Origin of the sequence: Actinoplanes utahensis (assembly GCF_016862455.1) — a bacterium.
In the GTDB taxonomy this organism is placed as follows: Bacteria; Actinomycetota; Actinomycetes; order Mycobacteriales; family Micromonosporaceae; genus Actinoplanes; species Actinoplanes utahensis.
The window spans coordinates 53,818-109,888 of record NZ_BOMZ01000106.1; the positions used below are offsets into that span (position 1 = coordinate 53,818).

The 56,071-nt window shown below is 69.8% G+C and carries 58 protein-coding genes, 3 pseudogenes and 1 riboswitch; of the genes and pseudogenes, 35 read left to right on the forward strand and 26 right to left on the reverse strand.

All coding sequences use genetic code 11. The features are described 5' to 3' along the window. Positions 1–66: 66 nt before the first annotated feature. Positions 67–1,188 (forward strand): sensor histidine kinase, encoded by a 1,122-nt coding sequence (locus Aut01nite_RS37265; RefSeq protein ID WP_043526846.1) that lies wholly within the window; start codon positions 67–69, stop codon positions 1,186–1,188. Continuing rightward, a complete protein-coding gene (locus Aut01nite_RS37270; RefSeq protein WP_043526844.1) occupies positions 1,185–1,871 on the forward strand; it encodes a response regulator in 687 nt (228 codons plus the stop codon). Before Aut01nite_RS37265 ends, Aut01nite_RS37270 begins: the two co-directional genes overlap by 4 nt. Positions 1,872–2,115: 244 nt before the next feature. Here the strand turns inward: Aut01nite_RS37270 and Aut01nite_RS37275 are convergent, their stop codons facing one another. Next, positions 2,116–2,298 carry a hypothetical protein gene (locus Aut01nite_RS37275; RefSeq protein ID WP_043526842.1) on the reverse strand — a complete coding sequence of 61 codons (183 nt, stop codon included), beginning with the start codon at positions 2,296–2,298 and terminating at the stop codon, positions 2,116–2,118. A gap of 85 nt (positions 2,299–2,383) precedes the next feature. On the opposite strand from Aut01nite_RS37275, the gene Aut01nite_RS37280 reads away from it, so the two are divergent. Together Aut01nite_RS37280 and Aut01nite_RS37285 are read left to right on the forward strand one after the other, a co-directional pair. Further along, positions 2,384–3,235 (forward strand): MerR family transcriptional regulator, encoded by an 852-nt coding sequence (locus Aut01nite_RS37280; RefSeq protein ID WP_043526841.1) that lies wholly within the window; start codon positions 2,384–2,386, stop codon positions 3,233–3,235. Positions 3,236–3,718: 483 nt separating this feature from the next. Beyond that, positions 3,719–4,255: a hypothetical protein gene (locus Aut01nite_RS37285; protein ID WP_204037887.1), complete on the forward strand. Its 537-nt coding sequence runs from the start codon at positions 3,719–3,721 to the stop codon at positions 4,253–4,255. Here Aut01nite_RS37285 and Aut01nite_RS37290 read toward each other — a convergent pair. Beyond that, complete coding sequence (locus Aut01nite_RS37290) at positions 4,144–5,781, reverse strand: hypothetical protein (RefSeq protein WP_152628799.1); 1,638 nt, start codon at positions 5,779–5,781, stop codon at positions 4,144–4,146. The two genes, Aut01nite_RS37285 and Aut01nite_RS37290, sit on opposite strands and share 112 nt — an antisense overlap. A 142-nt stretch (positions 5,782–5,923) precedes the next feature. Between Aut01nite_RS37290 and Aut01nite_RS37295 the strand changes: the two genes are divergently transcribed. Then, positions 5,924–6,064: a hypothetical protein gene (locus Aut01nite_RS37295; RefSeq protein WP_161790663.1), complete on the forward strand. Its 141-nt coding sequence runs from the start codon at positions 5,924–5,926 to the stop codon at positions 6,062–6,064. Between the two features lie 369 nt (positions 6,065–6,433). Here Aut01nite_RS37295 and Aut01nite_RS37300 read toward each other — a convergent pair whose 3' ends face one another. From Aut01nite_RS37300 to Aut01nite_RS37310, 3 genes are read right to left on the reverse strand one after another with little or no spacing between them, the layout of a single operon-like run. Then, positions 6,434–6,976 (reverse strand): histidine phosphatase family protein, encoded by a 543-nt coding sequence (locus Aut01nite_RS37300; RefSeq protein ID WP_052163921.1) that lies wholly within the window; start codon positions 6,974–6,976, stop codon positions 6,434–6,436. Further along, positions 6,973–7,731 (reverse strand): CbtA family protein, encoded by a 759-nt coding sequence (locus Aut01nite_RS37305; RefSeq protein WP_043526837.1) that lies wholly within the window; start codon positions 7,729–7,731, stop codon positions 6,973–6,975. The genes Aut01nite_RS37300 and Aut01nite_RS37305 overlap by 4 nt, the downstream gene beginning before the upstream one ends. Further along, a complete protein-coding gene (locus Aut01nite_RS37310; RefSeq protein WP_043526835.1) occupies positions 7,722–7,925 on the reverse strand; it encodes a CbtB domain-containing protein in 204 nt (67 codons plus the stop codon). Before Aut01nite_RS37310 ends, Aut01nite_RS37305 begins: the two co-directional genes overlap by 10 nt. Positions 7,926–7,933: 8 nt before the next feature. Beyond that, positions 7,934–8,082, reverse strand: a riboswitch (adenosylcobalamin (AdoCbl) riboswitch). A gap of 84 nt (positions 8,083–8,166) precedes the next feature. Between Aut01nite_RS37310 and mycP the strand changes: the two genes are divergently transcribed. Together mycP and Aut01nite_RS37320 are read left to right on the forward strand one after the other, a co-directional pair. Beyond that, positions 8,167–9,357 carry a type VII secretion-associated serine protease mycosin gene (gene mycP / locus Aut01nite_RS37315; RefSeq protein ID WP_043526834.1) on the forward strand — a complete coding sequence of 397 codons (1,191 nt, stop codon included), beginning with the start codon at positions 8,167–8,169 and terminating at the stop codon, positions 9,355–9,357. Then, complete coding sequence (locus Aut01nite_RS37320) at positions 9,354–9,842, forward strand: suppressor of fused domain protein (RefSeq protein ID WP_043526832.1); 489 nt, start codon at positions 9,354–9,356, stop codon at positions 9,840–9,842. The genes mycP and Aut01nite_RS37320 overlap by 4 nt, the downstream gene beginning before the upstream one ends. 642 nt (positions 9,843–10,484) lie before the next feature. Here Aut01nite_RS37320 and Aut01nite_RS37325 read toward each other — a convergent pair. Continuing rightward, positions 10,485–11,405 (reverse strand): helix-turn-helix transcriptional regulator, encoded by a 921-nt coding sequence (locus tag Aut01nite_RS37325; RefSeq protein WP_043526830.1) that lies wholly within the window; start codon positions 11,403–11,405, stop codon positions 10,485–10,487. Between the two features lie 96 nt (positions 11,406–11,501). On the opposite strand from Aut01nite_RS37325, the gene Aut01nite_RS37330 reads away from it, so the two are divergent. The 13 genes and pseudogenes from Aut01nite_RS37330 (at position 11,502) to Aut01nite_RS37390 (ending at position 24,008) form a co-directional block, all read left to right on the forward strand. Next, a complete protein-coding gene (locus Aut01nite_RS37330; protein WP_043526828.1) occupies positions 11,502–11,897 on the forward strand; it encodes a RidA family protein in 396 nt (131 codons plus the stop codon). 200 nt (positions 11,898–12,097) lie between these two features. Next, on the forward strand, positions 12,098–12,502 hold the full coding sequence (locus Aut01nite_RS37335) for a hypothetical protein (RefSeq protein ID WP_043526826.1): 405 nt from the start codon (positions 12,098–12,100) through the stop codon (positions 12,500–12,502). A gap of 443 nt (positions 12,503–12,945) precedes the next feature. Further along, complete coding sequence (locus Aut01nite_RS44010; RefSeq protein WP_425551451.1) at positions 12,946–13,284, forward strand: Tn3 family transposase; 339 nt, start codon at positions 12,946–12,948, stop codon at positions 13,282–13,284. Between the two features lie 279 nt (positions 13,285–13,563). Then, positions 13,564–13,833, forward strand: a complete 270-nt coding sequence (locus tag Aut01nite_RS37345) for a metal-sensitive transcriptional regulator (protein WP_043526820.1) — start codon at positions 13,564–13,566, stop codon at positions 13,831–13,833. Between the two features lie 111 nt (positions 13,834–13,944). Next, positions 13,945–14,277 (forward strand): rhodanese-like domain-containing protein, encoded by a 333-nt coding sequence (locus tag Aut01nite_RS37350; protein ID WP_152628797.1) that lies wholly within the window; start codon positions 13,945–13,947, stop codon positions 14,275–14,277. 6 nt (positions 14,278–14,283) lie between these two features. Continuing rightward, entirely contained in the window at positions 14,284–15,678 is a 1,395-nt protein-coding gene (locus Aut01nite_RS37355; protein WP_043526819.1) for an MBL fold metallo-hydrolase, read from the forward strand. 25 nt (positions 15,679–15,703) lie between these two features. Beyond that, a complete protein-coding gene (locus tag Aut01nite_RS37360) occupies positions 15,704–16,285 on the forward strand; it encodes a rhodanese-like domain-containing protein (protein ID WP_083999247.1) in 582 nt (193 codons plus the stop codon). Between the two features lie 76 nt (positions 16,286–16,361). Further along, entirely contained in the window at positions 16,362–17,138 is a 777-nt protein-coding gene (locus Aut01nite_RS37365) for a sulfite exporter TauE/SafE family protein (protein WP_043526815.1), read from the forward strand. A gap of 135 nt (positions 17,139–17,273) precedes the next feature. Continuing rightward, the gene (locus Aut01nite_RS37370; protein ID WP_236642786.1) at positions 17,274–17,645 is read left to right on the forward strand and encodes a rhodanese-like domain-containing protein; all 372 of its coding nucleotides are present in this window, start codon (positions 17,274–17,276) and stop codon (positions 17,643–17,645) included. Positions 17,646–17,687: 42 nt separating this feature from the next. Beyond that, a pseudogene (locus Aut01nite_RS37375) lies at positions 17,688–18,224 on the forward strand (MBL fold metallo-hydrolase); the annotation flags it as partial. An 83-nt stretch (positions 18,225–18,307) separates the two neighbouring features. Beyond that, on the forward strand, positions 18,308–20,944 hold the full coding sequence (locus tag Aut01nite_RS37380) for a Tn3 family transposase (protein ID WP_236642782.1): 2,637 nt from the start codon (positions 18,308–18,310) through the stop codon (positions 20,942–20,944). After that, complete coding sequence (locus Aut01nite_RS37385) at positions 20,833–21,906, forward strand: tyrosine-type recombinase/integrase (protein ID WP_239124636.1); 1,074 nt, start codon at positions 20,833–20,835, stop codon at positions 21,904–21,906. The genes Aut01nite_RS37380 and Aut01nite_RS37385 overlap by 112 nt, the downstream gene beginning before the upstream one ends. Positions 21,907–21,917: 11 nt before the next feature. After that, positions 21,918–24,008, forward strand: a complete 2,091-nt coding sequence (locus Aut01nite_RS37390; RefSeq protein WP_239124634.1) for a tyrosine-type recombinase/integrase — start codon at positions 21,918–21,920, stop codon at positions 24,006–24,008. A gap of 201 nt (positions 24,009–24,209) precedes the next feature. Here the strand turns inward: Aut01nite_RS37390 and Aut01nite_RS37395 are convergent, their stop codons facing one another. The 10 genes from Aut01nite_RS37395 to Aut01nite_RS37440 all read right to left on the reverse strand — a co-directional run bounded on the left by Aut01nite_RS37395 (position 24,210) and on the right by Aut01nite_RS37440 (position 31,468). Continuing rightward, the gene (locus tag Aut01nite_RS37395) at positions 24,210–24,653 is read right to left on the reverse strand and encodes a hypothetical protein (RefSeq protein ID WP_043526810.1); all 444 of its coding nucleotides are present in this window, start codon (positions 24,651–24,653) and stop codon (positions 24,210–24,212) included. 409 nt (positions 24,654–25,062) lie between these two features. Further along, the gene (locus Aut01nite_RS37400) at positions 25,063–25,602 is read right to left on the reverse strand and encodes a hypothetical protein (RefSeq protein WP_043526808.1); all 540 of its coding nucleotides are present in this window, start codon (positions 25,600–25,602) and stop codon (positions 25,063–25,065) included. 140 nt (positions 25,603–25,742) lie between these two features. Continuing rightward, the gene (locus Aut01nite_RS37405; protein WP_043526806.1) at positions 25,743–26,234 is read right to left on the reverse strand and encodes a hypothetical protein; all 492 of its coding nucleotides are present in this window, start codon (positions 26,232–26,234) and stop codon (positions 25,743–25,745) included. A 198-nt stretch (positions 26,235–26,432) separates the two neighbouring features. Further along, a complete protein-coding gene (locus Aut01nite_RS37410; protein WP_201775540.1) occupies positions 26,433–26,771 on the reverse strand; it encodes a hypothetical protein in 339 nt (112 codons plus the stop codon). Positions 26,772–27,089: 318 nt separating this feature from the next. Next, positions 27,090–27,425: a helix-turn-helix domain-containing protein gene (locus tag Aut01nite_RS37415; protein ID WP_083999235.1), complete on the reverse strand. Its 336-nt coding sequence runs from the start codon at positions 27,423–27,425 to the stop codon at positions 27,090–27,092. Beyond that, positions 27,335–27,931: a DUF2975 domain-containing protein gene (locus Aut01nite_RS37420; protein ID WP_043526803.1), complete on the reverse strand. Its 597-nt coding sequence runs from the start codon at positions 27,929–27,931 to the stop codon at positions 27,335–27,337. Before Aut01nite_RS37420 ends, Aut01nite_RS37415 begins: the two co-directional genes overlap by 91 nt. Before the next feature lie 213 nt (positions 27,932–28,144). Beyond that, positions 28,145–28,987 (reverse strand): IS5 family transposase, encoded by an 843-nt coding sequence (locus tag Aut01nite_RS37425; protein ID WP_043526801.1) that lies wholly within the window; start codon positions 28,985–28,987, stop codon positions 28,145–28,147. Positions 28,988–29,095: 108 nt separating this feature from the next. Continuing rightward, positions 29,096–29,503: a hypothetical protein gene (locus Aut01nite_RS37430; RefSeq protein WP_052163918.1), complete on the reverse strand. Its 408-nt coding sequence runs from the start codon at positions 29,501–29,503 to the stop codon at positions 29,096–29,098. Positions 29,504–29,505: 2 nt separating this feature from the next. Next, complete coding sequence (locus tag Aut01nite_RS37435; protein ID WP_043526799.1) at positions 29,506–30,525, reverse strand: DUF6192 family protein; 1,020 nt, start codon at positions 30,523–30,525, stop codon at positions 29,506–29,508. A 589-nt stretch (positions 30,526–31,114) separates the two neighbouring features. Continuing rightward, positions 31,115–31,468, reverse strand: coding sequence for a hypothetical protein (locus tag Aut01nite_RS37440; RefSeq protein WP_236642778.1), 354 nt, complete (start codon positions 31,466–31,468; stop codon positions 31,115–31,117). A 220-nt stretch (positions 31,469–31,688) separates the two neighbouring features. On the opposite strand from Aut01nite_RS37440, the gene Aut01nite_RS37445 reads away from it, so the two are divergent. Then, on the forward strand, positions 31,689–32,387 hold the full coding sequence (locus tag Aut01nite_RS37445) for a Tn3 family transposase (protein WP_043526798.1): 699 nt from the start codon (positions 31,689–31,691) through the stop codon (positions 32,385–32,387). Positions 32,388–32,460: 73 nt separating this feature from the next. Then, positions 32,461–32,599, forward strand: a pseudogene (locus tag Aut01nite_RS44995) (DUF4158 domain-containing protein); the annotation flags it as partial. Between the two features lie 230 nt (positions 32,600–32,829). Here Aut01nite_RS44995 and Aut01nite_RS37455 read toward each other — a convergent pair. Then, positions 32,830–33,792, reverse strand: a complete 963-nt coding sequence (locus Aut01nite_RS37455; RefSeq protein ID WP_043526796.1) for a recombinase family protein — start codon at positions 33,790–33,792, stop codon at positions 32,830–32,832. A 565-nt stretch (positions 33,793–34,357) separates the two neighbouring features. After that, complete coding sequence (locus Aut01nite_RS37465; protein WP_052163917.1) at positions 34,358–34,834, reverse strand: MarR family winged helix-turn-helix transcriptional regulator; 477 nt, start codon at positions 34,832–34,834, stop codon at positions 34,358–34,360. Between Aut01nite_RS37465 and Aut01nite_RS37470 the strand changes: the two genes are divergently transcribed. The 6 genes and pseudogenes from Aut01nite_RS37470 (at position 34,829) to Aut01nite_RS37495 (ending at position 39,330) form a co-directional block, all read left to right on the forward strand. Then, entirely contained in the window at positions 34,829–35,323 is a 495-nt protein-coding gene (locus tag Aut01nite_RS37470) for an SgcJ/EcaC family oxidoreductase (protein WP_063958796.1), read from the forward strand. The two genes, Aut01nite_RS37465 and Aut01nite_RS37470, sit on opposite strands and share 6 nt — an antisense overlap. 122 nt (positions 35,324–35,445) lie before the next feature. After that, on the forward strand, positions 35,446–36,954 hold the full coding sequence (locus Aut01nite_RS37475; RefSeq protein WP_201775539.1) for a multicopper oxidase family protein: 1,509 nt from the start codon (positions 35,446–35,448) through the stop codon (positions 36,952–36,954). Positions 36,955–37,225: 271 nt separating this feature from the next. Beyond that, positions 37,226–37,774, forward strand: a pseudogene (locus Aut01nite_RS37480) (3-oxoacyl-[acyl-carrier-protein] synthase III C-terminal domain-containing protein); the annotation flags it as partial. A 113-nt stretch (positions 37,775–37,887) separates the two neighbouring features. Next, on the forward strand, positions 37,888–38,538 hold the full coding sequence (locus Aut01nite_RS37485) for a lysophospholipid acyltransferase family protein (protein WP_043526790.1): 651 nt from the start codon (positions 37,888–37,890) through the stop codon (positions 38,536–38,538). Between the two features lie 55 nt (positions 38,539–38,593). Further along, positions 38,594–38,866: a hypothetical protein gene (locus Aut01nite_RS37490; RefSeq protein ID WP_152628796.1), complete on the forward strand. Its 273-nt coding sequence runs from the start codon at positions 38,594–38,596 to the stop codon at positions 38,864–38,866. Between the two features lie 44 nt (positions 38,867–38,910). Next, positions 38,911–39,330, forward strand: a complete 420-nt coding sequence (locus Aut01nite_RS37495) for a PaaI family thioesterase (protein ID WP_201775538.1) — start codon at positions 38,911–38,913, stop codon at positions 39,328–39,330. Positions 39,331–39,857: 527 nt separating this feature from the next. Here the strand turns inward: Aut01nite_RS37495 and Aut01nite_RS37500 are convergent. Then, entirely contained in the window at positions 39,858–42,890 is a 3,033-nt protein-coding gene (locus Aut01nite_RS37500) for a Tn3 family transposase (protein ID WP_043526786.1), read from the reverse strand. 310 nt (positions 42,891–43,200) lie between these two features. On the opposite strand from Aut01nite_RS37500, the gene Aut01nite_RS37505 reads away from it, so the two are divergent. Together Aut01nite_RS37505 and Aut01nite_RS37510 are read left to right on the forward strand one after the other, a co-directional pair. Further along, a complete protein-coding gene (locus Aut01nite_RS37505; protein WP_152628795.1) occupies positions 43,201–43,890 on the forward strand; it encodes a hypothetical protein in 690 nt (229 codons plus the stop codon). A 305-nt stretch (positions 43,891–44,195) separates the two neighbouring features. Next, on the forward strand, positions 44,196–44,357 hold the full coding sequence (locus Aut01nite_RS37510) for a hypothetical protein (RefSeq protein WP_161790662.1): 162 nt from the start codon (positions 44,196–44,198) through the stop codon (positions 44,355–44,357). Between the two features lie 197 nt (positions 44,358–44,554). Here Aut01nite_RS37510 and Aut01nite_RS37515 read toward each other — a convergent pair whose 3' ends face one another. Genes Aut01nite_RS37515 through Aut01nite_RS45000 form a run of 3 tightly spaced genes read right to left on the reverse strand, consistent with a single transcriptional unit; the run spans position 44,555 to position 47,187 of the window. After that, positions 44,555–45,715, reverse strand: a complete 1,161-nt coding sequence (locus Aut01nite_RS37515) for a hypothetical protein (RefSeq protein WP_052163915.1) — start codon at positions 45,713–45,715, stop codon at positions 44,555–44,557. Then, the gene (locus Aut01nite_RS37520; protein WP_043526783.1) at positions 45,712–46,065 is read right to left on the reverse strand and encodes a PadR family transcriptional regulator; all 354 of its coding nucleotides are present in this window, start codon (positions 46,063–46,065) and stop codon (positions 45,712–45,714) included. Before Aut01nite_RS37520 ends, Aut01nite_RS37515 begins: the two co-directional genes overlap by 4 nt. A 45-nt stretch (positions 46,066–46,110) precedes the next feature. Next, a complete protein-coding gene (locus tag Aut01nite_RS45000; protein WP_083999227.1) occupies positions 46,111–47,187 on the reverse strand; it encodes a recombinase family protein in 1,077 nt (358 codons plus the stop codon). A 209-nt stretch (positions 47,188–47,396) separates the two neighbouring features. On the opposite strand from Aut01nite_RS45000, the gene Aut01nite_RS37530 reads away from it, so the two are divergent. The 4 genes from Aut01nite_RS37530 (at position 47,397) to Aut01nite_RS37545 (ending at position 49,561) form a co-directional block, all read left to right on the forward strand. Further along, positions 47,397–47,855 (forward strand): hypothetical protein, encoded by a 459-nt coding sequence (locus Aut01nite_RS37530; protein ID WP_239124635.1) that lies wholly within the window; start codon positions 47,397–47,399, stop codon positions 47,853–47,855. Then, complete coding sequence (locus Aut01nite_RS37535) at positions 47,852–48,043, forward strand: hypothetical protein (RefSeq protein ID WP_043526781.1); 192 nt, start codon at positions 47,852–47,854, stop codon at positions 48,041–48,043. Before Aut01nite_RS37530 ends, Aut01nite_RS37535 begins: the two co-directional genes overlap by 4 nt. A 116-nt stretch (positions 48,044–48,159) precedes the next feature. Then, complete coding sequence (locus Aut01nite_RS37540; RefSeq protein ID WP_152628794.1) at positions 48,160–48,540, forward strand: hypothetical protein; 381 nt, start codon at positions 48,160–48,162, stop codon at positions 48,538–48,540. Positions 48,541–48,715: 175 nt separating this feature from the next. Further along, on the forward strand, positions 48,716–49,561 hold the full coding sequence (locus Aut01nite_RS37545) for a rhodanese-like domain-containing protein (RefSeq protein ID WP_236642776.1): 846 nt from the start codon (positions 48,716–48,718) through the stop codon (positions 49,559–49,561). Positions 49,562–49,575: 14 nt separating this feature from the next. Here Aut01nite_RS37545 and Aut01nite_RS37550 read toward each other — a convergent pair whose 3' ends face one another. The 4 genes from Aut01nite_RS37550 to sigJ all read right to left on the reverse strand — a co-directional run bounded on the left by Aut01nite_RS37550 (position 49,576) and on the right by sigJ (position 55,160). After that, positions 49,576–50,460 carry an LLM class flavin-dependent oxidoreductase gene (locus Aut01nite_RS37550; protein ID WP_043526778.1) on the reverse strand — a complete coding sequence of 295 codons (885 nt, stop codon included), beginning with the start codon at positions 50,458–50,460 and terminating at the stop codon, positions 49,576–49,578. Positions 50,461–50,526: 66 nt separating this feature from the next. Further along, positions 50,527–52,632, reverse strand: coding sequence for a hypothetical protein (locus Aut01nite_RS37555; RefSeq protein ID WP_043526776.1), 2,106 nt, complete (start codon positions 52,630–52,632; stop codon positions 50,527–50,529). A gap of 430 nt (positions 52,633–53,062) precedes the next feature. Further along, positions 53,063–54,160, reverse strand: coding sequence for an NAD(P)/FAD-dependent oxidoreductase (locus Aut01nite_RS37560; protein ID WP_043526774.1), 1,098 nt, complete (start codon positions 54,158–54,160; stop codon positions 53,063–53,065). 76 nt (positions 54,161–54,236) lie between these two features. Continuing rightward, positions 54,237–55,160: an RNA polymerase sigma factor SigJ gene (gene sigJ, locus Aut01nite_RS37565; RefSeq protein ID WP_204037889.1), complete on the reverse strand. Its 924-nt coding sequence runs from the start codon at positions 55,158–55,160 to the stop codon at positions 54,237–54,239. A 24-nt stretch (positions 55,161–55,184) separates the two neighbouring features. Here sigJ and Aut01nite_RS37570 point away from each other — a divergent pair, with 24 nt between their 5' ends. Then, positions 55,185–55,994, forward strand: coding sequence for a GNAT family N-acetyltransferase (locus Aut01nite_RS37570; RefSeq protein WP_043526772.1), 810 nt, complete (start codon positions 55,185–55,187; stop codon positions 55,992–55,994). Positions 55,995–56,071: the final 77 nt, after the last annotated feature.

The window sequence follows — 56,071 nt, forward strand, 5'->3', positions numbered from 1 at the left end:
GCCATACCCGGGGATGACATACCCGGGTCGGATGGCGTGGGCGGTGCTGCTCGGTAGCCTGGCCACGTGATCAGGACACGGGGGATGGCCGTCGATGCGGCGGCGGCCGTGGCCGTTCTGGCGCTGTGTGGCTACGCGGCGCTGGAGGCCGGGCAGACGGCCTGGTGGCAGTCGCTTCTGGTGGGTGCGGTGGCCGTGCCGGTCGCGGTTCGCCGCCGCCGGCCGCTGCCCGCGGCCGTGGTGACGCTTGCCGCGTCCGGGGCGGCGCTGGGGGCCGGAGTCATCCCGCCGTTCGCCGCACCGGGACTGGTCGCCGCCGTGTCGCTGACCCAGTTCCCGGTCGCGGCGCAGCTGCCGCCGTCGCGGGCGGTGCCCGAGCTGATCGGGGGACTCGCGGGCGCGGCCGCGCTCGGGCTGGTGCAGCCGTCGGCGCCGCTGGTGGCGGCCGCGGTGGTGGCGGTTCCGTGGCTGGCCGGCCTGCTCGCCCGGCATCGGCGTGACCTCGCCGAGCAGGTCTTCCAGGAACGGACCGCCCGCGCGGTCACCGAGGAGCGGCTGAGGATCGCCCGCGACGTGCACGACACCGTGGCGCACAGCCTCAGCATGATCGCGATGAAGGCCAGCGTCGCCCGGCACGTCGCCGGGGTCCGCCCGGAGGAGAGCCTGAGCGCCCTCGAGGTCATCGAGACGTCCAGCCGGGAAGCACTCGTCGAGATGCGCCGGGCGCTCGGCCTGCTCCGCGCCGATCCGGAGCCGGCCGGGCTTCCCGGTGGTGACGAGGATCTGCGGGCGCTGGCCGATCGCACCGAGCAGGCCGGGATTCGAGTGACCATGACCCTCGCCGGGTCGGCGCAGCCGCCGCCCGGGGTGCGGCTCGTGGTCTTCCGGATAGTGCAGGAGGCGCTGACCAATGTGGTCCGGCACGCGCGGGCCGGCAGCTGCACGGTCAGCGTCGAGGCGGAGACGGATGCCGTGACGGTCCAGGTCGCCGACGACGGTTCCGCGCCGCCCGAACACGAGAGGGCGGAGCGAGCGACCGTGGGTGGGGGTGGGCACGGCTTACGGGGGATGCGCGAGCGGGTCGCCGCCCACGGTGGCACGCTGCTGGCCGGGCCGCGGGAGGGTGGTGGGTTCACGGTGACGGCGCACATCCCGTACTCCGCGGCGGGCCGGGGCGGGCAGCCGTGACCGATCCGGTCCGGGTGCTCGTCGCCGATGATCAGACGCTGCTGCGGGACAGTTTCCGGGTTCTGCTCGACAGCACGCCCGGGTTCGCCGTGGTCGGGGAGGCGGGCACCGGCCGGGAAGCCGTTCGGCTGGCGCTGGCGCACCGGCCCGATGTGGTGCTGATGGACATCAGCATGCCCGACATGACCGGCATCGAGGCCACCGAGGAGATCTGCCGGGCCACCGGCGACACCCGCGTGCTCGTCCTCACCACGTTCGACCTGGACGAATACGTGTACGGGGCGTTGCGCGCCGGCGCCAGCGGGTTCCTGCTCAAGGACACCACCGCGGCCGATCTCGTCGCCGCCATCCGGGTGATCGCCGCGGGGGAGGCACTGCTCGCGCCGAGTGTCACCCGCCGGCTCATCGCCGCGTTCGGAGCGCAGCCCCGGCCGTCCCGCAGCTTCCACCGCCGGCTCGCCGGAGTCACCGACCGGGAACGCGAGATTTTGATCCTGATCGCCCGCGGCCTGTCCAACACCGACATCGCCGGGCACCTGACGCTCAGCCTCGCCACCGTCAAGTCCCACGTCGGCAGGCTGCTCACCAAACTCAACGCCCGCGACCGGGCCCAGCTGGTCGTCGTCGCCTACGAGACCGGCCTCGTCACGCCACCCCAGAGCGCCCCCGACGATTTCCACTAGGATCCTAGGATGCCTTAGAAGTGGTGCGGCAAGCCGCACCGAAGACCAGACGGACGGCTTCGCCGACGGAGCCGCCGCGAATTCCGGGGGAGTGGGCGGGCGCCGGCCGCATGCATCACTGATGCATGGAGAACCGATCGACGGACGCGTTCGACCTGATCGGGCCGCCGACCGTGATTCCCGACCCCCGCTGGCGTCGATGTCGGCGGTGACATACCGACGTGGCCGGCCGGCACCTGGGCGATCACGTCCCCGGCGGGGCTGAGGAACCCGTCGGACCCGGCCCGACGCGCTCGACGTCGCGTTCACCGGTGACGTCGGAGGACACCAGCCACATGCCCACCTGATCGGTGAACTCCTGCACCAGGCGGATGGCGGCGTCCACCTCATCGAGGATCTCCGGCGTCTGACAGGCCCCGATCCGCATCCCGCCACGTGACCCGCGGTCGCGGCCGTGGCACGGATGCCTCGTGCTTGCCCTTGTGGTTACTGGAGGGGTCAAGCTGGTTCCCATGTTGTCGATCAGTGAGTTCAGCGAAATGTGCCATCTGTCGCCTCAGGCGCTGCGCTTCTACCACGCTGAGCGCTTGCTCGTTCCGGCCGGGATCGACGAGCGGACCGGCCATCGCTCGTATGCGTTCGAGCAGGTGGAACAGGCCATGTTGATCACCCTCCTACGGGACACCGGGATGAGCGTCAAAGCCGTCCGGCAGGCCCTCGATGAACCGGACCGGGTGGTCGCCCTGCTCGACCGGCACCACGACGAGGTCCACCGGCAGCGCAAGGCGCAAGACGAGGCGATCCAGGCCGCTCGTACTGTCTTCGGTGCGGAGCCGGAACTCCAGACCCGGCCTGTGCCGGCGATGACCTTGGTGGCGACGTTGGTGCACGGCACGCCGCTCGGGCGTAACGCTCAGGAATGGGAGGAGGCCGAGGCCCTGATCACGGCCACCGCGACCGCGTTGGTGAAGACAGTGGAGGATGCTGGTGCCACCACACTGGGCAGGCCGTGGCGGGCTCTGGCGCTGGAGACTCCGCGGCAGGAAGGCCGTGTCCTGGACGGCGCGGGCCCTTTCTGGATCGTCAAGGTGCCGGTCGCCGCGCCCGCGGAGGTGCTGGCGGCGCTGCCCGCGGGTCTGCAGGTGCAGGAACAGGATCCGTACGACGAGATGTCGATCTTCATGCCGGGTCGCAACACGATGGCCAAGTACTGCACGGCGACACTGCGCCTGCTCAACGCCAACCCACTCGACGATGGCACGTTCGTGAACCTGGCCCGCTTGCGCCAGGAACTCCACGACGACGGTGTCTTGATCGCTGCCCCCGTCGAACAGCGGCCCGGCCAGGGGCACCCCGCACGGTGACCGGGGCTGCCGCCATCGTCGTACCGGCCTGAGCCGCAGGTCGATCGCCCCGCGCAGACCAGGGATCACTTTCGAACTAGAATCCTAGGACGCCTTAGAGGCAGTGCGGCAAGCCGCACCAAAACCCTGAAAGGACGGCTTCGCCGACCGAGCAGGAGATCCACCGCGGTTGGCACTCGTGGTACGCGGGACGAGTGGACCCACGACGAGCAGTTTCTCGCCCTGGACCCGTGCCGGCCTCGGTGACTGGCGGAAGTGCGACAAGGAGGGATTCGACCGGACCGCCGACCTGAGGCCGGACGAGACGGAGTTGTCAGTCACCGGGCCGGATGTCCGGAACTCGGGGGAGGCGGCCCCCGTCAGAAGTCCATGCGCAACCATCCGGCTCCGAGGATCGTCGCTCTGGTGTTTCTCGCCGGGGTTCTGGCTGCTTGCGGGCGGATCGCGGTCCCGCCCGCCCCGCCGGTCGGATCCGGGTGTGCGGTGTCGGCTGACGCGAACGCGCCGAACAGCGAGTGGGCCGCCTGTGCCCGGGTCGCCGCGGTTCTGTCCCGGCCGCCGGCGCGGGGTGAGACGGTGCTGTTGAGTGTGGAGGTGACCGCCGCGGCCGACGCTGCCGCCCGGGTGGAGATCGACCTACCCGGCGGCTTCGCCTGGGCGAGGGCGCCGGCCGGCCTGACCGTGATCGGCCATCCGGCGCCGGACCCCTCGGACGGCGCCTGCCTGTACCGGGCGGCCGGTGCGATCACGCTCGGTGCAGGCAGGAGTGTGCGGCTCACCGGTACGGTCACCGCGGTGGCCACCGGTTTCGCGACGCTGCGGGCGCGGGTGGTGCTGCCCGGTGGCGGCGAGGGGGCGGGCAGCGTGTTCGTCACGGTCGGGGATACGCCGGAGCACTCCGTTTTCGGTTACCGGCCCGGGGCCGGGGATGCACCGGGCCGGGTAAGGGCTGACAGGCGGGCGGCGGCCGACGGCGTACCGGCGTGCATCTCGGCGCGCAGCGCCTCGAGTTGGCGGTGACGGGCCAGCCCGTCGACCAGATGACGGGCCGCGCCGGGAAACCCGGCGTCGGAACGTTCCCGCAGTTCAGCCCAATGGCCGAGGGCTGCCAGCGTGGCGTTGACCTGTTCGTCGGCGCCGCCCTGGCCGTCCCGGACCATCGCGGCGGCCAGGGCGCGTTGACATTCCTGGTTCAGGTAGACCCGCAGCCGTTCCGCGGGTGGAAGCCGGGCGTGCAGCTGCCGCGCCGTCTCCGGGCGGCCCCGGCGGGTGGCGCTGTCGGCCAGGTCGAGTGTGTCGCCCGGATGGTGCTCGACCAGGGCCTGCCACACCGCGTCCGGCAGTGGCTCGGCTCGCCGTAACCGGCGGGCGTGCTGGTGCAGGTAGTCGGCGGTCAGGAAGCCGGCTGTGACGCCCATCCCGGCACCTATCGGGGTGAGACAGGCGGAGGCGCCGCGCAGAGGGGCGGTGGCGTAGCCGAGAGCGCCGTCCAGCCAATCAGGTGCGGCTGCCGCCTGCTGCACCGGTGTCAGGTAGGCCGGTGCGGCGGCGGCCAGGAAGTCCAGGGTCAGCGGCGGGCGCGCGCCGACCCGCCGGGCATCCAGCGCGGCCGTGACGATCGCCCGGCCGGCACACTGCCGTGGATCGGCGAGGTCCGGATGCGTCCACCGCCGGATCAGTTCGGGTCCGGCCGCGAGCACCTGGGTGACGCCGGCGTCGGTGCTGTTCAACGCGATCCGCAGCCGCTGGTCGTCGGCGGCCAGTTCCTCGGCTCGGCGGCGTTCGACGGGGCTGAAGACGGCCGGCACGTCGATGACATGGGCCAGCCCCAGAAGTTCCCGCTGCTCGGCGTACGGGTCGGGCTGCCCCGGGATGCGCGGCGCGATCCGGCAGTCGTACTCATCCGGCCACAGTGTCCCGACCGCGATCGCCCCGGCCGCCAGGGCCGAGCGCATCCGCCCGGCCGGCACCGGGCATCGCTGGAGCTCGTCGAGCCACAGCACGGTCCGAGGCCCCGGCGTGCCGTCGCCGTCGCCGTGCGACAGCCACCAGTCCGGCAGGGTCTCCCGTACCGCCTCGAACAGCGCCCGCGTCTTCCCGGTCGACGAGCCCCCGCGCAACAGGACGAATCCGCCCGGCCTCAACATCTCCCGAAGACCGGGATCAAAGTCTCTCTCGATGTACGCCGGAAGCTCGTTCCCGCTCTCCGCAGTCTGGATCGACGGGTGTACACCGAACCGCCGGGCTACCGCCGTCCGTACCCGGACCGCTCCCGCCGGACGGTGCAGATGCGCCGCGGCGGCCCGGTCCTGCGCCGCGAGCCACGGCAGTTGCGCCACCTCGTCGAGCCCGCAGGCTGTCAGGAACGCCACGACCGTCGCCCGGACCGGCACGGTCCTACCGGTGAGCAGATCGCCGATGGTGCTCTTCGGCAACGCCCGATGCGCCCTGTTCAGCGCTTTGTAGGAGAGGCCGCCGCGCAACGCGTTCAACGCCGTCACCAGCTGTTCGGGAGAGTGCACGTGGTCGGGGTCCGGAGCGGGCACCGGACCACGGTAGGGGTGCGCGCACTCCGCCCGGAATCCCCTGGCCACCGAATTCACCCGGTCCGGGCCGGTCCGGACCGGTGGCCGGTCCGGGCGGCCGGCTGAAAATCTCGTGCCGACGACCTCCCGGAAGGACCCCGGAATGCACGACTACCTCGAGATCTGCACCGACCTCGTCTCGCTGGCGGCCGGCCTGTTGTCCCTGGCGGTCATCCGCCGCCCGGACAAACGGTCCCGGCCACGACGGCCCGCCCGGCGGCCCCGGCGCAGGCCGAGGACCTGAGCCCGGATCGGCCTTGGCCCGGCCGCCTGGCGGGAGTGAACGGCGCCGGGGCGGACGCCCTCCAGTGCCTGTGATCAACCCCGTTTGCGGCTGGTGACACTTTCCTTACCGGCACGTCGACGGCAACCCGTGCTTCACCGGCACCGGGCCGGGGCGCGCCTGCTCGAACGGATTCGCGAGCTGCCTGTCCGCGCGGCAGCCGTTCTTGCCCGGCTGGTCGTCCCTGCTGTCTCGACCGGTAGGAGACAGCAGGGACGACGGGCCGGAAGAAGCGGCTGTCCCTTCCGGCGATCACGGGGCGTACGGCGTACCGGTGGGAAGTGACCGCGAGTGGGGCCGGCGGGGAGTTCGGGGTTGTCGCGCTGGGGGTCAGGGGGTGGGGAAGTGGATGTGCCAGTGGGTGTGGTGGGTGAGGCGGATGGTGGCGAGGGGCGCTACTTCGAGGCGGCGGATGTGGGTGGTGGGGAGGTCGAGGGCGGCGGTGAGCAGGGTTCGGATGATGAGGGGGTGGGCGACGGCGGTGAGGGTGCGGCCGGTCTGCCGGTGGAGCCAGGCGCTGGTGCGGGTGTGGACGGTGTTCAGGGATTCGCCGCCGTGGGGGTGGGCGGCCGGGTCGGTGAGCCAGGTGTGCAGGTCGGTGGGGTTGATCTGGTCGAGGGTGTGGCCGGTCCAGGTGCCGTAGTCGGGGTCGGCGAGGGCGGGTTCCTCGGTGAGGGTGGTGGGGGTGAAGAGGGTGGTGGCGGTCTGGTGGGCGGCGCGGCTGGGGGCGATGACGCAGGGGCCGCGGAGGGGGGTGGAACGTGCGACGAGGGCGGCCTGTCGGCCGCCCTCGTCGAGGTGGGGGTCGCCGCCGAACTCGGCCCGGCGCAGGGCGGGGGTGTGTGCGGTGGCGATGAGGTGGAGGCCGGTCACGGGGTGGTGGCGGGCTCCGGTCGTCCGGTTCTGGTCAGGGTGTCGGCGAGCTGGTTGAGCAGGCCGGCGTAGGTGAGGCCGAGGGTGGTCCAGAGGACGACCTGGGTGCCGAGTGACGAGATCCGGAAGTTCCACAGCAGGGTGGCGGGGAAGTCGTCGGGGACTTCGTCGAAGGTGGGCAGGAGGGTGTAGGCGATGGCGACGACGGTGAGGAAGCCGGCGGTGCCGGCGGCGGCGCGGCGCCATTGGTGGGTTTGGGTGCGGGCGGCGAGGACGCCGGCCCAGACGGCGACGAGGCCGAGGACCAGGACTGCGAGGTAGGCGGCGGTGCGCTGGTCGATGGTGTCGGGGTTGCCGACGGCGGGCGGGTTGGGCGGGTATTTGAGGTAGGGCACGACGACGATGCCGGTGAGGGCTGCGGCGGCGAGGCCGAGGGCTGCGGTGGTGTCGCTGCCGGTGCGCAGGCGGCGGCGCAGGACCGTGTAGGCGGTGGCGAGGATGCCGCCGAGGGCGGCGCCGTAGAGGCCGGTGGCGAGCAGGAGTCCGACGGTGGACTGGATGTCGCGTTCGACCAGGGGTTCCTCGCCGGGTTCGCCGGCGGGTGCGGCGGCTTGCTCGATGGCGATGGCCGCGTTGACGTGGGGTTCGCCGGCGATGTAGGCGAAGGCTCCGGCGAGCAGGCCGGCGATGAGGCCGGCGAGCAGGCCGCGGAGCAGGAGCTGGATGTAGCGGGGGGTGCCGTGGGTCAGTGGCACGGGACACCGAGCAGGTGGCGGCCGTCGTGCATGAGTTCGTGCAGGTACATGCCGCTCTGGCTGATGGCGCCCTGGTCGAAGGCGACGAGGTAGGCGAGCAGCAGCATGATGCCGGTGAATCCGGCGGCCGTGGCGAGGAGTCGCGGGGAGACGGCGGGGAGGGCGAGCGGCTTGGTGGTGTGTGCCTTGGGCATGGGGAGTCGAACCTCCTGCGGGATGACGCGTCCCGATCGTTGGGGCCTGCGGTGTGTGAGTGTCCTGACTCACCACCCGTGGGGGGTGGTTTCACAGTGGCGCGACCGCACCGGACTTGCACCGGTTTCCCTCGCACACCGCAGATTGTGGCTGTGTTCAACCTATCGGCCGTGGTGGGCGGGGCACAACCGGGCACCGGGTACCATCCACGCCGGTCTTTGTGGTGCGGGGGGTGGGTTCGTGCGGTGGGGTGCGGCGGTGGTGGCCGGGGTGCTGGCCGGTGTGGTGGTGCCGGTGCCGGTGCGGGAGGCGGTGGCGGCGCCGCAGTGTGCGGGTCCGCAGCAGGTGGTGGCGGTGCAACCCGCGGAGTTGCGGGTGTACGGGCCGGCGCGGCTGGCGGGGTTGGCGACCGGCGCCGGGGTGCGGGTGGCGGTGATCGACTCGGGGGTGGACGGGCGTCATCCGCAGTTGAAAGGGCGGGTGGAGCGGGGCCGGGATCCGTTGCACCGGACGGCGAGTGGGCGTTCGGACTGTGTGGGGCACGGGACGGCGGTGGCGGGGATCATCGCGGGGATGCCGATGGCGGGTACCGAGGTGCAGGGTCTGGCGCCGGGGGCGACGATCCTTCCGGTGCGGGTGAGTGAGAACTCGGACATGGATGAGGTGTCGGAGCAGGATTCGCGGACGAGTGTGCGGGCGTTCGCGGAGGGGGTGCGGTGGGCGGTGCGCGACGGCGACGCCGACGTGATCAACATCTCGCTGGTGATGGTGGGTGAGGATCCGCAGGTGAAGGCGGCCATCTCGGAGGCGGTGGAGGCCGGGGTGATCGTGGTTGCGGCGGCGGGTAACGACGGGCCGAAGGCGGGGGTGACGTATCCGGCGGATCTTCCCGGGGTGATCGGGGTGGCCGCGGTGGGTGCGGACGGCAAGCTGGCGAACTTCTCGCAGCCGGGCCGGCATGTGGACATCTCGGCGTACGGGGCGGGGGTGACGGTGCTGGCGCCGGGTGCGGGGCACACGGTGGTGCAGGGGACGAGTTTCGCGACGCCGTTCGTGGCGGCGACGGCGGCGTTGTTGCGGCAGCGGTTTCCGACCGAGAGTGCGGCGCAGATCGGTGAGCGGATGATGCGGACGGCGGATCCGGCGCCGGGTGGGGCGAGGAGTGCCGGGTACGGGCGTGGGCTGTTGAATCCGTATCGGGCGCTGACGGAGGATTCGGGTCCGGTGGTGGCCGGGCTGGTGACGGGGTCGCCGGCGGTGGTGGCGGCGGAGCCGGCGGGGCCGCAGTGGGAGCGGGCCGGCTGGTTCGCTGCCGGTGGTGGTGTGGTGGCGGTGCTGGCCGGGGTGGTGGCGGTGGTGTTGGGGCGGGGCCGTCGGCGGGGGTGGCGCCCGGCGGGTGACTCCGCCGGTCATGATCGAATGCCGGGATGATGTGGGACGCTGTCACCGAGGCGTTGGGCCGGCTCTACCCGCAGTCGCAGCCCTGGCATGTGTCGTTTCCGCCGGGCGGCGCGGATCTGCGGGCGGGGTCGGTGTATCCGGCTGACGGGCATTGGCATTACGTGTCGTACGGGCTGGGCTCGCGGTGGGGTGTGGAGTTGACGTTCCGGTTGCGGCGTGGCTCGGAGGTGCAGCCGCCGCAGTGGCCGTTCGTGTTGCTGAACCGGGTGGCCGGTTATGCCAACGGTCTGCCGGAGCGGTTGGAGGAGGGCCAGTGGATGGATGTGCGCGGCCCGATCACGGGGTTTCCGCACACCGACGGCGCCGACACCGGTCTGACGGTGCTGATCCTGGCCGTGGATCCGCAGTTGGGTGAGCGGTTTCTGCAGTTGGTGGGGGTGACGGCGGCGGAGGCGAACGGGGACGCCGACATCGACGACGATCCGTTGCTGGTCACTGATCCGTCGCGGGTGTGACGGTGCCGGTTCGCCGGTGTTCGTAGGGTGGACGGATGTCTACTGAGATCAGTGAGCTGCGGGGCCGGGCGGTGCCGGCGGTGACCGGCCGGGATCCGGGTCGGCGGCCGTCCTGACCGGGGGATCGAAGACCTTTGCTGGGGTACGGGCCGCGCGGTGCCGCCTCTTTCGCGGCGGCGGTCATGGGTGGCCCGTACCACCAAGAATGGGTCAGAAGGCGGTGATGGTGGCTTGGGCGGCGGCGACGGCCGTCAGGCCGAGCCGGGCGCGGCGGGTGAGCGGGGACCGGATCGCGGTGAGCGCGACGGCGGTGTAGAAGAGGGTCACCAGCGGGGGTGAGGGGCCGATGCCGGCGGCGGTGAGCAGGGTGATCAGCGCGATCGGCAGCAGGTAGGCGGGCAGCGCCGGGCGGGACGTGCGGGCGACGGCGACGGCGAGGTACAGCGGTGCGTGGGCCAGGCCGAGGGCGGCGGTGTGCAGGCCGGTGAGCGCGTCGATCGGCAGTGGGGTGGGCGCGGTGGTGACGTCGGTGGTCAGGGTGGTGTCGAAGCGCCATCGGATGTACAGCCAGCCGAGGTAGACGGCGATGCTGGGGTAGGCGAGGACGGCGAGGATGGCGGTGGTGGCGGACGCGTCGCTAGCTCACCGGTAGCGGTCCGCCAGTGCCGCCGCCTTGTCCCGTAGCCGGTGGCGCAGCGTCTGCGGGGCGAGGGCCTCGGCGGCGAGGCCGAGTCGCCACAGCGCCCATTCGGCGTGCCACAGGTCCTGGAACGTCACCTCCACTTCGTCGTCGTCCTCGCGGCGGACGGCGACGGCCATGTCGAGGAGGTCGTCGCGGCGGGCCGGATCGATACGGACCAGCACGGTGAGGTGGCCGTCGGCCAGGAACCGGGCGCTGCGTTCGCGCCAGGCGCGGTCCAGGTCGACGTGGTCCGGGCGTTGCGCCGGCTGCGGCAGTTCCTGGGCGGCCAGGACGCGGGACAGCCGGTAGGTGCGGTCGGCGCCGTCGCGCAGCGCCAGCAGGTAGCCGCGGCCGCGGACGGTGACCAGGCCGACCGGGTCGACCGTGCGCCATCGGGCCGGCTGGCCGGTGGCGGCGTAGTGCAGCCGCAGCCGCCGGCCGGCCAGCACCGCCCGCCGGACCGGGGCCATCACCGGGGTGGGCACGTCGTCGTCGGTGGTGCGCCGCGACAGCAGGTCGGTCTGCGGGTCGACGAGGACCCGGCGGGCGGTCGCCCGGTGGCTCTCCGGCAGCGCGTCGGCGACCTTGCGGCGGGCCGACGCCAGCGCCGCCCCCAGGCCCAGCCCGGCGCCGGTGGCCAGCAGGGCCAGGGCCTCGTTGTGGGTGAGGCCGGTCAGTTCGGTGCGGAAGCCGGGCAGCAACCCGAACCCGCCGTGCCGGCCGCGTTCGGCGTACACCGGGACGCCGGCCGCGGACAGGGCCTCGATGTCGCGCAGCACGGTGCGCGTCGACACCTCCAGTTCGGCGGCGAGCGCGTCGGCGGTCATCCGGCCGCGCTGGCGCAGCAGCAACACCAGGGACACCAGCCGGTCGGCGCGCATGCCGCGAACTCTAACCGGAAAACATGACAGCAGATGTCGTGATCAGCGGCCAGGCTGACCGGCATCACCACTCGGAATGGAGCGCACGTGGCAACGATGCAACGCACGGCCGTCAACCCGTGGCCGTGGTCGGCCGCCCTCGGTTTCCACCAGGGCGAGCTCGTCACCGGGCAGACCCGCACCCTGTACTGCTCGGGGCAGACCGCGATGACCGGCGACGGGAAGCCCGAGCATGAGGGGGACATCGCCGCCCAGCTGGCGCTGGCGCTGGACAACGTCGAAGCGGTCCTCGCCGAGGCCGAGATGAGCCTGGCCGACGTGGTCCGGCTGACCGTGTACACCACCGACGTCGACGCCCTGTTCCCGCACTACGGGATCCTCGCCGGCCGGCTCGCGGCCGCCGGGGTCGCGCCGGCCACCACGATGCTCGGTGTGACCCGGCTGGCCATCGCGGGTCAACTGGTCGAACTGGAGGCCACCGCCGTGGCATAAAACCTTGCGGGGTACGCCGAACGCCCGGCCCGAATCCGTCTCTTCGGTTCGGGCCGGGCCCGGAAACAACATTCGTCGGCTGCTGTCCGGCCCTATTTCCGGGCGTGCGGTAATCCGGGAGTGTGGTGGCCCTTCAAATCGGTGGGAAAATGCGTGGATAGTCGATTCGTCGCTAACCGGCGAATCGATCAGGGGAGACCATGCGCAATCTGAAACGGGCCGTCGTCACCGTGCTCACCGTCGTGTCCCTCACCACCTCCGGGACGCCCGCCTACGCCGCCGACACGACGACCACCCGCACCTGCGGTGGATGGACCTGCAGCGTCTACTACTCCCGGGCGGCCACCGCCGACATCGACAACTATCTGCAAGGGCACGACGTCCAGCAGGTCGAAGTGATGAAGAAGACGTTCTGCAAACGGTTCGGCCGGGTCGGATCGATGTCGTGCAAGGCGCTGAAATTCGGCGACTGGAATGTTCGACGCATCATTCACCACGCCGCCACCACCAACGGCTGCGTCCGATTCCGGACACCGCGGGGCGCCGCCTATCTGCCCGGCCCCGTCTATTCCGACCACAGCCGGATCTGCCGCTCCATGGGCTGACCCCGGCCGTCGTGGCAGTGGCCGCCCGCCGCGGCCCGGTTCGGTCCCGCCGCCGAACCGGGCCCTCGTCGCGGCAGGGTTCCGGCCGTGACGCAACCTCGCCGTTGCCTGGCGCCCGCTGTGCCGCGGCCGGTGAAACGGGGCTGCGGGCCGCCGTAGGATTCCGGGCATGAGTCATTTCGCCGCGTGGCGTACCCGCCCCTGAGGGTCGGCTCGCCGCCGTACCCCCGGTCGCGAGCGGACCGTCTGACATTCGCATCGCCGGATCTCAGAACTCAGCTCGAAAGGCACACCGTCATGCGCGTCCGCCCGTTCCGCGAGGACGACCTCGCCCGGCTCACCGCCCTGACCATCGAATCGCGGAGGTCCTGCCGCCGGTGGACGCGGACCCTGAGGGGGTTCGACTACCGGCCGCAGCTGGCCGACCTGCCTGATGCCAAGCTGTGGCGCGTCAGATCAAGGGCATGCGCAATCTCAACGAGGGCCGCCACGACCTGGCCCGGCACGTGTTCCACGGCCGCCGCGGCGAACTGCACCGCGCCTACCACGACGGCATGGAGGACCAGCTCGGCGCGCTCGGCCTGGTCCTGAACTGCATCACGTTGTGGAACACCGTCTACCTGGACCTCGCCCTGGCCGGACTGCGCGGGCAGGGCTATCCGGTGCTTGGACGCCGACCTCGCCCGGCTCTCGCCGTACGTGCGCCACCACATCCGAGTCCACGGCCATTACACGTTCGCCCTGCCCGACCTCGGCGGGCGCACCTACCGGACGCTGCGTGATCCCGACGCGGCGGACGAGCAGTAGCCGGCCCGGTAGCCGGCCCACCGGCTGCCGTGGGCCTTGGCGAGCCGGGATGGCGCCTGCCCCATCCTGTCGCTCCGTCTCCTGGTGCGCATACCTCCGGGCGGTCGGCCAGCGCGGGCCGGATCGCCCGGAAGCCTGGCGGGGCTGGCCTGTGCGGCGCAGATCACCGTAGACGCGGCGCATACCCCTGGGGGTATATTGGGCTGGCAATACCGGGTACCCCCTGGGGTATGTTCACGATGGAGGTGGTACCCATGGAGATGAGTCCGGTCCTGCTCAAGGACGCACTGACCCGGCTGAAGCGGGCGCAGGGACAGCTCGGCGCGGTGATCGCGATGATCGAGAACGGTGAGGACTGCAAGCGGGTGCTCACCCAGCTATCGGCCGTGTCCAGCGCCGTTGACCGGGCGGGCTTCAAGATCATCGCCACCGGGATGCGGGAATGCCAGACCGCCCGCCAGCGTGGCGAGGAGCCGCCGATGAGCGAGGAAGAACTCGAGAAGCTGTTCATGTCGCTGTCCTGAGCCGCAGGTCCCCCGCCTGGCGCATCAAGGGGTGGGGGCTTCAGCTCTTCGTCATGGTCACACCATGCCTCTCGCATACCCCCCAGGGTATACTCTGAATGGAGTGTTGCAGTGACGATAAGCGAGATCTCTGTCGATCGGTTGCGGCAGGACGGCGTCTCCGGCGTGCTGCTCGATGTGCGGAGCCCTGATGAGTACGCCGGCGGGCATCTGCCGGGGGCGGTGAACGTGCCGCTCGACGAGGTGGAGGCGGCCGCCGGCCGGTATGCCGGGCAGGACGTGGTGACGGTGTGCCACTCCGGTGCCCGCAGCCTTGCCGCCGCCCGACTGCTGTCCGCCGCGGGCGCCGGGTGCAGTCCCTGGCCGGCGGCACCGAAGCGTGGCGCCAGGCCGGACACCCGGTCGAGACCAGCCGCTGACCAGCGCAGACGAACGAGGGGATGACGTGTGATGACTGTTGTGAGCGTGGAGGTCGTGCAGACCTCGTCTCTGGGTGACCGCAGCTACCTGGCCCACGACGGGCAGGTCGCGATCGTGGTGGACCCGCAACGCGACATCGACCGGATCCTGGCCCTGGCCGGCCGGCTCGGCGTGCGGATCACCCACGTCGCCGAGACCCATTTGCACAACGACTACGTCTCCGGCGGCCTGGCCCTCGCCCGGCTGACCGGAGCCACGTACCTGGTCGCCGGCGCCGACGAGGTCGGCTTCGAACGGCGGCCGGTAGCCGACGGTGACGAGGTCAGCGTGTCGGCAGGGATGGGACTGCGGGTGGTGGCCACGCCCGGGCACACCTTCCACCACGTGTCGTACATCCTGGACGACACCGACGGGCCGGCCGGGGTGTTCACCGGCGGATCGTTACTGTTCGGCACCACCGGCCGCACCGACCTGCTCGGCAAGCAGCACGCCCACACCCTCGCCGAGCACCAGCACAGCTCGGTGCGGCGGCTGGCCGACCTACTGCCCGACGGCGCGCAGGTGTGGCCAACCCACGGCTTCGGCAGCTTCTGCTCCGCCACCCAGTCCGACGCGCCGGAGTCGACGATCGGCCGGGAACGCACCGCCAACCCGGCGCTGCGCCTGGAGACCGACGACTTCGTCGCCCAGACCCTGGCCGGGCTGGACGCCTACCCGGCGTACTACGCGCACATGGGCGCCCGCAACACCGCCGGCGCGGATTTGATCGACCTCACCCCGGTGGCCACCGCCGACCCGGCCGAACTCGCGACCCGGATCGCGGTCGGCGAGTGGGTGGTCGACCTGCGCTCCCGCAAGGCGTTCGCGCACCGGCACCTGACCGGCACCCTGAGTTTCGGCCTGGACGGGCCGATGGCCACCTGGCTCGGCTGGCTGGCCCTCTGGGGCGCACCGATCACCCTGCTCGGCGACAGCGAGCAGCAGGTCGCCGACGCCCAGCGCGAACTCGCCCGCATCGGCATCGACCGGCCCGCCGCCGCAGCCACCGGCAGCCCGGAGCAGTGGGCCGGCGGCGACGACACCCGCCTTACCGGGCTGACCACCGCCACGTTCGCTGACCTGGCCGCCGCCCGTGCCGGCACCGCGCCGCACGGTCTGCCCGCCGTCGACGTGCTGCTGGACGTGCGGATGAGCAACGAGTGGCGCACCGACCACATCGATGGCGCCGTGCACATCCCGCTGCCCGATCTGCCTGCGCGCCTGGGCGACGTGCCTGCCGGCACGGTCTGGGTGCACTGCGGCTCCGGCTACCGCGCCGCGGCCGCCACCAGCCTGCTACAGCGGGCCGGCCGCCGGGTGGTGCACATCGACGACGCCTACGCCGACGCTGCCGACGCCGGCCTGCCCATCGTTCCCGGAAACTGAAACAGGAGCACCGCACCCGATGGCCATGCCCACTGGCACCCCCGCCGCCCTCGACGTCCCCGCCCTGCAGCACCTGCTCACCACCGGCCACACGCCGCGGCTGATCGACGTGCGCACCCCGGCCGAGTTCGAGACCGCGCACATCCCCGGCTCCTACAACGTGCCGCTCGACCTGCTGCGTGAGCACCGCGACGAGCTGCGCAACCACCTCGACGAGCAGGTCGTGCTGGTCTGCCGCTCCGGGCAGCGCGCCGGCCAGGCCGAACAGGCCCTCGCGGGGGCGGGCCTGACGAACCTGCGGGTGCTCACCGGCGGCATCATCGCTTGGCAGGCCGCCCACGCACCGGTCACCACCGGCACACCGCGCTGGGACCTGGAACGGCAGGTCCGCCTGGTCGCCGGCAGCATCGTCCTGCTCGCCGTGCTGGCCAGCACCCTGTTCGAGCCGGTGAAGTGGGTGGCCGCGTTCATCGGCGCCGGCCTTGCCTTCGCGGCGCTGAGCAACACCTGCGCGATGGGCATGCTGCTGGCCAAGCTGCCCTACAACCGCGGCCCGCGCACCGACCTCGACCAGGTCGTCACCGCCCTGACCAGCGACCGGCGGTAGACGCCATGCCGTGTCACCGCAGCAAACGCCGCCGGGCGGCCTCGGCGGGCCAGCCGGACCGGGACCGGGGCCGGTCATGATCGCCGCTGTCGGGCTCGGCGCGCTCATCGGGATCCTGCTGGGCCTGCTGGGCGGCGGCGGCTCGATCCTCGCCGTCCCCGCTCTGGTCTACGGCGCCGGCCTGAGCCTGGCCGCGGCCGTGCCCACCTCGCTGCTGGTGGTCGGCATCTCGTCGGCCACCGCCCTGCTCCCGCGCCTGCGGGCCGGGCTGGGGCAGTGGCGCATCGCCGGGATTGTCGGCGGCACCGGCGCTGTGGCGGCGTTCGCCGGCGCCGCCGTCAACCGGCTGCTCGACCCGCGGCTGGTTTTGGCCGGCTTCGCCGTGCTCATGGTGGTCGCCGGGTGGCGGATGCTGGGCGACACCGACGACTCCGGCGGCGACTGCGCCCTACCCGGCGGCGGCATCAACTGGCGCGGCTGCCTACCCAAGTCCATCGCCGCCGGCCTCGGCGTCGGCTTCCTCACCGGCCTGTTCGGCGTCGGCGGCGGCTTCCTGATCATCCCGGCGCTGGTCCTGCTGCTCGGCCTGAGCATGCCCGCCGCCGTCGCCACCTCGCTGGTCATCATCGTGGTCAACTCGGCCGCCGGGTTCGCCGCGCACGCCGGCGACGCCGCCATCAACTACCGCATCGCTGCGGCGTTCACCCTCGCCGCGATCATCGGCTCCCTCGCCGCCGGCCGGATCGCCACCCGGCTGCCCACCCGGCGGCTGCAACGCGCCTTCGCCTGGCTCGTCATCGCCATCGCCGCGTTCGTCGCCGTCCAGGCGATCGTCAACCCCGTCACGGCCTGACCCGCGCGTTCCGGCGACGTCCCGGGATAGCGGCGCACACCACAACTGTCTTCCTCAGATACCCCCGGGGGTATCCGATGGGAAGGGTGCCAGGCCCGCACCTCCCACGTCACCCAAGTACCGAGGGGATATCCGATGGCAGTAGCCGCGCTGCTCACCATGCTGTTCCGCAAGCCGTACCGGTCCGTGGACGCGCAGCAGGCTGCCGCGCTGATAGCCGACGGTGCGGTACTGCTCGACGTGCGCGAACCCGCGGAGTGGCGCGCCGGGCACGCGCCGCGGGCCCGGCACATCCCGCTCGGGCAGCTCGCCTCCCGCCTCGGCGACGTGCCGGCCGACCGGTCCGTGATCACCGTCTGCCGGTCCGGGGCCCGCTCCCAGCAGGCCGCCGCCCTGCTCGCCCACGACGGCCGGCAGGTCCACAACCTCACCGGCGGCATGCACGCCTGGATTAGCGCCGGGATGCCGCTGCAGGCCAAGGGCGGCCGCCCCGGCCGGCTCGCCTGACCCACTTCCGAGACCCCACCCCACCGACCACCGGAGTTGACCATGCTGTTCACGCAGTACTACCTCGACTGCCTGTCACAGGCGTCGTACCTGATCGCCGACGAGACCACCGGCCAGGCCGTTCTCGTCGACCCCCGCCGCGACATCGGCGAATACCTCACCGACGCCCGCACCCACGGCCTGAACATCGTCGGGGTCATCAACACCCACTTCCACGCCGACTTCCTCGCCGGCCACCTCGAAGTCGCCGCAGCCACCGGCGCCTGGATCGGCTACGGCCAGCGCGCCGACACCGAATACGAGATCCGCAAACTCGCCGACGGCGAACGCATCAGCCTCGGCGACGTCACCCTGCAGATCATGGAAACCCCCGGCCACACCCCGGAGTCGATCAGCGTGCTCGTCTACGAACACGCCAACGACACCGTGCCGCACGGCGTGCTGACCGGCGACGCGCTGTTCATCGGCGACGTCGGCCGCCCCGACCTACTCGCCTCCACCGGAGTCACCGCCGACGAACTCGGCCGCATGCTCCACGACAGCGTCCAGCACAAACTCATGGCCCTGCCCGACGAAGTAGGCGCTCGGGGACTAACTTTCGGGAAAGTCCCGATAAGCCAAGATCAGCGATAACCATCGATAGTGGCGATCGTTGATGTGGCGTGAGAAGTTTTCTGACTCCCGCCGAAGAGGCGGTCTACGGCCGATTCACCGGCCCGCCTGAGCAGGCGGTCCTTGAGCGGTTCTTCTTCCTGGACGACGCGGACCGGGACCTCGTCGCATCCAAGCGTGGCGATCACAACCGGTTGGGTTTCAGCCTTCAGCTGGTGGCGGTTCGCCATCTCGGCCGGTTCCTGGAGGATCCGCTCGACGTGCCGGCCGTGGTGGTCGACTACGTGGCCTCGCAGATCAAGGTGGCCGACCCGTCGTGCGTGAAGACGTATCTGGAACGCAAGTCGACCCGGTTCGAGCATCAGGCGGAGATCTGCGACGGGTACGGCTACCGGCCGTATGCGTCGGTGAAGGAGTCGCTGCTGGCGTGGGTGGGCGATCAGGCGTGGGCGACCGGTGACGGGCCGAAGGCGCTTTTCTACTCGGCGGTGGCCCGGTTGCGGGCCGAGCGGGTGCTGCTGCCCGGAGTGACGACGCTACGCGATGACGTGGCCAGCGCCCGGAAGACGGCCGAGACCAGGATGTACGCGGCCCTGTCCGGGACGGTCACCGCGGAGCAGGCCGGTGACCTGGAGCAGATCCTGCGGGTGCCGGAGGGCCAGCGCCGGTCGCAGCTGGACTTGTGGCGGCGCGGGCCAACCAACCCGACCGGGCGGGGCCTGGTGAAATCGCTGGACCGGGTGGCGCAGATCGCGGGGCTGCACATGGGTGCCGTGGATGTGGCCGGCACCGGGGTGCCGGTCCGCCGGCTGATCGAGCTGGCCCGGATGGGGTTCGAGGCGAAGGCGCCGAAGCTCGCGGCGCTGACGTATCACCGCAAGATCGCGACCCTGTTGGCGACGGTGCGGTGGCTGGAGGTCACCGCGACCGATGACGCCCTGGAGCTGTTCGACGTGTTCATGTCCGCCGAACTGATCGGCCGGGCGGGACGCAGCTCGGACAAGGAGAAGCTGAAACGCTCGCACGGGCAGGCCCGGCACGCCGGGGTGCTGTCGGCGGCGGTGCAGGTGCTGTTCGAGGCGGAGACCTGGGGCGACGCGGTGCCCATCGCCGTGGTGTGGGACGCGATCGAGTCCGCGGTGGGGTCGCGGGCGAAGCTGCGCACGGCGATGGAGGCGGTGCAGGAGTTCCTGCCGCCCACCGACGCCTCCCCGGACGGGGAGTGGCGGGCGCAGGTGGTGGAGCGGTTCACCACGGTGCGCGGGTTCGTGCGGCTGCTGTGCCAGGTGATCAGTTTCGGGGCGACCGCGGAGGCGGTGCGGGTGGTCAACGCGATGCGGGAGCTGCCGAAACTGATCGACGCCAAGGAGTCCGTCCGGGTGCCGAAAGGCTGGCTGGACGCCCGGAAGGTCGACATCGCTCTGGTGCCGCGGGGCTGGTGGAACCAGCTGGTGTTCCCGAAGGACCGGCCCGAGGGGTGCGTGGACCGCAACGCCTACGTGTTCTGCGTGCTGGAGCTGTTCCACACCGGGCTCAAACGCCGCGACATCTTCGTCCGGACCTCCGACCGGTTCGCCGACCCGCGGGCGCGGCTGCTGGCCGACGACGCCTGGGATGCGGTGAAGGGCCCGGTGCTGTCGACGCTGCTGCTGCCGGAGGAGCCCGCCGAACTGTTGGAAACCCACGCCACGGAGCTGGACGAGGCGTGGCGGGCCACCGCAGCCGGGCTGGACGGCAACGCCAGCCTGAGCGTGGACGCCGACGGACGGCTGCACCTGGGCAAGGACGCCGCTCTGGAGGACCCGCCGAGCCTGGTCGATCTGCGCAACCGCCTCGACGCAATGATCCCGCGGGTGGATCTCTCCGAGCAGATCCTGGAGGTGATGAGCTGGCACCCGGACTTCCCGGCGGCGTTCACGTCGGTGACCGGTGGCCGGGCGAGGCTGGCGGACCTGCACGTGTCGGTGGCGGCGCTGCTGACGGCGCACTCGCTCAACGTCGGTATGTCCCCGGTGACCGACAACGAGATCCCTGCGCTGACCCGGGGCCGGCTGGCCCACGTCGACCAGCACTATCTGCGCCCGGACACCTACGCGGCGGCCAACGCGGTGCTCATCGACGCGCAGGCCGGCATCGGACTGGCGCAGGCGTGGGGTGGTGGGCTGGTCGCCGCGGTCGACGGGGTCCGGTTCGTGGTGCCGGTGCGCAGCATCGACGCCCGGCCGAACCCGAAGTACTTCGCCCGTAAGAAGGGCGTGACCTGGCTCAACATGATCTCCGATCAGCGGATCGGGCTGGCCAGCCGGGTCATCTCCGGTACGCCGAAAGACACGTTGCACTTCGTGGACCTGGTGTTCAACCCCGACAGCGACCGCCGCCCGGAAGTGCTGATCACCGACCAGGGGTCGTATGTAGTTACCTGGACACCTCATGCCCCGTTGCTGCATGCGGGCGGCCTCCGGTGCCGTCCACTGGGGCGGTGTTGGAGGTGGTCGTGCGGGTCAGTCAGCGCCGTGGCGAGAACGGCACACACCACGTCGAACTGCTCGACGAGGACGGCGAACCGATCGAGGTGGTGGCGGGGTTCCTGCGGTTCCTCGCGGCCCGGGACTGCTCGCCGAACACCCTGGTTTCCTACGCCTACGACCTTCGCCACCTGTGGCGGTTCTTCGCCCGTCGCGGTCTGACCTGGCAGGAGTTCGCTCCCCGCGATGCGATCCCGCTGCTGGAGTACCTGCGGTCGGTGCCGTCGAGCCGTCCCAGGCAGCGGATGACGCTGACCGTCGTGACCACCGACGCCGGTACGCCGGCGACGAAGCTGGCCGCGACGACGGTCAACCGGATCCTGGCGGCTGTATCGTCGTTCTACGAGTACCTGATCCTCGCCGGCCGCCTGGACACGGCGAATCCGATCGAGAAGCGTCCGGACCCGGCGCTGGCACGGGTGTCCGAACGGCACCAGCCGTTTATGGGCAGGGCCAGCCGGCAACGGCCGGTGCGCCGGGCAGTGCGCGTCAAGACCGTCCAGCGCGTCCCGCGGCCGCTCGACGAGGACCAGGTGACGAAGCTGCTCGGCGTGCTGCGCTGTCTGCGGGATCGCGCGATCGTGTTGCTGATGCTGCAGGGCGGTCTGCGTCCGGGCGAGGTGCTGGGGCTGCGATTGGAGGACGTCGCCTACGGCCGGCGGCGGGTGGTCGTGCGGCACCGCGACGACCATCCGAAGGGCGCCCGGTCGAAATCGCGTTACGAGCGCGTCGTGGATCTGCATGAGCCCGAAGCGCTGGCCACGCTGAGCGCGTACGTGATGAGCGAACGCCCCGCCGACGGCGACAGCCCGCTGATCTTTCTCGTCGGTGGCGGCGGCCGACGCCGCCAGGAGCCGCTCGGATACGACGGGCTCGTGCGGATGTTCTCCCGTGCCTGCACCCGGGCCGACATCCGCACGCCCTGGGTCACACCCCACGCGCTGCGTCATACCCACGCCACCAGGATGTGGGAGGGCGGCATGCGCGAACTGGCCCTGCAGAAGCGCCTTGGTCATGCCTCGGCGGAGTCCACCCGGATCTACACCCGGGTGTCCGACCCTGCCGTGGTCGCCGAGTACAACCGCGCCCTCGGCGCCCGGGCCGACGACGGGGACGTCGGGTGAGGGCCCGGCATGTGTCCGCCGCTGCGCTGGCCGTCTCCGTCCCGCAACCCGTCTGGCGCCAGCATGCCCGGCACTGCCCGGAGGTCGAGTACGTCACGTGGGTGCGAGGTCAAGATATTCATCCGGCCTACCGCAACGCCAAGCTTCGCTGGTATCGACGCTTCGTGGCCGCGTGGCCGACGATGACCGGCTGGTTCGCGGCCCCGTTGGTGGAACGGGTCGGGCGGCTGCCGGGCGAGCCGCCCGACAGCCCGTCATTCCCGGTGTCGTTCTACGCGCGCCCCTACCTGCTGTTCCTTGCACTGCGTGGCTACATCTCACTGGACTACCCCTGGATGTTCGGCGCCCTGAAGCTACGTATCAGCGACATGGCGGACTGGATGGGAATCGACCTGGGCACGGCGACGCTGATCGACGAGGCCGTCGCGCTGGGCTACAACCGGCACTCGCTGTCGCAGGCGATGAACTGGACCGTCGGCCGAATCGCCCTGCACACCGGCGTGCGGCACGTCGATGAACTGCGCGAGGAGCACATCCAGCAGGTGCTGGAGGCGGTGCGGCTGTTCAGCGAACGCGACGACCTGGGCTACTTCTACCCCTCCGTCGAGCAGTATCGGGCCAACGCCTCCAAGCAGTGGATCACGCACCTGCACCAGCTGCAGGTGGTGCTGTTCCACCGCGGCCAGGTGCCCACCGAGCCACGCAAGCACATGCCGTCTTGGAAGCCGCCGATGGTCATGCCGGCGAAGATGCTGGCCGCCGCGCAGAAGTGGCTGGCCGCCCGCAGGCTGACCGACGCCCCTTCAACCGTGGACAAGTTGGAGCTCGCGGTGCGCGGCTTCGGCGACTGGCTCGGCGGCAACCAGCCGGAGATCATCACGTTCGCCGACGTCACCCGCGACCACGTCCTGGCCTGGATCCAGCACATCACCGAGACCCCAGCCACCAGCACCGGCAAGCCGCTGGGCGTCAACTCGAGAATCCAACGCATTTCCGGGCTGTCGCAGTTCTTCCGCGACACCGCCGCCTGGCAGTACGACGACGTCCCCGGCTACACCCTCATCGGCCCCGGCGACGCCCCCAAGAACACCCAACGGGTGCCACGCTTCATCCCCGAGCACGAACTCGACCGGCTGATGCCGGTCATCACCGCGATCGCCTGCCCGTTCCAGCGGGCCGCGCTGCTAGTCGCGCGCTGGTCCGGCGCCCGCCGCGATGAGATCCGCCGGCTGCCGACCGACTGCCTGGACCACTACCCCGACGGCACGGCCCGGCTGCGGTTACCAGGCCGCAAGACCTACAAGGAACGCACCGTCCCGCTGCACGAGGACGCCGCCGCCGCACTGCAGACCATCATTGACCTGCGCAAAGACGCTTCCGATCGGCCCTTCACCGACGACCGCACCGGCGAAGCGGTCCGCTACCTGTTCATGCGGCACGGCAAGCTCATGTCGGGCTTCTACCTGTTCGAAACCTCGATCGACGACGCCTGCCAGGCCGCCGGCCTGACCCGTCCGGGCGGCAAGAAGGGCGGCACAGGCGTACGCGGCACCGTCTCCGCGCACCGGTTCCGGCACACCGTCGGCACCCAGCTCGCCGAACGCGGCGCCAAGCTCCACACGATCATGAAGGTGCTCGGCCACTCCTCGGTGAGCATGGCGCTGGTCTACGCCCAGATCAGCGACCAGGAGGTACTCCGCGACTACAAGACCGTCCTGGCGCCCGGCGCCGTCATCGCCGGTCCGGCCGCCATGGACATCAAGTCCGGCGTGCTGGCGGACGAGGCCGTCGACTGGCTCAAGAGCAACTTCCTGAAGACCGAACTCGAGCTCGGCCACTGCCTCCGTCTACCCGCCGAAGGCCCATGCGAGTGCGACCTCTACCTGACCTGCGCCAAGTTCGTCACCACCGCTGACTACGCCCCGCGGCTACGGGCTCGACGTGAGGTGGAGCAAACCCTCGCCCTCGACGCCGCTGACCGCGGCTGGGCACGGGAAGTCGAACGGCACCGCTGCACCGCGGACCGCATCGGAAGGCTGCTCACCGATCTCGGCGAAACGCTCGACGAGCCCACCCCGGCCACCTCGGCTGATGCCGACTGAGCCTGCCGTGACTCTGGCGGCAACCCTGCGTCGCAGCCGACCAGCCCGCTGCTTCACCAAGGCTAATCACCGAGAGTGCCCGCGGGTGGGTCTCAACCCGGGTAGAGACCCACCGAGCGCGCTTTATCAGCGGCATGAGAGTGCCCTCATCAGGGTTTGCGGCCCGCCCAACTCAGGTGGCTTGGCAAAGTCAGAACTTGGCTATCCCGAGGTGCTCAGGTCGCCGACGACAAGCATCAATTGCAGGGGAAGCTCCTTGTCGTATTGAGCCGCCTCGGCGACGATCCCGCGTGAGCCCGCTCGCCACAACTCGATTTCGAAGAACCAGTCCGTCATGTACTGGAACAGCGGTCCCCCTGGATCATCGAGTGAGCCCTCTCCGTCGAAGAAGTACTGCCGTATGTCGAGTCTTTGAGGTGTCCCGTATCGGGCGGATATCATGCGCGCCAGTTCAGCGCGGTCGTTTACAAAACTTTCCCTAGCCTGCTGAAACTCAAGCTCCCCAGTTCCACTGTCGTCGTAGAACTGGTTAGGGAACGACTGGCTTTCACGAAGGTTGACGTGATGGGGCTGCGGGCGGCCTCGCTCGTCTACCGCGAATGGTTTGACGAGAAGGTCGTCAAGCGTCGTCATCCAGATCTCCATGGCAGCGACCGTATCGCCTCGTTCAGAGCTGGGTATCCAATCATCGGCTCGGTTGCCTGTTGATATTGGTTACACCCCGGAGGTCATGAGGCGGCGAGGATGTAGTTGAGGGGACGGTCAAGGGCCTTGCGGGCGCGGTCGTAGCGGATGTTGTGCGCGGGCCATCGCAGCCCGTCCGAGTGGGGCCACCGCAGCCCGTCAGAATCAGGCTCTGATGCCCAGATCCCTCCGCCGATGTGGCGCGCGGTGGGCGCCTAGAATTCGGATGCCAGACGACAGTTCGCTGTCGTGAGGTCTCCTCGGGCGATGACCGCTGCCCGGCACCCTGCGATGCGAGGAGGCTCCCCCTCCGCAACCCGCGCCTTATCGGCGGCACGAGAGTGCGTCACCGCAGCCGCGCGTGCCCAGGCTAAAAACACACGTAGCAGTAGAGCCGATCGTTGTTGACGACGGCTCGTTGCGCCAATTCTGTGAGAGCTACTAAGAACATCGTCAGGCTGTCCGTCGCAGCTGCGCTGAACTCTGCGTTCGCCCACTGCCGTGCCGCTTGGGACTGCGCCGCCGGTTCCAGCGAGGCCAAGGCGTCGCGTAGCGTGTCCGTGACCGACAACACCATGCATCCGTCGATGTCTTCCTCGGCAGGTGCGATCAGCGACGCCTGCCGAGGATCGGCATTCACCTCGTCATATGAGCGGCTGCTGAGAATCTCTTCCAGCCGCGCCAGGCGAGTTGGGTCGACACCTTTGCTCTGCACGACGAGGGTCCCCGATTGTGCGATCTCTACCCGGGGCCGTGCCGCCTCGTTCGGCAATAGCTGGTACAGCGCCTTGCCGGCCGCGACATCCTCGGCCGTGAGATCGAGTAAGCGCGGCTGCCCGTCGACGTATTCGACGGCAGTCGCCGCCACGCTGTCAGAGGCAGCGGCAAAGTAGTCGGTCAGAACAGACACCGGAGCATCATGGCACGTAGGCAATCATGCGCTCACCGGCAGTTCAACACGTGGGCCGCCGCCGCGCACCGACCACCCAGCGTGATAAGGACGCCGCTGGGCGGCGTACGCGATCGGCGGCAGATGAGGCTAATCCTTAGCTAGGAAGCTTCCTTGGTCAACGCCTCGTGGAGTGATCCGAAGAGATTTCGGCTGAAGGAACTCTCCTCGTCAGGAGTGACGATGGTGACCAGCGATAGGCCGGCAGTGATCAGACTCGCCTTGTAAGGGTTGAAGCCGAAGCCCTTGCGCTCGTAGGGCTCCTGGTTGATTTGGATCGCGACCGCAGGCTGCGGGGCCGGCTCGTACAGCAAAGCAAAGGGGCCTTCTCCGCCCTCCATGAGCGAGTAGCCGACCTCGTCCCAACGTTGCTCCATCACCGCGTCACGGGCGACGTACAACTCTGCGGCGGCAGATGGCACCTCACGACGCATTTGGCCCCACTGCAGAAACGGTCCTACCCTGCCCGATTCCCTGTCTCCTAACGCCACCAGCATGTCGGGCCACCTGCTATGCAAAACGTCCAGCATCGCTTTCATGGCGGCACCAACCGGTGTCCTCGCGATGACGACACGGTCGTACCCGGTGATCATCTGCTTCCTCCAGCGGCGAACCGAACGGTGTGCCGGTCATTCAAGAATGGTGTCCAAGCAAGCCATGATCGCAGCAGTGCCAGCAGGAGCACATCCTCAATTCGGCAGTTCAGCACGTTGGCGTCAGCCCTCTGGCCGACCACGGAGCGCTACGGTCCATCGTTGATCGGTGTGCGCTACCGACGGCATGAGCGACGGTCAGACGCAGTCCCAGCAGAACCGACCCTCCCGCTGATCCTGGCTGAGGAACGCGTACCCGGTTCCCCCGCCGAAGTTGAGTGCGAAGGCGTCCTCACCACAGCCCTCGGCACCGTCTATCTGGAAGAAGAACCGCCAGGAGGCATCGACTCCGGGAGGTGTCCAGGGCTGCCAGAACAAGGGCTCGCCGCCGACGTAGCTGCGGCACTCCGCATCCGGGAGATCGGTGTCTTCGCCTATCGGCATACCGTTCAACGCCGCGTCGCGGTGGACGACCAGCCGTTCGAATGCCGCAACTGCCGCCTTGTCCGGCGTGATCAGGTCGAGACGTAACTCCACCGGCTGCCGTTCGAACCAGTCTGCGCCTCGCCGCCACAGCGTCGGACCCGTGCGCCGGATCTCGCCACTCAGAGCCTGTTCCTGATCCTCTTTCCGCAGCTCAGAGCGCTGATCGATTGATGTTGGACCAGAGGACGTTCGTTCTAGCGTCACCGTGATGCGGACACGAACGCGAGTCTGGCTGTCCCGTCCGGCGCGAGTTGGCACGGTTCGGGTTGAGGTGGCACCGAACTGGCACCGCCCGCTGAAGGTGGCACCCGAGGTGCCACCAGGGCCTCTATGAGTTTGGCCAGGGTGGAAGATCGAGTTCTGTGAGCGTTACGTCGGCGCTTGGACCTGCGATGGCCGGCGGACGGTGAACAGATCGCCGGGTTGGCACTGCAGCGCGTCGCACAGTGCCGTGAGAGTACTGAAACGCACGGCCCTAACGCGTCCGTTCTTGAGTGCGGAAAGGTTGGCGAGGGTGATGCCGACACGGTCGGCAAGTTCGGTCAGTGTGAGGCCACGGGCAGTGAGGAGCTTGTCGATGTGGACCTCTACGCGATGCTCGCCCTCCGGTGGCATCAGACCACTCCGTCGAGTTCCGCACGAAGCGATTGGCCCCGGCGCACGATCTCGCCGATCGCGAACATGCCGAAGCCCCAAAGCAGCCATGTTCCAGGGATCGCGAAGTCCAGCAGCGCATAGGTCTCAATGGGCCTGAGCGTGAGACTGAGCGCGAACCCGCCGACGGACTCAAGCACCCACACCGTCGGACCGCCGATGACAGATAGCAGGCCGAGTGCACGAAATCGGCTGACGATGTTCCCGGTGAACGGGTCGCCATGCCGTGCCCGACCGACCAGTCGCCAGAGCAGGAACAGCACGAGGAGCAACAGCAGGAGATTCGGGAGCGTCGTCAGTAGCTCCCAACCTCGCTGCGCGCCGGTCGGCTGCTCCACTTGCAGGCGGAGCTCAGAGTTGATGCTGACTCCCGGTGGCACGTTGAGCAGCGCATCGGAACGTAGGAAGCCCTTGCTGCTCACCTCCACGTCGAAAGGCCTGCCCAAGAGGATCCTGGCCGTGGTCACAGCCCCCGCGATGCCGGTCAACGCTAGCCCGATCGCGAGCAGCCCGTGAAGCTCATCCAGCCAGTCGGGTCGACGCAAGGACGTTCGCATGATGACAACACCCTTCGGATTATCGATAGTCGATACATCGACTATCGATAACACTTGGCGGTTTGTCAAGGCATGGACGTCGTAGCCGGGTGTCCGGCGTCTTCGGCACCCTCAACTACGGAGCCCGCCCACTCGGCGCGGTCCTCGGCGGCCTCCTCGGAAGCTCTCTGGGCCCACGCCCCACCCTGCTGCCCCTCTCGGACGGCAGGTTGATCAGCGCGCCCGTCGCGGGGTAGGGCGTTTGCGGGTAAGGCGTCGGGTCATGACCAGAACGAAGGCCCAAAGGATGTGCGCGGCGGAGTAGTCGGCGCGGCGTTCGTAGTCGCGGGCGTTGCGCCGGCGCTGGGTGATCCAGGAAAGTGACCGCTCGACCCGCCAGCGTCTCGGGTGGACCTTGAATCCGACCTGGTCGGGTAGGGGCCTGACGGTCTTGACGGTGATCCTGAGTTCGTCCTCGGCCCATTCGATGAGGTTGCCGCCGTAGGCGCTGTCGCCCCAGATCATCGCCAGTTGCGGGTTGTCCTGGCGGCAGTCGACGAGCAGAACCTGGGCGGCGTCGCCGTCGCGGATGTCGGCCGGGGTGACCAGCACCGCGATCGGCAGGCCGAACATGTCGACCAGGACGTGACGCTTCCGGCCGTTGATCTTTTTCCCGGCGTCATAGCCGCGGCTGGCTTTGCCGACGGTCTCGGCGGCCTTCACCGACTGAGAGTCGATGATGCCGGTGACCGGCCGCGGGCAGCGACCGGCGGACAGCCGGATCATGCGGGCGAGCTCGTTGCAGATATGCAGCACGGTGCCGTCCTCGGCCCACCGCGCGAAGTGCTTGTAGACGCTGGACCAGGGCGGATACTCCGATGGCATGGCTCTCCATTTGATCCCGTTGTCGACCACGTAGAAGATCGCGTTGATGACGTCGCGCCGGTCGTTGGTCTCGGGCCGGCCGCCGCTGGGCCGGGTGCAGGCCGGTGCCGGGAGCAGCGGTTCGATCAGCTGCCATTGCGCGTCGGTCAGGTCGGTGGGGTAGCCGGCGCGCCGCCGTGGCGGGTTGCCCATGCTGGCGGGTCCTCCTCCGGCGGGGTAGTGGCATTCGCCGGCGGAGAACCCTGCTCCTTGCGCTGCGCCTGGCCCGTATGTCGTTGTGGTCGTGGGCCGGGCGCGAGGTCAGCCGGCTGCCAGCAGCGCGAGCTGGCTCTGGTAGCCGCTGAGCACGGTGATCACGTTGGTGATGTAGGGATCGTCGGGGTGCAGTGCCTGGTGCGGCAGCAGGACGCCGGTAGCGAACCGGGCGAACCTGTGGCTCTCGGTGCGGAAGAACTGCCGCTCGAACGCGAGGATCCGGGCGATGTCCTTGGAGTACTGGTGGCCGTCGCGGCGGGTGTAGAGCTTGACCAGCCCTCGGCCGAGAGCGTGCTCGGTCATCACCCGGGTCAGCCCGGCACGGACCTGCGCCGGGGACAGCTCGGTGGCGACCACGAGCTGGGGTAGCAACAGCCCGGCCGGGTAGACCTCGATCAGGGCGGCGTCGACCAGGCCCCCGGTCACATGACCGGGCAGCGGCGGGCGGCCCACGACTACTCGCCCCGCAAAAGGCGGGCCAGACTGTCGTCGAGGTCGACGCGGCCGGTGTCGATCGCTGTTTCCATCCAGTCGAGCGCGGCCCGTGCCCGGCCGATACCGCGGCGCACCGTGTCGACCTCTTCGGGCGTGTACTCGTGCCCGCGCATCGCCGGCACGACCCTGCTCGCGGTAGCCACGATCTGGTGCAGCAACCCGACCAGGTCCAGGTACTCCATCGAGTGCGTGACGCGTTGCAGCGGGATGCTCGACTGCCGGACCTGCTCACTCTGCTCGCGTGCCCGGTCCGACTGGGCGGTGTTGACCGCCCGGCGGGCTGCCGTGTCGTCCATCGCCTTCGCGGCGACCTGGGGCTGGCGCAGCAAAGTGGCCGTCACCTCCGCGGCCACCTCGGCATCGCGGCCCAGGTCGTGGATGACCACGTGCCGGGTCTGCTCGTCGGCCAGGGCCGCGGCGGTCACCTGCGGACGGGTCAGCAGCTGCGCGGTGACCGCCGCGGCGACCTCGTCGTCGCGGGCCAGCCCGATGATCGCGTTGACCTTCTCCGCCGGCGTGTGCGGCGCGGAGATCGATCCCCAGCCCACGATCCGCTTGGCCGCGTCGGCGGTCCACCGGTGTTCCCCGGTTCGCTCGTTGCAGGGGATGTCGGTGATCGTCTTCCAGCGCTGCTGGTCATCGGTGATGTGGGCGAGGGTGCGGTGCACGGTGAACGAGGCGAGCTCGAGCTGGCGGTGCTCGTCGGGCCAGCGGGAGGCGACCCAGCGCCAGACCTCCACCGACCGCGGGGTGACCCCGATGTCGTCGGCGAACCAGGCGAGGGACTCGGCCACTCCCATGGCCTCGTCCGGCAGTTCCGGGTGCGGGCCGCCGTGCGGGCCCATGGGCTCAATCCGTAAGGCGAGATCTCCCATACGGAACTGACAGTGCGCGTTCTGTTTGACCAGCTCGCGGGCTTCGCCGACGATCTGCTGGTACTCCTGGTTGGTCACCTTGCCGACATACGCGGGCATCTCCATTGCCATCACCACCCGACGCTGCGGGGCGCGGCGTAAGCCGTCGCGGACAACCCCGGCAACCTCACTACCAGCGTGTATTTGCAGGCACCTTGGTCACAGTCCCCCGACAGCGTTCGCCCGTTGCGTCACCGGTCCCCACATCGGGGGACAGCACCGACAACGGTCACCCTGTCGCCCTTCGTGCCCGCCAGGCCCGGGTACGGCACTTGTTCGAGCAGTAGATCATCCCCGGCCGGCTGGACAGCCCGACCACCCAGCTCGTGCCGCACACCGGGCACGCACGACGCGGCGCTGCCGCATTCACCACCAGCGCCGCCCGGGCACGCGTACGCCGCAGCTGCCGCCACTGCCGGGCCCGGCACGCATCCGAGCAGAACACCCGAGCCCTGCTCGCGTCCTTCGGCAGCACGCCGTCACAACCGCTACACCGCCGCGGCCCCGGCTCGGGCTTGCGCCCCGAGCCCTTCGCCACCGGAAGTAGACGCCCGCCACTCATTCCGCCAAGGGTAGAACCGCACACCGATCACCCCGTCAACACGACGAGCAGCCATTTCAGGCCAAAGATGCTGGTCAGGGCATGATCAGAGGTTCAGGAACAGGCTCTCACGAACGACGGCACATGCCCACCCGGCTGAATCAGCAACGCGTTCTCCCCTCCTTCCAGATCGAAGGTGCCGTCCTCGTCGCTGACGAACAGGTATGCCATCGCGATACCCGATCCGGGCAAGGGAAACTGCCCGATGAACGTCATCGGCTCCCCGGAACTCCGCGACACCGGCCAGAACGGCTCCTCGACCCAGGAGGGCTGCCCACCGAGTTTCGCCACCGGCCCGTCAATCGGAACCGCACTGGGCTGCCACGACATCTCGCGCCGAGGCGTCAGCCACCGATCGAACGGCCCAGCCGCCGCTGCTAACGGTTCGAAACGCTCCAACCACGCCACCGCTCACCTCTCAGGCCGATGAACTCCGGCGTCACCGTACGGCACCCGAGAAGGGCCTCGGGGGATCCGCGCAACGGCAAGATCCGTGCACTCCTCGGGCTCGCCGTCCATCTTTGCTGCCGTAATGAAGCGTGATCGAGAACGAGAGCGGAGCGGGGGGCGAGCGCTCCCGGTGGGACCCTCCTCGCGCCCTTGACTTGTCCACATAAACTCCGACATCGTGTTCGCCATCGTCACGCTGCTCGGGTTCGACTACCGTCCGGTGCTGGCCGACCTGCCGGACACGAAACTGTGGCGCATCAACCGGGGCGCCGACTACGCCTTGCTGAACAGGGCCGCCCGCGGGCAGATCGACCTGGAGAAGATCACCCGGCACTGGCCGGACATCCTGCGCGTGATCTGCTCGATCCACACCCGCACCGTGTCGGCACACGACGTGATCCGGATGCTGCAACGCGACGGCCGGCCCACCCAGCTCGGCGAGGCGTTCGGCATGTACGGGCGGATCTTCAAGACCCGGCACGTACTCACCCTCGTCGACGACCCCGCCTACCGCCGCGAGATGAAGGGAATGCGCAACCTCAACGAGGGCCGCCACGACCTCGCCCGGCACCTGTTCCACGGCCGCAAAGGCGAACTGCACCGCGCCTACCGCGACGGCCAGGAGAACCAGCTCGGCGCGCTCGGCCTCGTCCTGAACTGCGTGACGCTGTGGAACACCGCCTACCTGGACCGGGCTTTGACCGACCTGCGCGGACAGGGTTACCCGGTCCTCTATGACGATGTGGCCCGGCTGTCGGCGTACACACGACGGCACATCAACGTTCACGGCCACTATTCGTTCCGGCTGCCCGACCTGGGGGGCACCTGGCGCCCGCTGCGCGATCCCGACCAGAGCGATCCCGCCGAACAGGACTGACAGGGTGGGATCTCGGCGACGTTCGTCCTGAGCCGATCATCCTGACAACTCGTTCCCCTAAGTGCCCGTACTTGAGGATCTGGAACGGTTCTTCCTGCTGGACGACGTCGATCTGACGCTGGTCCGGGGGCCGGCGTGGGGCGGCCAACCGGTTGGGGTTCGCGCTGCAGTTGACCACGGTGCGGTTCCTGGGGACGTTCCTGGACGATCCGCTCGACGAGGTGGCCATCGAGCCGCTCGCGCTGGGGCCGGCAGGACGAGGGTTAAGCCTGGCTTGATCAACAGTTCCGGAGCCGAGTGCTGGAGCCCCGCGGGATTGGCCAGATTGGCTTCAGCGCTGACTGTTTTAGATCACCGTAGCTCACCAAAACGTGGCACCGGAATTTCCGTGAGCCTAGGGGCCTCCCCGTAGTTTCCAGCGCAAAAACAACGATTGCCGAGCTCAGCGTGAATGCGGGGACGCCTGGACCCGGTCGCGCTGAGCTTCGTCGGTGGCCTGAAGCACTCGGGCCGGCCGGGGACGGATGATGTCGGAACCGTCCGCCACTGGGGCGCTCGCTTCGTCGTGTTCGCGCAGCAGGCGCAGGACCGTCGCGGGAGACGGGTGTTGTCCTTTCTTCTTTCCCTTGGTGATGACGAGCCGTGCGGCGATGTCGCGCAGGCTCAGCTCCTGGCCGCGTAGGTGCAGTGCCATGGACAGCATGTGATCGTCGGTGACGCCGGCTCCGCCGATGCTCTTGCCCCGGCTGCGGGCGGACTCGTGGCCTTCCAGGGTGCGGTCGCGGATGTACTCGCGCTCCATCCCGGACAGGGCGGCCAGGACGGTGAAGACCACCCCGGCCGGATCATGTGAGCCTTGAAGCTCGCCGGTCAGGAACTGCAGGCCGATGTCGGATGCTTTCAGCTGTTCGGCCAACGCGGCCAGCTCCAGGCCGCGGCCCAGGCGCTTGTGCTCGTGGACGACGAGGGTGACGGCGACGCCGGAGGCCCGCATCTCCCGGGCGAGGGTGATCGCCTTGTCGAGTTCGGGCCGCGTGGTGGCGCGGGTGGAGATTTTCTCGGAGAAGACGCGGGTGACGCCGGCGGACTTCAGGGAGTCAAGTTGGGTGTCCAGGGATTGCCGGACTGTAGAGGCTCGGGCGTAGCCGATCCGGGCGTGCCCGGCCGGCTCGGCGCCGCGGCTGGCGGGGCGAGGCAGCTCGATCCACACCGACCCTGGTTTACGGACGGCGGGGGTCGGCGCGCTGAGGGTTTTGGCGAGTTGGGGAACGAGCCGGAAGCGGGCGGTGTGGTACTGCACGGCCACTTTGCCTTTGCCGGTGCGGCACGGTGACCCGGCGGGGGCGGCGCAGGCGGACATCGGGCAGTCGTGTGCTTCCACGCGCCGGAAATCGTCATCGTTCATCCGCCGAGTGTTTCATATGTGCGTTTCAGAGGATATGCCGGTTGCAACAACCTATGAAACAGAGGATGTCCTTCGCGATCGGCGTCCGGTGGGCCGTTTCACAGGTGACCACCTATGAAACAGCTATCACCCGACCGGGCAAGAAGAATCTCCGGCAGCGGCGACGCCTGCCCCGGTGCCGAGCCAGCACCCCCTGACGGGCGCTGCACGCACGGCCGGCAGGGGTCGGCCTTAGGGCGTGTATCGAAGTCATAGCCACTCGTTGGTCGCGGCGATGGTCACGGTTGCCGCGTAGCGCACGGCCAGCTTCTCGAACCTGGTAGCGACCGCGCGGTGGCGTTTGAGTCGGTTGATGCCGCACTCCACAGCGGCCCTGACCGGCGTTGTCGTTGGTTTTGGGCCGTGTACTCATGGGAGGTCTAGATCATCTTTGGCCCGGGTGTCGTGGCTCTTACCAATACCCCCGGGTTCGGTCGTCTGCAAGGCGCCAAATTGAGTAGCCGCGCGGCGGCGGCCGGTTGCGGTTCTAACAGGACCGACGGGTTGGGCATGTTCTCTCGCCTCGTCAGTGCCGCCGGGCGGCCAGATCGGCCACCGCATCGGCGTATCCGGTCGTAGCGGCCTGCCAGTAACCCTGCAGCACTGCCTGCTGATTCCGGTCGAGACCGCTGACGTAGGCGCCGATGCTGGCACGCACTCCCGCGAGCAGCCCGGTAAGGGCGGGTGGGGTGGCGACCGCAGCGACGGTGATCTTGCGGCGGTCACTGGTGTTCATGGTGCGCTCCACGTAGCCGGCTGACACCAGGCGGTCCACCAACCGTGTCGTCGCGCCGGTGGTCAGGCCGAGGCCCGTCGCCAGGGCGCCCGGGGTCTGCGGGCCACGTAGTTCCAGCAGATTGAGGGCCTGGTAGTCGGTCGGGCCGAGCCCCACCGCCTGCGCGGCTGACTGGTGGAACAGCACGAGCGCTGCCAGGTACTCGCGGTAGATCGACTCGGGCGTGTTGCGCGGCGCCCCCGGCTCACCTAAAGTATCTGCATGCATGCAGATACTTTACCAGTGCAGCTACTCGGTGGTCGAGTTCCGACTGACCGCGCCGACGACTGGAACGCCATCAAGTATGTCCTGGCACAGCTCAAAGACACCTGGGACCGCGGTGACGCCGCTGCGTACGCCCGATGCTTCAGTGCCGACGCGGTGTACGTGATCTTCGTCGGCACCGTCTATGTCGGCCGGGCCGACATCGAGCGCAGCCACGAGGCTCTGTTCACGAAGTTCGCCAAGGGCACCACGACGTTCCTGACCGTGCTCGACGTGCGGTTCCACGGCCCGGACACCGCCACCGTCCTCACCACCGGTGACGCCGCCAAGCGCCCGCCCCGCGCGGGGCGCGGAAAAGTGCAGTCCTTCACCTTCCATCGCGGTCCCGATGGCTGGGAGTGCGTCGCCTTCCACAACACCAAACGCAGCCCTCTCATGGAACGCATCTCGTTTCACATGGACCGGCGCTTCCGCCCCGATCACACAACCTGACCAGGTCGCCTGCGTTTCATCCGCCTCGCCACCGATCGGATTGGCGTCTCAACAACCGGAAGGAAACGTTGTTGCGAAGCTCGATGTTACGCCGCCGCCCCGTCCTGACTGTGATCGCAGGCGTGGTTGCGGTGACCGTCCTGGGATCCGGCGCCGCACTCTTCATGGCCTATTCCGACGCCGAGATCGCCAAGACGGATGGCGCTGACTACACCCGCCCTCTCGCTATCCCGCCATTACTCATGCCGACCGCCGAGGCTGACGGCACCAAGCGATTCAGGCTCGAGATGCGGACCGGCCGCACCGAGCTGCTGCCCGGCGAGAAGACCGACACCTGGGGAATCAACGGCAGCCACCTTGGTCCCACCCTGCGCGCAAAGCGCGGCGACAAGGTCGCCGTCGACGTCACCAATGCCTTGCCCGAAACTACGACGCTGCACTGGCACGGCATGCACCTGCCACCAGAGATGGATGGCGGCCCTCATCAGACGGTCCAGCCCGGAAAGACGTGGTCACCGTCGTGGGAGATTGATCAGCCTGCGTCGACACTCTGGTATCACCCGCACCTCGACGGCCGGACCGAGAAGCACGTCTACCGTGGGCTGGCGGGAATGTGGCTACTGGACGACGAGGAATCGGAACGGCTGACGCTTCCCCAAAGGTACGGCGTCGACGACATCCCGCTGATATTGCAGGACAAGCGGATGAATGACGACGGCGAGTTGCAGGGCCCGCCGATCCTGACCGGCAAGGTGCTCGCCGGCGGCCCAGTCGGTCTAGTCGGCGACAAGATCTTCGTCAACGGCACGTACCAGCCGATGTTCGCCGCCACCACGACGAAAGTGCGGATGCGGGTACTCAACGGCTCCAACGGCCGGACGTACCACCTCGGATTCGCCGACGGCCGCCGGTTCGACCTGATCGGCGTGGACAACGGCCTGCTGGAGAAGCCGGCACCGAGGACTCGTCTGCCGGTATCGCCCGGAGAACGGGTGGAGATCGTGGTCGACGTCAAGCCGGAAGACTCAGTCGTACTGCGCAGCTTCCCCTTCGACCTCGGCACCCCCTTCCCCGGCAATCGGATCGCCGGCGGCGATGACACCCTCGACCTGCTGCGCATCGCGGCCGGCGACCGGTTGGAACCCAGCCCGGCGGTGCCCGCTCGACTGGCCGGCTCGTCCCTGCCCGACCCGCCGGCCGGCGCGCGTACCAGGACGATGCATCTCGCCGGGCAGTCCTACATCAACAACAAGACCATGAACATGTCCCGGGTCGACGAGGTGCTGACCGCCGGCACCACCGAGATATGGAACGTGACCACCGACGAGATGCCTCACAGCCTTCACCTGCACGGCACCGCGATCACAGTCATGGATGTCGACGGCAGGCCACCGCAGCCCTGGGACAGCGGCCCCAAGGACACCGTGTTCCTTCGGCCCGGCGGGCGAACGCGGATCGCAGTCCACGCTCCAAAACACGCCAGCGAGCGGTTCCCGTACATGTTCCACTGCCACGTGCTGTTCCACGAAGACCGCGGCATGATGGGGCAGTTCCTCGCCGTACGGCCAGGGCGCGAAGAACAAGTGAGCCGAGACCTGAAAGATGCTCACGCCCACCATGGCAGTGACTGATCCCCGCCTCCATCAGCCCAAGACGTGTTGAGGGCCGACCTGCGCCAAGATTTTTTGTAACGCTGACCAATGCACCTAGCTTTCTCCACACCCCCGCCAACCACGTGAGCCCACGTATGCGCGGCGCACGCTTCCGGCAAACGGTCCATTGTCCTGCTCGATGCCACAGTGGTTCGTATGCTCCTCGTCCCGGCTGTCATGTACCTGCTGGGCATGGGCAGTTGGTGGATGCCGAAATGGCTGGAACGAGCGCTACCGGAACTGCACGTGCGCGGCGAGGACCGCCCTGGTGATCGGCGTGGAGAAGTTGTCCGACTTCACTGACTGGACCGACCGCACCACGTGCGTGCTGATCGGCGATGGAGCTGGCGCGGCGGTGCTGGTCGCCTCGGAGGAGGCGCAGGTCGGCCCGGTTGTCTGGGGTTCGGTGCCGGGGATGTCGAGCGCCGTGCGTATCAAGGGTGTCGACGGAAAATTCGCGCAGGACGGTCAGAGCGTCTTCCGCTGGGCGACAACCTCGCTTCCCGCGGTTGCGCGCACTGTCTGCGAGCGAGCCGGCATCACCCCCGACGAGCTGGCCGCCATCGTGCTGCACCAGGCCAACTTGAGGATCATCGCGCCCTTGGCGAAGCGGATCGGTGCCGGCAACGCGGTCATCGCGCGAGACGTGGTCGATTCCGGCAACACGTCGGCAGCCAGTGTGCCGATCGCCCTGTCCAAGATGGTCATGCGGGGACAGATCCCGGCAGGCGGGCCGGTCCTGCTGTTCGCTTTCGGCGGTGGCCTGGCCTACGCCGGCCCAGTCATCCACTGTCCCTGAGAACGCACGTTTCGCCGCCCGGCGTCTCCGCGGGCCGGCCTGCCGCCGGGAAGTCATTGCCGCGTTCGGCGCGCCGAGCCCACGGTGGTGCTGCTCTGATCTGGAGACGAACGATGTTGTATGACTTCATCAAGTCGGCCATGGGGCCAGTCCTGCGGGCCGCGGTGCGGCTGGAGGTGCACGGGCAGGAGAACGTTCCGGCGAACGGCCCGGTACTACTCGCCTCGAATCACCTCTCGATCGTCGATTCCACGTTCTTGCCGCTGGCCATGTCACGGCCGGTCACATTCATGGCCAAGGCCGAGTACTTCACCGGGCGGCATCCGCTGTACCGGTTCACCTCCTGGTTCATGTCCAGCAGTGGCCAGGTCCCGGTGGACCGGAACAACCAGCGGGCGGCTGTGGCCGCTCTCGAGCCGTGCCTGCGGGTGCTGGAGAGCGGCGGCGTGTTCTGCATCTACCCGGAAGGGACACGGTCGCTGGACGGGCGCCTGTACCGCGGTCGCACCGGGGCGGCCTGGCTGGCGCTCAACTCCGGCGCCGCGGTGGTCCCCGTGGCGATGGTGGGAACCGGAAAAGTGCTGCCCCCGGGTCGGACGGTGCCACGCCCAGCGAAGGTCAAGGTCATCTTCGGAAAGCCGGTCGACCTGAGCGTTCACGGCACCGACCCGAGCAACGCCCGGGCCCGGCGGGCCGCCACCGACACGGTCACCGCGGCGATCGCCGCGATCTCGGGGCAGGAGTACGTCCCGCGCTACGCATGACGCCGCTCCGGAGGGCCTGGGCCGGACCGCGGGCTCGGCGAGCCGGCTCACCGCGGTGACAAAGACCTGTATCAATGCGCAGAATGCCCCGTCGTACGATCAGGACGGCGCTCGTACCGGTGGCCTGGGATACCGAACCGAGGACGGCCAGCAGGTAATCTCTGGCCGAGAGAAGGACGTGATTGTCGTGTCGGGCCGCAACATCCATCCCACCGAGATCGAACGGGGCGTCACACCCCGGCAGGCGTCGATCCTCCCGCCCGGTCAGGTGCCGAAGACCCTGTCGGGCAAGCCGCGCCGCGGCCGTGCCGGGCAGCTTCAGCCGTGACGGGTAACGGGGACGAGGGCAGCGATCGAGCGGCCCTATCCGGCGTGGAGTTGCTGCGCGCCCATGTTCATGCGCAGGACCGGCCGGCGCACATCGGTGATCTGCTCAATATCCGCGTCGTCTCGATCGAGGAGGGCTCGGTGGTCTTCGAACTCGACGCCGAGCCGCGGTTCGCGAACTACAACAGGACGCTGCACGGCGGCCTCTACGCCACGTTGCTGGACTCGGCCATGGGCTGCGCGGCGCAGAGCGCCTTGGCCGCGGGTCTAACATGCACCGCTCTCGAGATCAAAGTCAACTTCGTGCGTACGGTGCCGGTTGATGGGCGACGCCTGGTCGCCGTGGGCAAAGTGATCCATCTCGGCCGCCAGATCGTCACGGTGGAGGGTACTGTGCGCGACAACGAGGACCGGATCGTGGCACACGGCACCAGCACGTGCCTCGTCACACCGGCGGCACTATGACGGTCGTTGGTGACCCCGCCCGGCCCGACGAACTCGTCGTCACCGAATCGGACACGGAGAAACGCGGCCACGTCGCGCTCTGACACGCAGGCAGAATCTCGCAGTGGGCCGGTGTGCGGAAACGTCGGCTGATGTCCGGCGCGCCGGCCGGCATGGTTGCGGTCCAGGACACGCCCACCACGAACGTCACCGCGCACAACCCGATGACGGCGGATACGAGGTTTGCAGAGATCGGGTATCCCTGCACCCAGAGCTTGTATCGAAGTCGGTATCGGCAGCGGTGGAAGTCACGCGCGTCGTTGATCGATAGCAAGCGAGTTCTCCGGTAGGTGGTTTAGCGACCAAGCAAAACCGATGGGTACGGCCCGACACACCGCCCGCGCCCCCCGGATCGGCGGCCGACGCCTGATCGAGACCGCTGCCCGGGCCTGCAGTGGCGGCAGACGATGGTGTAGCGGCGTGTTAGCCACCACACAGACGGCAGGGCGGGCCTCACGTACGTCGGTGCCAGTACGACGACGAACGCGTCAGCCGTGCTCGCCGCAGTACGCCGGCAGCAGTAGAGGCCGGTACCCGTCGGCGTCGAGCTGGGCCAGTTCACCATCGATGTCGACCGAATGGGTGCCGTAGAAGTGGACGTTGGCGTGATGGCTGGGCCACACGTGCGCCAACAGGTCCTCATCGACCGGCCGCCCACCGCGGCGCAGAGCGGCCACCGCGAGACCGTAATACTCACTGGTCCAGGTGACGATGGCGTTGGTCGCCACCGTCAGGCACCACATCTGTTCCGACTGCTGCTCGTGGTGCCGGCGGCGCAGCGCTCCTTCGCCGGCGTAGGCCAGTTCCCGGCGCAGGGCGTGCAGGTTCTCACCCTTGTTGAGCTGCCGGGCGATCCGGCGCCGATACGCCGGATCCGCGAGGTACCGGGCGGCGTAGACCGTCCGACGCAACGCCCCATACTCCTTGATCGCACTGGTCAGCGCGTTCTGCTGCCGCTTGGACGAGCACAGCTTGCCCACCACCAGCGCGGCGGTGGCGTGCCCGTACTTCACGCTCGCGGCGACCCGCAGCAGGTCGTCCCACGTCGCGGTGATCAGCTCCGTGTTCAACCGCCGGGTCAGCAGCGGGCCGGCGTGCGGGTACCGGGCGACGAAGTCGGCCTTAGCCCCGGTGCGGTAGAGGGTTATCTTTCCCAGGTCCCGGATCCGCGGAGACAGCTGCCGCCCGACCAGGTCGAACAGCGCAAAATTCGCCAGCGACGCCCCGTGGGTATCCGTCGCGTGTTCCACGACCGGCAGATCGGTGGCGTTGCCGAGGTGCCCGTCGAGGACGTAGTGGCCCTCCGGGGCGGTCGCCACGATCACCTTCGTATCGATGGTGGAGTGCTGATCCGAGACGTGGGTGTACACCGACACGCCCTGGCCGCGGGCGAAGTACCGCGACATCGCCCGCGCCGTGATGGACTTGCCCTTGGTCGGGAACCGCTGCCCGTCCGAGGATGACAGGGTGCCCGGCCCGAACGCGCTCGTCAGCGGCAGTCGGTGGTGGTAGTTGACGATCGCCGCGTTCGCCGCTTCCAGGGTTTCCGGCCGGAAGTACCATTCCGCCGTCCACGCGAGCACGTCGTAGGGCACGCCGCAGGACTGTGCCATCGCGGTCAAGCCCATGTTCGTCGCCTCGGCCACAATGACGTAGATCAGGTTGCGTTTCAGCTCCGCTGGCCGGCTCACCTTCCCACCGGCGTGCACCAGGTGATCGAGGAACCCGGTCCGGGCATCGACTTCGACCAGCACCGACGCGAACGGCACCTTCGGCAGCATCCCGGTCATCTCGTCACGCAACAGGTCAGCCTCGGCCGGGATGTCCTCGGCCGACAACTGCGGAATGATCAGCTCTCCGTCGCCGGTCAGCCGGATCTGCCCGGTGTCACCACCGGCCGAAAGCAGCGCCTCCACATCCGCCAAGGCGGTGTGCAACTCGTCGTCAGCCAGGGCCAGGGCGTCGGCCGCCGCCATCGGTTTACCGACCAGAGCACAGAACTCCGCCCGCTGCGGCTCCCACTGCTCAGGCGTGAGCAGGAACGACGCCGGATCGGCATACCGGCGCGAGCCCGGCACGAACACATCACCGGAACGCAGCCCGTCGCGCAGCCCGAGCAGCACGCACAACTCCCAGTAGTGTCGATACGCGGTGGTGTCGCCGGCGTCGGCCGCCGTCACGAGGTAGCCGGCCCACTTCGCCGGCACGAACCCCACCGGCGCGGACGAGGGGACCTTGCGCGCTCCGGTGGCGTACAGCTCGGCCAGGATCGACACCGCCCGCAGCAACTCGTCTGTGCCGACCCCGCCGGCGAACCGCACCGCCGCGAGGACGTCCGGCGCGAACTGGCGCAGATACGGCATCGAGGCGTCCAGCATGCTCAAATGGCCGTGGTCGCGGGGCAGCCGCTGCTGGCGGGCGCCCCATGCCGCGCGCATCCGGTCCAAACCGATCCGCTCGCGCAGCAACGAACCCACCGCGTCGTCACCCACGGCCGGGTCCAGCACGATCGTCAGGATGTCGTCGAGCAGTTGCTGCCGGTTCTCGCCGCCCTTCGCCCGCTCCGCCAGGGCCTCGTTCATCTTCGCCCGGGCCACCGTCTCGCGTGCCGACACCGCCTGATCGAACAGCAGCAACGTCTCATCCAGCACGTCCACGGCGGACTGCGCGATCAGCGTCAACAGGATCGGATACCGGCGCTGCGGCTCCCGGCGCTGCAACGCCTGCCCTGTCAACCGCCGGCCCACCCCTGCCAGAAACCGGCGGCGCTCCGCCGGCAGCGCCGACAAGTCCAGGGTGTGCGCGTCCAGCCGCCGCAGATACGCCAGCTTCTCCAGCTCACCCTTGACCGCCGCCGGGCTGGCCTGCGTCGGCCCGGTCCCCAACCAGGCCAGCGGAGTGCGGCCCCGGTACGGGTCCACCACCAGCAACGCGTCAAGCTCCGCACGCCGCTGCTCTGACTGCAACAGGTGCTCCACCCGCGTCCACGTCTCCGCCAGGGCCCGGTCCCGGGCCGTGGCCACCCGCTCGAGCACGTTCACCACACCCGGACGGATCACCCGCACCGACGCCAGATACTCACACGCCAGCCGGAACAACAACCGCGGCGAGTCATGCTCCATCGCCCGGGAGAACAGGAACTCCTGCAACTGCTTCCACTGCACCTCATCCGCCGGACGCCACCCCGCGTACCGGGCGATCTCCCGCAGATGATCCGTCCGGGTCTGCTCCCGAACCCCGTAACCGTCCAACAACCCCGCCGTGATCCCGAGCCGCTCCGACAACCGGGTCACCGCCGCCACCGGAGCCGAGGCCACCTCATCCGGTACGAACCCCAGCCACCCCAGGGTGCTCAACTGAACCGCGGCGCCCAGAACATTGCCCTGACCTCGGAACTTGCGCACGAACATCTCATCCGGCGAAGCCAGCGTGAAATATCGGATCAGCTCCGCACGGTCGATCTCCGGGAACTCCCGAAGCTGCCGCAACTCCTCATCAGAGAACACATCACGAGTCGCCACCGCGCAGGCCTCCAACGTCGATCGATCAGCATCGAAACGACGGAACCCTATGCGGGCAGTGTTACAACCCGCCCCCTCCCATCAAGATCAAGAGAATCGTTGTTTTTACGCTGGAAACTACGGGGAGGCCTAGGGGTAAACGCCCGCAATGATCTGCGCGGATATTCAAACTCGTTCCATTGACATATCTAAGTTCATAGATTTAGATCGATTAATCGGCACGGGGGCCGGTTCTCATCGACGACGACCCAGGGGCGGCGACCGCTGTCCTGGCCTGGGCCCCTGCGCACATCCAACCAAAGGGGCCACCTTGAAGATCGCAAGACTCGTGGGTTGCATCATCGCCGCCACCGTTGCCGCGGGATCTCTGTCCTCGCCGGCGCTGGCAGCACCCTCAAGCGTTGACCCGGTTGCCGAAGTGCAGCTCCGCGCCTTCTTCGACCAGTACGAGGTGAGCGACGCCGTCCAGGACTCCCTCATCGCCAAGATGGACTCCGCCGACCGCTGGCTGTCCCTGACCGCGAATACGAAGCCTGTCAGCGAACGGGTCCAGGTCAGCGGGGGCATGAAGGAGACCGTCAGCACCTACGCCGACGGCTCGATTGCCGTGTCGGGGACGCAGATCCCGCAGCCCGAGGGCCAAGGCGGGGTGTCCGCGCAGTCGGTCTCGGGATGCGCCACAAGTAGCACCGCCTACAGCGCGACCTACTCCAACTGCCTGGCCGACGTGAACCTCGGCATTATGCGAATGTACTTCCGGTTCAACTGGCGCAAGACGTTCGGCACCAGCGCCACGATCACGAGCTTTGATCCGAACAGCCGCGGCGGCCACTGCATCCTCTGCAGCATGGCTAACCAGAGGGTGTATCGAATCAACTCTTCCGACGTCCGCTTCGCGGCTGAAACCACGGTGGCCTGGGATGGCAGTCCCGTCCAGATCACCGCATACATGGGCGCGAGGACCAATCTTTCTTCGGGTGCGTTCACCTACCACAACTAACTGAGGTATCAAGTTGTGGAACTTGCCAGCGGGTAGGTAAACGGAGATGCCTCTCCAGTAGAGAGAGTGGGCAATGCGAATCGCCTTACATTTCTCTACGGGGAGGCCCTTTCGTGCAGCCTATATCATGGTTGAAGAATCTTTGGGTCGCTGCGGAGAGGGTGGCCCTTGGCGGCGACCATCACGCCTCAAGGCAGCCGGGACGCGACCGCCACCGCGACCCTCAAATCATCTAGGCTAAGACGAAGGTGGATACTCGGCGATAAAATTCCGGGCCTCAACTAGTTCACATCCAGGAGTAAATTATGACTGCAACCGTCATCGTCGTAATCCTCTTCGGTCTTGCCATCGTCGCGGCCATCGTCGCGGTAAGCATGTTGATCATGAAATTCGTGCGGAACCGCCATGATGCTGAGGGAGCGCCCAAAGGCCCCGCAGCGCCGAGGTCGCATGAAGACACCCTTTGATCGAATCCCGCCGGTCTGGCACGGATCTCACGCATTTCTGACTGTGCAGATCAGGGCCCGTTCTGTCGATCATGGACGTGGCGCCCGGGCCCATCGGGTGACATCGCAGTCTCGGCCGGAGTAGGCATCGAGGTAAAACGAGACCCCTCGCCGGAGCGGCGTGGTTGCGGGCACCGGTGTCCCGGTGCCCGTGCCGGTCAGCCCGGCTGCACCGCGGCGTCTCGCCGGCCCAAGCCGGTCGAGGCGACGAAGACCGCCGCGGTGGCGGCTACGGCCGCCGATACGACACACGCAACCATCAGCCAGGGCGGGCCAACCCCCAGGGAATCGCCCGGCAGAAGCTGGTCGTAAAGGGTGCGGACCGGCTGCGACCTGTCGCCGGCGTGCCAGACGAGCAGGGCGGCATTCACCAGGACCACATACACCGGCAGGCTTGCGACGGCCAAGGCCAGGCCGGTGAGGACCGCTGCGGTCCGGTGGCGACTCCGTGACCCCCTCGTCCGGTATGTGAGACCGGCGACCAGCAGCCACCCGGCCAGCACGCCCCCGGCCACGGTCAGCGGCAGGTACTCCCCGGTGCGCCGGGCGAAGACGGCGGCTTCGAGGACACCGTTGTACATGGTCACGCCGGGCGGAAGGTTGTCGAGCGTTGGGGGACCGATGGCGTCGGTCACCTGCCCGTACAGGACTAGGCCGTCCCGCTCGGCGGTCAGCCTCGCGGCCCGCCGCAGGTGCTCGTACCGGGCGTGCGTGCCCCGCGCCGCGAGCACTTCCGGCGGCTCCGGGTTCAGCGGCCGGACCGTGAACTCGGTGATGGTCCAGCCGGCGGCGGCCAGGCGGTCACGGGTCTGCTCGACGGTCCACATCGGCGTGGGTCCCGGCTGCGTCTGCTCCAGCAGCGCGGTCAGGTGGACGCGGCCCGCAAGCCCGGGCTCGTTCCACTGGTTCGGCTGGATCGTCTCGCGCGGGTGGCCCACCCCGGACTCGTCCGGGTTCTCCACGGCGATCGCGACGAGCTCGTTCGCGGCGGTCTCGGAGGGCAGCTCGGCGAACGTACGCTCCCCGGCCCAGCTCCCGGCGGCCGCGCCGAACGCACCCAGCGTCACCGCGACCAGCACTGCGGCGAGCACCGCCAATGACCGGCGGGGTACCCGGAAGCGTTGCTGCACACCGCTGGCGAGCAGATGCCAGGCCTCGCCCGCCGCCGGTCGGCGGCGGCCGGGCTCGGCCATCTCCAAGAGGGTGGTCACGATCTCGGTGCCGTGCTGGCGCCGATAACTTCTCGGGTACGCGAGGAGCAGGCGCCGGTAGTGCCGTTCCAGTCGCTCGTCGGCGACCGGCCAGTGCGCCCCGGTCACGCGGCACCCCCCGCGAGTGCCGTACGCGGCAGGCCGGGAACGATGCCGCGCCCGCGTAGCTGGGCTTCGGCCGCTTCGGTCCGGCGCCGGAGCCGCTCGACCTCGCCCAGCAGGGCCGCCGCACCGCTGTCACTGAGCCGGTAGTAGCGGCGCAGCCGCCCCTCGACCGCCTCCTCCCGGTCCACCTGGATCAGGCCCTGCTCGGCGAGCCTGTCCAGCGCGCCGTAGAGAGTGCCGGGCCGCAACTTGACCTCGCCCCCGGAGAGGTCGTCGACGGCTTGCACGACGCCGTAGCCGTGCCGTGGTTGTGCCGCAAGCGCGGTGAGAATCAGAAAGGTAGGTTCCTGCATAGGCGAGTAAACTACGGCGGCCGTTATATATCGTCAACCGTTCTATCAGTCGCCGGTCAGCTCTCCGGCGCGGCGATGAGGAGCTTGTCGTACTTCTCCAGCGGCAGCGGGCCCGGCAGCGTCGAGCGCTGGCTGACCGTCATGGGCTGCGTCCTGAACCAGTAGGGCGGTCCAGTACGGATCGGCGGCGCCGTCCTCGTCCTCTTCCCAGACGTCGACGGCTCGGCCGGTCAGATCGGTGATTGCGGTCGCGGCCGCCGTCTGGGCGGCCAGGATCGTGCGGCGCAGCCGGACCGATCCGGGCGGGTAATCATCGACGGGGATGACCTCGTCGGGCCCGGCCGGGTAGCGCGGGTGGGTCAGCTGCCAGCCGGTGCTGGTGTGGTCGAGGGTGAAGTCGCTGTGCTCCCACCAGGCGCCGGGATCGCGGGTGATCGGCGGTCGCGGCGCGGGCACCACCGTGGCGGTGTCGGTGCGGGCTTTCGCGCGGATCGCGGCGAGCTGCGGCACGTGGGTGTAGAGGGTGGAGCGGGATACCCCTAGCAGGGTGGCGATCGCCTTGACGCTGGCCTTCGGCTGCGTCAGCAGGGCAAGGGCGTGATCGATCTGCTCCGGGGTCATCGCCGGCGGTCGGCCGAGACGCTGGCCGCGGGCCTTGGCCGCAGCGACGCCGTCGCGGGTGTTCTCGATGATCAGCTCGCGGATGAACTCGGCCAGCGCGGCGAAGACGTGGAAGACGAGCCGGCCACCCGGGGTGGTGGTGTCGAGGGCTTCGTGCAGGCTCTTGAAGCCGATGCCGCGCCGGCGCAGCTCGACGGTCAGGGTGATCAGGTCTTGCAGCGAGCGGGCAAGCCGGTCGAGGCTCGGCACGACCAGGGTGTCGCCCTCGCGCAGATACGCCAGGCACGCGGTGAGCTCGGACCGGTCGGTGTTCTTGCCGGAGCGCTTGTCGGTGAAGATCTTCGCGCAGCCGGCCTTGGTGAGCGCGCGGATCTGCCGGTCGAGGTTCTGCTGCCGGGTGGAGACCCGGCCGTAGCCGACCAGGAAGCCGCCTGCGGCCGGGGCGGGGAACGGTTCAAGGACGTCGGCGTCGACGGAGAGGTCCGCAGCAGTCTCGGTCACCCGTCAAACGTACGAGAATCGTCCGCTCCCGGCGTTCTCGGACAGACCAGTTCCCGGACAGTTTCTCGGACACTTTCGAGGCCGGTGAAGATCCTCTCGCGTCTAGAAATGATCTTGTCCGGAAAACATTCGATTCCCGGACACTGCGACAGCCGCTCCACCTTGCGGTTCCCGCACAGCATTGCGATCATCGCAAATGAGTGCGCAAAATGTATGTCGTGAGTAGACGAGACATCTTCAGCGACCTGGCCGCGATCATGCACCCGATCCCGCGGCCCGAACCCGACGAGGAAGAGCACGACGGCTTCCTCGAAATGCGCGACCAAGCGGCCCGGGACCAGGAGCAGACGACCGAGATGCTGCGGCTGTCCTGGGAGGAGGGCCAGGTCGACCCGCTAATCTCCGCCCTCGGCGACGCCCGGCGGGCCAAGGAGCAGGCCGAGGAGCTGATCCGCGAGCTGCTCGCGTACGGCCGCGAGTTCGTCCAGCCCCGCCCCTACACTCTCGGTGACCTCGCCGCGGCCGCCGGCATGTCCATCTCCGGCGTGCGCACCGCCTACGGCCACCGCGACGTCGCCGCGGTCGCCGATGCCACCGGCGCCAAACCGCGCGAATGGCGAGCCCAGGACCCCGCCCCGGCCCGCGACGACGGCGAGGTGCCGGCATGAACGGAACCTGCATCTGCCGCTTCCGCTGGCCGCGGCTCTACGCCCTGATCGACGGCGTCCGGTACGAGGTCGAGCCCGCCGAGGCCGACACCCCGACCAGCGCGCTGTTCCGCGCCTGGTGCGCCGGCTGCGGCGCCGAGTACACCTACCCGTTCCGGACCGTCGCTGCGCAGACCCGCGCCGCCTGATCCTTCCCTCACATCGAGAATATTTTCATTGACGGGAATAGGTGCGTCATGGTAGACGCTGGTGCTTTCCGCGTAGCCGCAACCGTGGCTTGGGCAGTCGAGCATGAGGAGCCGATTTGACCAGCGTGGACTTTCACGCCCAGTGCGAGTCGTACGTCCGGATCTCGATCAAAGACCTCAACGGCAAGTACGGCGTCTACCTGGACACCGACCACCCCGACCAGCACCGATACCCCAACGTGAAGGTCGCCGCGTGCGAGCTCGCAGCCGGGCACCCGGGCGAGTGCGAGATGTTCGTGGAAGGCGAAGGCTCCGGCGGAGAGCCGTACCAGGGGTACTGGCTGGCCTGGCACCACCGCAGCAAGTACGACGAACTGCAGGACACCTACCGTTGGGCCATCCACTCCGCATGCTGCCCGGCACAGAGCCCGACCGGCTGGCACTGCAACCGCTACGCCAACCACGGCGGCGGGCACGCATTCAACATCGAAAACTGACGAAAATCGGCAGGGACTCCGGCTCAAGTACCGGCGATCGGCGATCGGTTCTCCAGAGCTGGGGTCCCTGCTGCGCAGCGCGGGCACCCGGCGTCAACGCCGCCGATTCCCTGAAAGACCAAGATCACCCTTAGCGGGACTCTCCCGAACGTTAGTCCCCGAGCGCCAAGTACGAGTGTTCCCCGCCCACGGCGCCGGATCCGCCTGCGGCAAGAACCTGTCCACCGAACGCCAGTCCACCATCGGCGAACAGCGCCGCACCAACTACGCCTGCGCCCCGATGAGCGTCGAGCAGTTCCGCGCCCTGGTCACCGCCGGACAGCCCGCCGCCCCCGGCTACTTCGCCTTCGACGCCGCCCTCAACCGCCAGGCCCGCAACCTGTTCGACCACACCACCGGCCCCCAGGCGCTGACCGTCACCGACTTCGCGGCCGCCCGCACCGCCGGCGCCATCGTCATCGACGCCCGCGACCCGCACGACTACGCCGCCGGACACCTCAAGGGGGCGCTGAACATCCCCGCCGACGGCCGGTTCGCCGAAACCGCCGGCACCGTCGCCCAGCCCGGCGACCGGCTGCTCGTGGTCGCCGACCCCGACCGTGCCGAAGAGATCGTCATCCGCCTCGCCCGCATCGGCTTCGACCAGGTCCTCGGCTACCTGAACGAACCCGAGACCGCCCTGCCGCAGATGGCATCCGAACTCACCCGCGCCAGCCGGGTCACCGCCGACGACCTGCGCACCGCCCTCGACAGCCCGCAGCCACCCGTGATCCTCGACGTCCGCACCGCCGGCGAACGCGAACACGGCGCCATCGACGGCTCGACGCATATCCCCCTGGCCGAACTGTCCCGCCGCCTCACCGAGATCCCCACCGACCGGCCAGTCGTCATGCACTGCGCCGGCGGCTACCGCTCCTCCGTCGCCGCCAGCCTGCTGCGCGCCACCGGCCACCCCGACGTCTCCGACCTGCTCGGCGGATACGCCGCCTGGCAGCTCACCACCGCACCGGCCGCCGTCTAACCCGCTGTCACTCCTCACGCGTTCTGGTCGACGAGGCGGGACAGGGTGTACCGGTTGGCGGGGCGGGGCAGGCCGAGCGTCTCCCGCAGGGTGCGGCGGGCCGGCGGGGGTGGCCCGATCGCGGCCGCCACGGCGGGCAGGTCCGCGCCGGTGACGGCGGCCCGCAGGCGCACACCGTCCACCACTCCCGCCAGCCGGTCCAGCAGCCGCACGTCGAGGGCGTCGACGTCGGCGAACACCAGCCGGGCGCCGTCGGCGCGGGCCCGGACCGCCCGGCCGGCGATCTCGTCGGCTCCCTCGGCCGCGACCAGGGCGATGTCGAGCCGGCCGGTCACCGCGAGGGTGTCCGCGCCGGCCACGACCAGCTGCCCCTGCGGTGGCCGAGGCGTGATCAGCGGGCCGGTCACCGAGAACCGGGCGCCGGTGAAGTCCACGTGATGCACCCGGTCCGGGTCGAGGAACCGGCCGGTCGCGGTGTCCCGGATGATCGCGTCGTCCTCCCACGAATCCCACAGCCGGCGGGCCACGTCGATCACGTCGTCGACCTCGCGCCGCAGGTCGTCGCCCGTCACGGGCGGTTCGCCGACGGAGGCGAACGCGGCCGGGCTGCTGTCCGCGCCGACCAGCCACCCGGCCCGGCCTTGCGACGCGTGATCCAGGGAGGCGAGCTGGGTGGCCAGATGGAACGGTTCGGTCACGGTGGCGTGCAGTTGCGGCAGGATGCCGATCCGGGAGGTACGCCGGGACAGGAACGCCGCCCGCACCCCGGCCTCGATCCCGGCGGGAACGGGGGAGTCGGTCAGGGTGACGAAAGCGAAGCCGGCCGCCTCGGCGGCCAGCACCCGGTCCTCGACGTCCTCGCCGGTCACGTCGAGCGCGAGATGCAGCCGCTGCGTCATGGATGGACTCCCCGTGTTCCCGTCAGACCCTGTAAAGCCTATCTGCAAAATATGAATTGGTGGGGGTCACATGTGTGACACGGCGCGGGTCCTGCGGGTGGCCCGCCGGTAGGAATCCGGGTCGATCAGGCCACGGCCGTCCCGCGCCGACGCGATCAACGGCGGCACCAGCGCCGGATCCAGGACGTCGCCCGCCCCGGCGTGCGGATCGGCGCCGGCCTCGATCAACGCGGTGATCAGCTCGAACGGCCAGTCCTCCACCACCGCGTACGCCAGCGCGGTCCGGCCCTGCCGGTCCGGGGCGTCGACCGGTGCCCCGGCGGCCAGCAACGCCGGCAGCAGCCCGGGCCCGAACGCGCCCACCCGGTGGATCAGGGCCCGGCCCGCGCCGTCGCGGATCATCGGATCCATCCCGGCGTCGAGCAGCTCCAGCACCGCCCGGGTGCCGCCGTGCAGCATCCGCTGCCACAGATCGGCCCGCGCCTGCCGCAGCCGTCGCGGCAACCGTCCCTGCGGCCCCGACCAGCCCTGCGTGGCCGCGAAACAACCACTCGGCGCCCCACCGAACGCCCGCATCGCCTGCTCCCGGGCGATCTCGCCGTCACTGTGAGCGGCCAGCGACAGCCACCCGGCCCGCTCCCGCACCTCATGCCGGCCGTCCTGACACCGCACCAGCACCACCCGCGTCCCCGCCGGCACCACCCGGGCGCCGTCCCGCATCCCATGCCGGTCGTCCTGACACCGGACCGGCACCACCGGCGTCCCCGCCGGCGCCGGCCGGGCACCGGCCCGCACCTCATGTCGGTCGTCCTGATGCCCGGCCGGCGCCACCCGGGCGCCGGCCCGTACCTCACCCTGGTCGTCCTGACATCGGACTGGCACCACCGGCACCTCCGTCCGCGCCGGCCGGGCGTCATCCCGCATCTCACGCGGGTCGTCCTGACACCGGACCGGCACCACCGGCGTCCCCGCCGGTGCCGGCCGGGCACCGGCCCATACCTCACACTGGTCGTCCTGATGCCGGGCCGGCACCACCGGCGTGTCCGTCGGCGCCGGGCGAGCGCCGTCCCGCGTCTCCGCCGGTCCCGGCCGGGCGACGGCCCGCAGGCGGTGCCCGGGTTCGCGCTCGCCGGCCCGGGCCGGCCACCGCGCGGGGAACAGCGCCGCCCGCACCAGCGGATGCAACTCCGCAGAATCGATCATGTCGTGCCGCAGCAGCTGAAGATCGGCGGAGAAACCCACCTGCGCCGGATGCAGCCACGGCAGCCCGGCAGCAGGCTCCTGCTGCACGATGACGGCCCGGACCGTGTCACCGCCGACCTCCACACGGATCGCCGAGCCGTCGCGCGGATACCGCATCATCCAATGCGGGCGGCCGGTCAGCGCGGCCAGACGGCGCGCCTCCGCGGTCAGCCGCCACGGGTCGACGACCGCGGCGACCTGCCGCCACCGCGGCGCCGGCCACTCGTCCCCGGTCAGCGCCTCGGCCGGCAGCAGTCCTGCCTCCTGCCACTGCGGCCCGATGGCCCGGCGCCACCGCGGCGCCGGCCGCCCGTCTCCGGTCGGTGCCTCTCCCCGCGACTGCGGCCCGGCGGCCCGGGTCAGCCAGGCTCGCTCGGCCCGGGCCGGGCCGTCGTCATCACACCCCAGCGCGGCCACCGGCAGCAGGCCGCCGTCCGCCGCGAAGAACGGGATCCGCCGGCCGTCACCGCCGACCGCGGCGCGCACCTCACCGGCCCGGCGGGCATCCCACTGGTAGGGCGCCAGCCACACCGTCCGCAACGGATCCAGACTGCCGGCCCGGATCGGCCGCAACCGCATCCGCTGCGGCGCGTACACCTCCGGCGGGGTCCGCACCGCCAGCACCGGTGTGTCCGGCCCGAACGGCGCGTCCGGCGTCAGCACGAGATCGAGATCGGTGGCGATCGTGGTGTGCCCGCCACCCGCTCGGGGCGCGTGCCAGCGCAGCAGATCCGGGGCGAACCCGCCCAGCGTGTCAGCGCACCAGGACGCCGGGCTCACCGACCCGGCCACGACTCCGGCGGCCTCGCAGGCCCGCCGCCAGTCACCACGCTCCCGCGCCGCCGTGCACTCGGCGACCATCCACTCCGGCACGGCATAGTGCCGGATCCGCTGCCAGCGGCGCAGCGCCGCCCGTTCCCGCCCCGTCATGCCGCGAACACTAGAGACACCCCCCGACATTTTCCCGCGGCCGGTCAGGAGACCGGCGGGGCTGGTCAGGACAACGGCCCGGAAACGGCCCGTCAGGAGACCGGAGACGGCCGGCCGGGACAACGGCGGGGCCGGGCGCAGCGTCACCACGCCTGGAAGACGGCCCGCCTCGGACTCCCGGGCCGGCCAGGGCGACGTCCGAGAGGTACGGCAACGACGCCCCCGCGTCACCGACCGACCGGCCGCCCCGCCCGCTCGAGCCGCTGCGGCCCTCCCGACAGACCCCCGGCCAGCGCCGCCGGCACGGTGGCCACCGCGCTCGGGCCCCGTACACCGGCAGTGTCCTTGATCGTCACGCCGGGTCTTCCGGCAGGCCCGCACCCGGCGCAAGGTTCGGCGATCACCCTCGCGGCGGCGCCGGGCCGGCAGGTCAGCGGGGGACCGGCGCGGCCGCGGTGACCTGCCTGCGCACGGCCGGCAGCATCAGCGTGGGATGGCCGATGCTCCAGCCCGCGCCCGCGCACACCATCTCCTTGAACCGGGCCGCCACCCGGCCGGTCAGCGCGGTCGGCAACGCCCGGTCGTCGGCGGTGACGAGCTGGATGATGCCGTCGCGGCGACCCAGGCTGATGCACTGGCTGAAATAGCGGATCGTGTTCTTCGGCACGGCGCCGCCGGTCAGCCGGGCGGCGATCGCGTCGGCGGCCTGCCAGGCCATCGGAATGCCGGAGGCGCACGACATCCGCAGCGGTCTGCCGCCGGGACCGTCAGCGATCGCGGCGTCACCGACGGCGTACACGTCCGGGTGCGACACCGACCGCATCGACGCGTCCACCACGATCCGGCCGCCGCCGGCGACCGTCAGGCCGCTGTCCGCGGCGATCGGGTGCACCCCGAAACCGGTCGCCCACACGGTCACGTCCGCAGCCGTGGTGCCGGGGGCGACGACGGTGATGCCGAGCCGGGCGGTGACCGTGTGGAGGTGTTCGCGGGCCTTCGCGCCGAGCCAGTCGCCGTACTCGCCGCGCACGGCGATCGTGACGGTCAGGTCCGGGCGGGCCTCGGCGATCTCGGTGGCCGCCTCGATCCCGGTCAGGCCGCCGCCGACGATCTGCACCGTACCGCCGGCGGGCAGTTCCCGCAGCCGGTCGCGCAGCCGCAGCGCGGCCGGTTCGCTGGCGACGTGGTGGGCTTCGCCGGTCACCGTGGCGGTGCTGCCGAGCGCGTACACCAGAGTGTCGTAGCCGAGTTCACCGCTGGTCAGGGTCACGGTGTGGCGGTTCGGGTCGACGGCGGTGACGTGCTCGGTGCGTACCGACACGTGCGTCGCCGCGAACACGTCACGCAACGCGCGGCGGCGCACCGGCTGCCCCACGGCGACCTGATGCAGGCGCACCCGCTGCACGAAATCGGGCTCGGCACTGACCAGGGTGATCTCGGCGCCGGACGGGTGCAGGCGGCGGGCCAGGCGGCCGGCGGCGTGCGTGCCGGCGTACCCGGCGCCGAGGACGACGATGCGGTGGGTCATGGGTGGCTCCTCATCCGGTACGGGAAGTGCGACACCTCCTGAACCGGGCAGCCCGGTGATTGCTGACAGGCCGCCGCTATGACCTGGACCACTCCCGGTTCAGGTGCGCCAGCTTCTCCGGGTTCGCCTGCACGTGCAGCGCGGCGATCCGGCCGTCCCCGGCCACACTCAGGCACACCACCGCGGCGACCCGGCCGGCTGCCGTGATCACGATGGCGGGACCGGCGTTGACGACCGCCGCGTGCATGCCGACCTCGGCGCCGGCCGGCAGGAACCGCTCGGCCATCCCCGGCTGCACCAGGCCGCGCAGGAACCGGGCGATCATCAGCGCGCCGACCATCGGGGTACGGCGGGCCGGGAAGTGGCCGCCACCGTCGGCGATGTTCACCGCGTCCGCCGCCAGCAGTCGCACCAACGGCTCGACCTGCCCGCTCATCGTCGCCGCCAGGAACTCCTCGGCCACCCGCCGGGCCGCCGCCGCGTCCGGGAACTCCCGCACCCGGCCGGCGGCGGACACGTGCTCCCGGGCCCGCCGGTAGATCTGCTGACAGTTCGCCTCGGACAACTCCAGCATCGCGGCGATCTCCGCATGCCGGAAGCCGAACGCCTCCCGCAGCACGAACACCACCCGCTCGTTCGGTGACAGCCGCTCCAGCACCGTCAGCACCGCCATCGACACGGCATCGCGCTGCTCGGCCGTCTCCGCCGGGCCCAGCATCCGGTCCCCGGCCGGCAGCGGCTCCGGCAGCCACTGCCCCACATACGTCTCCCGGCGGGCCCGCGCCGACGTCAGCTGATTACGGCAGATGTTGGTCAGCACCGTGGTCAGCCACGCCACCGGAGTCTCGATCGACTCCCGGTCGGCGGCCTGCCAGCGCAGGAACGTGTCCTGCACGGCGTCCTCGGCGTCACCGGCCGACCCCAGCAGCCGGTAGGCGATCGCTTCCAGCCGCCCCCGCGACTGCTCGAACACGGCCACATCACCGGCACTCACCACCATGATGGGCACGATAGTGTGCCGGGCATGGCGGCGATCACCCGGCGGCACCTGACCCCGTCCGCGACCGGCCCGGCGCTGCGGGCCCTGGCGGCCTGGACCCCCGCCGATGCGCCCGGCGGCGGCCTGCACCCCGGCGACGTGGGCTGGCACCTGCGCTTCGACGACGCCGGCGTGCTGCTGTGGAGCTGCGACGACGTACCGGTGACGGTGGGTGTCCTCGACGGGACCGTGCTGCACGTGACCACCGCGCCCGGCGCCGACCTCGCCACCCTCGCCGCCGACGCGGTGGACCTCGGCGCGGACGCCGTCGCCGGTGTGTCCATCCCCGGCTGGGAACCGGTCGCCGACCAGCGGTGGGTGGTGCTGTCCTGGGCGCCGCGGCCGGTGACCAGCCGGGCCGTGCCGGTGACCGCCGCCGACGTCGCCGACCGGGTGCTGGTGCAGCGGGCCGCGTTCACCGGATCCACGTTCACGGTCGACCGCTGGCACACGATGAAACAGTCCCCGGCCGGCGACCTCGCCGTCGACGTGCTGGTGCGCACCCCCGCCGGCGAACCGGCCGCGGCGGCGACCGGCTGGTTCGCCGGGCCCGGCCGGTGCGGGCTGCTCGAGCCGGTCGGCACCCACGACCGGCATCGCGGCCACGGGTACGGCCGGGACGCGGTGCTGGGCGCGTGCGCGGCCCTCACCGGACGGGGCGCCAGCGCGGTCGCCGTGGTGACCCCGGCGGACAACCAGGCGGCGGTCGCGCTGTACCGGTCGGCCGGCTTCACCGTCGTCCGAGAGAACCTTGACCGGGTACGGCCGGACCGAACCGTCGCGGCACCACACTGACCGGCAGTTCCCGGCGGTGTTTCCCGGTGGCGATGAGCGGTGAGAGGTCCGGCGGCATCGTGCTTCCGGGAGCCTCG

Coding starts and splice junctions, on each gene's coding strand:
- Aut01nite_RS37275 (WP_043526842.1), bottom strand. CDS start 2,298: ATGCGGATCGGGGCCTGTCAGACGCCGGAGATCCTCGATGAGGTGGAC.
- Aut01nite_RS37280 (WP_043526841.1), top strand. CDS start 2,384: ATGTTGTCGATCAGTGAGTTCAGCGAAATGTGCCATCTGTCGCCTCAG.
- Aut01nite_RS37295 (WP_161790663.1), top strand. CDS start 5,924: ATGCACGACTACCTCGAGATCTGCACCGACCTCGTCTCGCTGGCGGCC.
- Aut01nite_RS37310 (WP_043526835.1), bottom strand. CDS start 7,925: ATGCCCAAGGCACACACCACCAAGCCGCTCGCCCTCCCCGCCGTCTCC.
- Aut01nite_RS37320 (WP_043526832.1), top strand. CDS start 9,354: ATGATGTGGGACGCTGTCACCGAGGCGTTGGGCCGGCTCTACCCGCAG.
- Aut01nite_RS37325 (WP_043526830.1), bottom strand. CDS start 11,405: ATGCGCGCCGACCGGCTGGTGTCCCTGGTGTTGCTGCTGCGCCAGCGC.
- Aut01nite_RS37330 (WP_043526828.1), top strand. CDS start 11,502: ATGCAACGCACGGCCGTCAACCCGTGGCCGTGGTCGGCCGCCCTCGGT.
- Aut01nite_RS37335 (WP_043526826.1), top strand. CDS start 12,098: ATGCGCAATCTGAAACGGGCCGTCGTCACCGTGCTCACCGTCGTGTCC.
- Aut01nite_RS37345 (WP_043526820.1), top strand. CDS start 13,564: ATGGAGATGAGTCCGGTCCTGCTCAAGGACGCACTGACCCGGCTGAAG.
- Aut01nite_RS37355 (WP_043526819.1), top strand. CDS start 14,284: ATGACTGTTGTGAGCGTGGAGGTCGTGCAGACCTCGTCTCTGGGTGAC.
- Aut01nite_RS37360 (WP_083999247.1), top strand. CDS start 15,704: ATGCCCACTGGCACCCCCGCCGCCCTCGACGTCCCCGCCCTGCAGCAC.
- Aut01nite_RS37365 (WP_043526815.1), top strand. CDS start 16,362: ATGATCGCCGCTGTCGGGCTCGGCGCGCTCATCGGGATCCTGCTGGGC.
- Aut01nite_RS37370 (WP_236642786.1), top strand. CDS start 17,274: ATGGCAGTAGCCGCGCTGCTCACCATGCTGTTCCGCAAGCCGTACCGG.
- Aut01nite_RS37395 (WP_043526810.1), bottom strand. CDS start 24,653: ATGGAGATCTGGATGACGACGCTTGACGACCTTCTCGTCAAACCATTC.
- Aut01nite_RS37405 (WP_043526806.1), bottom strand. CDS start 26,234: ATGATCACCGGGTACGACCGTGTCGTCATCGCGAGGACACCGGTTGGT.
- Aut01nite_RS37415 (WP_083999235.1), bottom strand. CDS start 27,425: ATGGCTGCTTTGGGGCTTCGGCATGTTCGCGATCGGCGAGATCGTGCG.
- Aut01nite_RS37420 (WP_043526803.1), bottom strand. CDS start 27,931: ATGCGAACGTCCTTGCGTCGACCCGACTGGCTGGATGAGCTTCACGGG.
- Aut01nite_RS37425 (WP_043526801.1), bottom strand. CDS start 28,987: ATGGGCAACCCGCCACGGCGGCGCGCCGGCTACCCCACCGACCTGACC.
- Aut01nite_RS37435 (WP_043526799.1), bottom strand. CDS start 30,525: ATGGAGATGCCCGCGTATGTCGGCAAGGTGACCAACCAGGAGTACCAG.
- Aut01nite_RS37455 (WP_043526796.1), bottom strand. CDS start 33,792: ATGAACGATGACGATTTCCGGCGCGTGGAAGCACACGACTGCCCGATG.
- Aut01nite_RS37470 (WP_063958796.1), top strand. CDS start 34,829: ATGCATGCAGATACTTTACCAGTGCAGCTACTCGGTGGTCGAGTTCCG.
- Aut01nite_RS37465 (WP_052163917.1), bottom strand. CDS start 34,834: ATGCATGCAGATACTTTAGGTGAGCCGGGGGCGCCGCGCAACACGCCC.
- Aut01nite_RS37485 (WP_043526790.1), top strand. CDS start 37,888: ATGTTGTATGACTTCATCAAGTCGGCCATGGGGCCAGTCCTGCGGGCC.
- Aut01nite_RS37510 (WP_161790662.1), top strand. CDS start 44,196: ATGACTGCAACCGTCATCGTCGTAATCCTCTTCGGTCTTGCCATCGTC.
- Aut01nite_RS37520 (WP_043526783.1), bottom strand. CDS start 46,065: ATGCAGGAACCTACCTTTCTGATTCTCACCGCGCTTGCGGCACAACCA.
- Aut01nite_RS37530 (WP_239124635.1), top strand. CDS start 47,397: ATGTATGTCGTGAGTAGACGAGACATCTTCAGCGACCTGGCCGCGATC.
- Aut01nite_RS37535 (WP_043526781.1), top strand. CDS start 47,852: ATGAACGGAACCTGCATCTGCCGCTTCCGCTGGCCGCGGCTCTACGCC.
- Aut01nite_RS37550 (WP_043526778.1), bottom strand. CDS start 50,460: ATGACGCAGCGGCTGCATCTCGCGCTCGACGTGACCGGCGAGGACGTC.
- Aut01nite_RS37555 (WP_043526776.1), bottom strand. CDS start 52,632: ATGACGGGGCGGGAACGGGCGGCGCTGCGCCGCTGGCAGCGGATCCGG.
- Aut01nite_RS37560 (WP_043526774.1), bottom strand. CDS start 54,160: ATGACCCACCGCATCGTCGTCCTCGGCGCCGGGTACGCCGGCACGCAC.
- sigJ (WP_204037889.1), bottom strand. CDS start 55,160: ATGGTGGTGAGTGCCGGTGATGTGGCCGTGTTCGAGCAGTCGCGGGGG.
- Aut01nite_RS37570 (WP_043526772.1), top strand. CDS start 55,185: ATGGCGGCGATCACCCGGCGGCACCTGACCCCGTCCGCGACCGGCCCG.